The organism is Caldalkalibacillus mannanilyticus JCM 10596, from assembly GCF_000615945.1.
Taxonomy (GTDB): Bacteria; Bacillota; Bacilli; order Caldalkalibacillales; family JCM-10596; genus Bacillus_AT; species Bacillus_AT mannanilyticus.
This window is the reverse complement of sequence record NZ_BAMO01000001.1, coordinates 57,672-115,342: the sequence shown is the minus strand read 5'-3', so window position 1 is coordinate 115,342 and position 57,671 is coordinate 57,672. Positions and strand designations below refer to the sequence as shown.

Here is a 57,671-nt window from a genome sequence, read left to right as displayed (position 1 = left end):
CTTGATCAAATCCCATCCATACAGCAGCGGTATAATGAGGCGTATACCCTACAAACCAAGCATCTCGCACACCCTTATGACCTTTAGGCGCTTGAGTCGTCCCTGTCTTACCTACTACAGGATGATTGAACTGTGCTCTTTTCCCTGTTCCTTCTTTTACTACTTTCTCCAGCATCTTTGTCATATACCATGCAGATTGAGGCGTAATGACTTGCTCGTAATTAATTTGCTTCTTACCGATATGCTCACCATGACGATCAATCATTTTTTCAATCAGATATGGTTCCATTTGAATACCTTGGTTGGCAAAGGCACTATAAGCGTTAGCCATTTTCAAAGGGCTTGCTCCAATGTCTCCTAACGCAATTCCTAGCTCGCGTTTTGGATTCTCAAAGCCAAATAACTTAGAATATTGAACTCCTTTATCAATCCCAATTTGATTCAATAGCCATACTGCTGGAGCGTTATATGAGAACTGAACTGCTTCCATCATCGTCACATCTCCACGATACTTTCCATCATAGTTTCTAGGGCTATAGCTTCCGTAGCTTTGTTTTTCATCCTTCACTAGATCAAATGGATTCCAGCCCGACTCTAGGGCAGGAGCATAGACTGCAATCGGCTTAAAAGTCGAACCAGGCTGTCTAGCGTCCGAAGTGGCACGATTCGTTCCTTTTCGAACATAGTCCCTTCCCCCCATAGCAGCTACTACTCCTCCTGTATGGTGTCCATAATCACCATACTTCCTTGAACAATAAGCTCAGGCCCAGACTGCGGAAATAGCTCTTGGGATACTTCACTATCTATATTCAGGGCTTCATACATCGCTTCTTGAGCCTTGAGGTCAAGTGCCGTATGTATTTCATACCCTCCTGTTAAAATGTCATCACTAGAGATGCCATATTGCTTCTCTGCCTCAGCCAGCACCATATCCACATATGTATCGATGGCTGGATTTCGTGCTGCTCCCTGCGTGTTTAATTCAAGCTCTGCATTGACAGCAATATTTCTTTCCTCAGCAGTGATTTTTCCTTGATCAGCCATTAAGCGCAGAACAAGCTGCCTTCTCTGCTCACTTCTCTCTTGATTGTCCTCTTTTAATGGAGAAAAGAGGTTAGGTGCTTTAGGTAGTGCGGCTAAAACCGCCATTTCTTCTAATTTTAATTGATCTGCACTCTTGCCAAAATAAACCTGAGAGGCAGCTTCAATTCCATATGCCCCATGACCGAAGTAAATATAGTTTAAATACATTTCTAATATTTCATCTTTGGTATATTTTCTCTCTAGTTTAAGCGAGATGAGAACTTCTTCTGTTTTTCTCATCCATTTTTTTTCATTACTTAAAAAAACATTTTTAACGAGCTGCTGCGTAATGGTACTTCCACCCTCAACCTTGCTTCGGGCAATGATATCACGATAAAGTGCTCTGGCTATCGCTTTAAAATCGATACCCTGATGCTGATAAAATCGTTGGTCTTCCACTGAAAGAAAAGCTTCTTGCAGCAATGGATCTATTTCTTGGATTGGTATATATTTCCGATTCTCGATAAATAAATTGGCTACTTCTTCGCCGTTATTGTCATAGATTGTAGTAGCTTCTCTCATTTCTAGCTTAGATTCATCGATCTCGTAATTCTTCGCTAGAACCACTCCCATAAAACCAACTAAGATAATACCAGATAAAACAATTGTGACAAAAAACGATAATAGTACAAGCTTCGTATTGATTTTCTTTTTCTTTTTTCGTGGTTGTTTAGGTTTCACACCACGTTTTTTCTCTTGTTGTCTTGAATCTTCCACTTTTTCATCCCCCTCTGTAAGATCCACAGAAACAGATCTATGCACTATTATAAACGATTTAGGTTGAAAAAAGTTTCTCATCTTTTATCAAACGTCACTATTTTGTCATGCCCTTATTGCCTAAAACCTTCTTTAATTCTCTCTTTTTCTGTCTTGCTTTTCTTTTTTATTTTTCTTATTTTTCTTATCTTCTCGATCTTTCTTTTTCTTTGAATCTTTTTGATCTTTTTTCCCCTTCTTTTCTTTCTGTTCTGCTTTTTCGTTCTTTTTTTTCGATTTTGGAAGTAAATTGTGGACTCCCTCCGGTTTACTAAAATGAAGGACTTCTTCTCCCTCCAGCATTTTATCCATCACATATCGAAAGATCTTTGCTGGATGATTGCCTCCGCTTGATTCCATCCTGTGTTCCGCATCCATTTGATCGAAGCCAATCCAGACTGCGGCTGAATATTGCGGAGTATACCCGACAAACCAAGCATCCCGAACGTTCTTTCCTCTTTCACTACTTTGAGTGGTTCCTGTTTTTCCTGCTACATCGTGGGTAAGCTGCGCTTGCTTTCCTGTTCCATTCTGAATAACTCCTTGCAATAAGGTTGTCATCGCCCAAGCTGTCTGAGCAGAAACTACCTGTGTTTCATCTTTTTGTACCTCGACGATGGATTCCCCGCTAGGAGTAACGATCTTCTCTATGACATAAGGTTTAACAAGAACTCCATCGTTGGCAAAAGCACCGAAAGCACTTGCCATTTGTAATGGACTTGCCTTCACACTTCCGAGAGCGATTCCTAATTCTCTATCGAGATCATGAAAGCCGAATTTTTGAGCAAGCTCGATTCCATGATCAATCCCTATTTCATGAAGCAACCAAACAGCAGGAGCATTATATGACCATTCAACTGCTTCCTTCATTTGAACTTTGCCACGATATACCCCATCATAGTTTCGCGGTTGGTAGCCATTATAGTTAATTAGCTGATCCTGAATATCATCATAGGGAGACCACCCTTGTTCTAAAGCTGTGGCATACACTGCAATGGGCTTGAAGCTTGAACCAGGCTGACGCTTGGCTTGAGTAGCTCGATTATATCCCTTGCGCACATACTCTCTTCCTCCGCTAATAGCCACAATCGCTCCTGTATCGTGGTTTAGAATAATCATACTTCCTTCACAGGATGCCTAGGTCCGTTCGCTGGAAAAAGTTGAGCCGATATTTCACTATCCAATGAAAAAGCTTCATTTACTGCTTCTTGCGCTGTTGTATTGAGTGCCGTATGGATCGTATAACCTCCCGACAAGATTTCTTCCTCACTAATGCCATATTCCTTCTGCGCTTCCTCTAGCACCATATCTATATAGGTAAAGTAAGCTTCATTGGCGTATATTCCATTCTCTTTATTCAACGCTAGTGGAGACTCAAGAGCCGCTTCCCACTCACGCTCTGTAATCAACCCTTCATCCTTCATTACATTCAGAACAATTTTCCTTCTTTTTTCACTCCGTTCTTCATTTCCTTCATGAAGGGGAGAATAATGATTGGGCGCTTTGGGCAAGGCTGCTAGCATTGCAATTTCTCCAATCTCTAGTTCTTGAACCTCTTTGCCAAAATATCTCTCGGCAGCAGCATCAATCCCATAGCTCCATGCCCAAAATAAATATAATTCAGATACATTTCTAAAATCTCATCCTTGGTATATATCTTTTCAAGCTTGGTAGCAAGGATGATTTCCTCTGTTTTTCTCAACCAGCTCTTTTCCCGATGTAAAAGTATATTTTTTACTAGCTGCTGAGTAATCGTACTTCCTCCCTCCACTTTACTACGAGCCAGAATATCTCGATATAAAGCTCTGATAATCCCTCTTCCATCAATTCCGTTATGTTGATAAAACCGTCTATCCTCTACTGCTAAAAACGCTTTTTTGACTAGGAGAGGAGTTTCATCTATTTTCAAATAGTTTCGATTCTCAATAAAAAACTTAGCTACTTCCTGCCCTTCGTTATCTAACATTACGGAAGTACGGTGCATGACAAGCTTGCTTTCATCCAACTCCTGTTGATTAAGGAGGAAATAGATCATAGATGCTCCTAACACCAAAAAAAGGGCACATAGAATACCCAAGATAAGCAGAAAACGCTTTAGCCTGTGTCGTCTTGTTTCTTTCTGGTGCGTTATAGTATGACTTTGAGGTTGTTTCATGCTTGCTTCTCTCCTTTTCTCTTCCTTTTATTCTTCGAATGAAGGAAGAATATTTTGGGGAGTGAAGTCGAATCAGCAGCATTCCATACAGAAAAAAAGGTTCCTAAGTTAAGATTATTCTTCCTACTTAGAAACCTTTTTCATTTTGTTATCTCATTTTGCTAAAATAGATCGTTCATAAAGCTCTCGAGCTTACGCCTTACCCCTTAGTAATACTTTCAATGGTCGAGCGATCCAATTTCCGAACCAAACTGATCAGAAGCTGCTTAGCCGCCTTAATATCATCTACATGAGCAATGGCAGCATGACTATGTATATAACGCGAACAAATTCCGATCACCGCTGAAGGTACACCATTTCCACTTAGCTGAACACGTCCGGCATCTGTTCCACCTTGTGAAATAAAAAATTGATACGGAATGTTTTCAGACTCAGCCGTGTCTAGGATAAAATCTCGAAGCCCTTTATGAGTAATCATCGATCTGTCGTAAATTCGAAGCAAAGCACCTTTACCTAGCTTACCGAACCCCTCTCCAGAACTGCCGGGCGTATCGCTAGCAGGCCCCGCATCAAGAGCAAAAAAGAGGTCAGGCTTGATCATATTAGCGGAGGTAGCCGCTCCACGTAATCCCACTTCTTCTTGAACATGAGCTCCGCTGTACAACTGGACCGGCAGAGATTCATTTTGGAGCTCCTTTAATAATTCAATGGCTAACCCACAGCCATAGCGATTATCCCAAGCTTTTGCCATAATTTTCTTCTCGTTTGCCAGTGGAGTAAACGGGCATAGAGGGAGAATGGGCTGTCCTGGGCGAACCCCGATCTTTTCTACATCTGCTTTATCATCTGCTCCGATGTCGATAAACATATTTTTTAGCTGCATCGGTTTATTCCGTTGTTCTGGAGTTAAGCCGTGAGGAGGCAGCGATCCTACTACTCCGATCACAGGCCCTTGATCCGTGATGATCTGTACTCGCTGTGCTAATAATACTTGACTCCACCAGCCACCTAAGGTTTGAAAACGGATAAAGCCATTCTCTGTGATTTGTGTGACTAAAAATCCAACTTCATCCATATGCCCAGCAACCATTACTTTAGGTGCATTTTCTGCGGCATGTTTCACCCCGAAGATACTCCCTAGATTGTCTAGTATGATCTCATCAGCGTATTTGCTTAGCTCTTCCCTCATAATAGCCCTTACTTCATGTTCAAACCCTGGGGCTCCAGGTGCCTCCGTTAATTTCTTGAATAACTCCAACGATTGTACATCCAATTTTTATTACTCCTTTCGCATCATTATTATTTCGACACTCTACTTTTTGTTCTATATGTTCATTTCGCCTTCCTAAATGAAATATCCTCTACTATTTGCAAAATTAAAATTTTCAGAATTTACCGATGGATAATGACTTAAGTATTCCCTATAATAGAAGGAGTAGACATAGTGGGGAGGAATGTATCATGAACATTGAACTAATCGATCTTACTTTCAACGATGAATCCCTTGATCTCATAGCTTATGATGATGTTGTGTTATCCATTTTTGAAATTGGTATTGAGTTTTATATTGTCATGAACTAAAAAACATCTTCTTTACGGTGGAGAAACCGCGAATTTGGGTCACTCCATCTTTTTATGCTGTCTACAATATAAAGGTCCCCATTATTGAAAGCGCTTCGTTTTTTCCTGCTTTTTAATGCTCAATACCTCGTCATAGTGTATAATAAAGCTAATATTTGCCTTACATTAATAAGGATTAAAGATCATCATTGACTAGAAGAACAGCAGCTTGGCTTGGGGGTGAATCATTGAGTTCTAGTACATATGACACGTTATATGAATCAAGTATTATTCGGTGGAATCGGCGAATTATCAACAACTATTGGCTCATTTTAGCTATTAGCATCATGGTTTCAACCTCTAATTATTTCATCTCTGAAAAGCCTTTAGCTGAATATGTCTTGAACATTGTCATACTCCCATCCGTATTATTACTGTCCATCATTCTTATGGCAGAGTTAATTAATAAATATGTGAATACAAAGCATTCCTCTTATTACATCATTTTCTGTGGCTCTCTCATTGCTCTCGTGATCATCTTTGCTCATTCAACCGTTCGAGGAATTGAAAGTGCTTTATTACTTCCCATTTTTTCAGCTTGTATATTTTTCAGAAAAAAACAAGTACTATTTGCCACAGGTATTTCAAGTATCTTCTTTTTATTCTTTGTTTTTTGGGAACCGCATTTTTCTCAAAAATTTGATCCTATCCATACTATTTCGATACTCGCGGTCATCTTGATTGCCTATGTATTATCCATGATGATGATTGAACGAGCTTCCGAGCTATTGAATGAATTAAGCAAATCCATGCAAGCATCTCAGGAGCTAATGGTATCCAAAATTCTAATGGAGAAAATGTCCAAGACCGATGCCTTAACCAATGTAAATAACCATAGAGCTTTTCAAGAATATACGGATGATTTACTTCAACACTCCAAGAATCTGACCTTACACCTTCTGCTTATTGACATCGATAACTTTAAACAGGTGAATGACACCTATGGTCATCAGGTTGGAGATTCTATACTTAAGTTCACTGCTCAGACTATTAAAGAGAACATTCAGGATCATGATTTTTTAGCTCGTTATGGGGGAGAAGAGTTTGTCTGTATACTCATTGATCAAAGCGTGGAAGAAGCCCTTCACACATCTAAAAAAATTAGACGTAAGATATTTCAAATAGGTCATGAAGAATTAGATCATCATTCCATCTCTGTAAGTATCGGACTTCACACCTATGCCCATACTATGAGTAAAGACAAATGGTTCCAAGGAGCAGATGAAGCATTATACTACGCTAAGAAAACCGGGAAAAACAAAGTGGTTCACTACGATAACATAAAAAAAGGAGAATCCATATGAAGTGGGGTCGTTTTTTTCTAGGTCTTGCGGCTGGAATGGCTGTAAGCTATGTATACACTAAGAAAAAATCACCTTCTCTAATCAAGCCGGAGAAGGTGATTCAGATGGTCAAAGAGCGGTATAAAGAAACCATGTCTATCACAGGTAGCTGGATTCATACTGAGCCCAAAAAAGAAGCCATCAACGGCATACAGTATACCATCTACCAAGGTGGTTTTACTGCGGTTATTGATGGCTATCCTACATTCTATGAATTTAAGGTTGATGCAGATACCGGCACTCTTTTACAATTAGAGCCGTAGGATTATTCGTTCCAGCTATCCATATAGCTTGAATCTTCAAAGGAAAGCGCAAAATTGGTAACTCTGAGTGGTCTGAAAGTATCCACCATCACTGCCAATTCATGCGTTTCTTTTTTTCCAATACTTGCTTCGATTGTTCCAGGATGAGGACCATGAGGAATTCCTGAAGGATGTAGGGTAAAGGAGCCTTCATCCACTCCTTTTCTACTCATGAAATTTCCTTCCACATAATACAGCACTTCATCACTATTTACATTACTATGGGCATAGGGTGCTGGTATTGCCTCAGGATGGTAATCAAATAGACGAGGAACAAAGGAGCAAACCACAAAATTATGACCTGAGAAAGTCTGATGAACCGGCGGTGGTTGATGAATACTCCCTGTAATCGGTTCAAAATCATCTATGTTCAAGATCCAAGGGAATAAATATCCATCCCATCCAACCACATCAAATGGATGATACTCATACTTAAATGAAGTGAGCTCATTATCAATATTAACGATGACCTCATAATCTCCTTTTTCCACATAGGTGTTCAGCTTCTCTGGAGTGCGGATATCCCTCTCGTTGAACGGTGAGTGCTCCAACAATTGACCATATTCATTACGGTAGCGTTTTGGAGTTTCAATCCGGCTGTTCGATTCCAACACAAGGAAGCGATGATTAGACTCCCCTTCCAGCCTTATGCGATACGTTGTACCAATCGGAATGACAATATAGTCCCCTGGACGAAATGCCATCTCACCAAAGATCGTTTCAATCACTCCATGACCATAATGAACGAACAAGAGCTCATCCTTTAGACCATTGCGATAAAAATACTTCATATCTTCTGTTGGTGTACATAATCCAAGCTGTACATCTTCATTCATCAAAAAGTATTCTCGACCCTGAATCGCATCTTTTCCTATTCCCCAACCCTTTGTTTTAAAATGGCGATGCTGAAGCTTGCCTCTTTTTCCACGGGGATTTCTTTTCTCCCGAGCTTGGTAACCTTCGCTACCTTGGTCGGAGGATAATGATGATAGAGTATGGATTGAATGCCTGAAAAACCTCGGGTACCCATCACTTCCTCATAATAAAGAGTCCCATCAGGTTTGCGAAACTGAGTATGTCTTTTCTTTGGTACTTCTCCTAAGCGATGATAAAAAGGCACATCATTCGCCTCCTCTCTTGTTTACACTATTTCGTAAAACACCTAATCTTTCAACCTTAAGCTGAATAACATCATGGGGTTGAAGCCATTTCGGGTCAGGTTGCTCTAAGATACACCCACTTCCCACTGTACCGGTACCAATCACATCTCCAGGATACAACATGCAATCTTGTGAGATCCTTTCAATCATTTGTGGAATAGACCAATATAATTGATTGAGATTCCCTGTAGAGATCAGCTCACCATTAAGGTATGCTTCCATCTGGAGATCAATCTGTTCCCCTTGGACGCGATCTCTCCATTCCTCGGGTGTCACGATGAATGGACCGAGAGAAGTCGCAAAATCTTTTGCTTTCGCTGGTCCTAACCCTACCTTGACTTCTTCGGCTTGAATATCTCTGGCACTCCAGTCATTCATAATTGTTAGACCAAATACATGTTCAAAAGCTTTTTCACGAGAAATATTTTTCCCAGGCTTGCCTATAACAAACGCTACCTCTAATTCAAAATCCCATTTCTCGGATGAAGAGGGGAATGAAACTTCTGCTTCTGGCCCAATGATGGCTTGATGATTACTAAAATAAAAGACAGGGAAGTCATACCACTGATCAATCATATCTAAGCCTCTTTTTCCTCTGGCTGTTTTGACATGCTGTTCAAATGAATAAGAATCTCTTACGCTGCTTGGTTTCGGTAATGGAGCTGCAAGCAGGGCAGGGTCATATGGAAAAATAGCATCTGGAGCCTCTTTCATCAGCATTTCCCACTCTGCTTCATCCTTCTTACTAAAGCACTCATGAGCGCTCATGAGCTCGTTCCTCCATTGATCCTGTTCCTCTATGAAGGAAAGCAAAGAACAGGGAAGGTGTTTTGTTTTCTCGGAATCAGACAGCGGTGGTTCAGATTCCACCAATAGAAAGGGCAAATCTACGATATAATGATGATATAACAGACCCGCTCGCAATTGGGACGTTCCCCTATGGCGATATGTTACCCATTTCATTTTACAAATTTCCTCTTCTTTCTTGCTCCCTTTCAATAGCTTCAAATAATGCTTTGAAATTTCCTACTCCAAAGCCTTTGCTTCCTTTTCGTTGAATAATCTCAATAAATAAAGTAGGACGGTCCACAATTGGCTTGGTAAAAATTTGTAACAAGTAGCCTTCGTCATCACAGTCCACAAGAATATTTAGCTTTTTTAGCGCTTCAATCTCTTCATCTATATTTCCCACTCGTTCTTTTAAATCTTCATAATACGTGTCAGGAACATTTAAGAAGTCGACTCCGTTTTCTCTTAGCATCCCCACTGTTTTTACAATATTAGAAGTAGTTAAGGCAAGATGTTGGACTCCAGGACCATTGTAGAAATCAAGGTATTCCTGAATCTGAGATTTTCTTTTTCCTTCTGCTGGCTCGTTAATGGGGAATTTAATTCTACCTAAGCCATCTTGCATTACCTTAGACATAAGAGCGGAGTACTCCGTGCTGATGTCCTCATCACCAAAATGAATCAATTGCTCAAATCCAAAAACATTCTCATAATAAGAAACCCATTCTTCCATTTTATTAAGCTCTACATTCCCTACAATGTGGTCAATTCCAAGAAGGCCTGTTTCCTCTACCTGATAAGAAATCTCATACGCCTCATAGCCCGGGGCAAAAACACCATTATATTGACCTCTTTCGATTAAGGAGTGGATCGTATCGCCATATGTACCGATGATTGCTTTTTTGTATACTCCATTTTGATCTGAGAATTCTTGAGGCTCTTGGATGGATATAGCTCCTCTGGAGATCGCTTCTTTGTATGCGTTTTCAACATTGTCCACTTCAAGAGCAATGTCTTTCACTCCGTCTCCATGCAGCTTAATAAACTCACTAATGGGATGATCAGTAACCAAGCTTGAAGAAAGAACGAAGCGCATGTTCTTTTGCTTCAGAACATAAGAAACCTGCTCACGCTGCCCTGTTTCTAAGCCAGAATACGCCACAGGGGTAAAGCCAAATCCCTTCATGAAGTAATGCATCGCTTGCTTCGCATTCCCTACGTAAAATTCAATATAATCTACTTTTTTTATCGGAAAAAAATCCTGCATCAAAAACCCTCCTATATCGATTTGTAATAGGTTAACCATTCTAATTTCATTCTATTTTGTAAAAAAAAAGTACGCAAGAACGTCCGTTAACGCTCTTCCGCTTTACTTAAACAAAGAAATAATGAAATATTGAATAATAACATCTGTATTGGCACAAACTTGTATATTAGGAGGTTTTCTATATGTCAGAACCCTTGATCCATGATATTGCAGAGATTCTCATTAGTGCTTTTTGCATTTTACTCTTTCAAATTACCTTCATTATCTTAGGAAGTCGATTTGGCTGGTTCCTCTGGATTATTAAGAAATTTCTTGAATTCAGGAGAAAAAGAGAACATAAAAAAAAGAGGAAAAGTCCTGTACAGCCTCAAGAAGAGTAACCCTTCCTCTATTCATCCTTTTGAGGTCTTCATTAAGGGCTCTTCAAAATGGACACTTTCCCATCTTTCCACCAAATTTGCTCATTTTTCTTTTCTCTCCATCCGCCTTGATGCTTTATTTCCTCAATAACGATAGAGATTTCTCGCCACATATGCGAAATAGGAAAACCATCTGTTTGTTCCACATAATCTAGCATGAGCGTAAAATTAATATCATCTAATTTCTTTAAATCTCGGCTAATAGCATCATATCGCTCTACAGAAATAGGCTTTTCTGCTAGCAATTCCTTATGCATGTCGATAAAATCCTGCCTCGCCTGATAGGTCATCATTTCTTGATTCATTCTCTGATCACTGAATCCAAAATCATCCCATCCTTGTTCCATTTAATGGCTCGATACTGAGCATCATGATAAAATGTAACCCACCATTCTTCCTCTAAGACTTTCTTTACCCATTTTTCCTTAGCATAGATGGAATCCATTGGATAATCATCATAGGCTAAGACCCACAATGGATTTTGATGCGCATGAGTCGGCATCAAATCCCCAAAATGAAGTGCCTTCTCTCCCTTACTTTCTATACAAATGATCGAATGCCCCTGACTATGTCCCCCAGTATGAATCATTTTAATCTCTTCCAGCACTTGATATTCCTGAGAGAAAGGAATAACTTGATTCACAATAGCCTCCCAATTTTCAGCCCAATAGGTGTTTCGCGAACGTATATTAGGTTGCCTCATTTCATTCCATTCAATGTCTGAAACAATAATTTTTGCCTGAGGAAAAGCGGGTTGCCGTCCTTCTTCCGTTTGTAATGTTAATCCGCTAGCATGATCAAAATGCAAGTGAGTCATCAGCACGTAATCAATGTCGGCTGGAGTCAAGCCAAGTTGAAGGAGGGATGCTTCAAGCTTCGATTCTTCTGTCACTCCAAAATTTCGAAGCTGTTTTTCATTTAAGCGCCCAAAACCAATTCCAGAATCAATGAGCAGATTGATTCCTTCTTTTTGGATTAAAATGGGGTCGGTCCGAAGTTCAATTTGATTCCGTTCATTACATGGATATTTTTTACTCCATAAAGGCTTCGGCACCACACCAAACATCGCCCCACCGTCTAGGAAGGTATCTCCCCCGTTGAGCCATTTCAATGTAAGATCTCCTACTTGCAGCTTTTGCATCGATCTCTCCTCCATTACTTCTGTGGTAAAATGGCTTCACACCTAAAAATCTTAAGTCCTTGACTGGAAAATTTCTCTTCATATTCTGTCATGATATTTCCTTCGAAGGAACTGTTGTGTAAATCAAACGTAATATTTTTTAGACGACAACCGTAGCCAGAAAAGCTATTTAAAGAGTATTCGAAGAGTCCTTCATTATCTGTCTTCAAATGAATTTCTCCTCCATCTCCTATTAAGACATGATACTTATCTAGAAATCCACGATAGGTTAATCTTCTTTTTTCGTGACGATTCTTAGGCCATGGGTCAGTAAAATTGATATAGACCCTCTCTAATTCCTTCTCTTCAAAAAAATCTAATAGATTCTCTACATCTTCATTGAGAAGACAGAGATTGGGAACATTGGCTTGCTTTACTTTTTCAAGAGCCATCACGATGACACTCGTCTGTAGCTCTACTCCAATATAATTAATATCGGGATGGGCCTTCGCCATTTCTGAAACAAAGCGTCCCTTTCCCGTCCCTACTTCGATATGTATAGGATTTTGATTGCGAAAAAAAGAAGCCCATTTCCCTCTCATCTCCTTTGGATTAGGTATGACGATATGTGGATGGGCTTTAATTTCATCCGCTGCACCTGGTTTGTTACGAAGTCTCATTTGCGCACTTCATCCTCCTTATGTTCTTCCTGCTCATGCCAACAGTGTAACATTTTGAAGGGAGGTACATCAAGATAGGATATCAATGGTCTTAATCATATATTCGAATTGATTCATGTATTTATCCGCTAATTGGTCAGGCAGCAGAAATTCCACCATCACTCTTGACGACTCTCCTTCAAGGACATATACATCAAGAGCCGTTCTATCTTCATAGGAATAGAATATATAGCCCCATCCCTCACGGCCTTCTGTTTCAAAACGATTTAGCAATTCATACCCTTTTTGAGTAAACTTCTGAATTAAATGATCCATTTCCACGAGATGTGCCTGCTTTTCTTCTATATGCTTGACCTGAAAATAAACATCCTCTCCTGTATGAAACTGAATCGTATCCTTTTCCTCTTTAAGTTGCAGAACGGGATTATACCAAATAGAGAGCCACTCATTATTGTATTGGACAAGAGTTACATCTTTTTCAAAACCAGCAACACCAACTGTTACTACTTTTTCTTTCTGCTCTTGGGCAGGAGCTACTTCCTCTTCATTGGGAGCTCCCTGCTTGTCCTCTTCTTGAACTAGATTATCATTGAGAATGTCTGAAGGAAGGCTAGCACTACTGACTTCATTTCCTTCCTTTTCCCCTTGTCCACTTGCCTCTGGCAATTCCCCTTTATTCTGATGACAACCAGAAACCACCAATACGGATATCATAATGAGTAAGAGAAACCATCTACGCATCTCTTTTTCTCCTCCCCTTCTAATCATTTCATTTCTACCATTATTTATATAACGAAGGAAACAGAAAAAAGTTGCAGTTATTAACAAATTTAATAAAAAAAAATCGTATTTGATTCGTAAGCGTAAATTATTGTAACATAGAGAAATAATGATGAGGGAAAGAAGGGGACAGGAAATGGCATATGAACAAGACGGTATCAATCAAATTGAAGTAAACGAACTATTGGAGATCTACGAGGTAAAATCAGAGGAAACTGTGCTTCTAGATGTAAGAGAGCAGGATGAGTATAACGAAGGTCATATTCCTGGAGTCAAATTCTTACCAATGAGTGAGTTTGTTGAGAGATATGAAAAAGAATTAGACTCCTCTAAGAAGTATGTTGTCATTTGTCGCAGTGGAAATCGAAGTCAGAAGGTGTGTAGATTCTTACAGGACCAAGGCTTTGCAGACGTCACCAACTACGCTGGCGGTATGCTCGAATGGATGGGCGATATTGAAAAATAACAGTAGACATTGCTTATTTCTGATCAGAAGGAATAAGCAATGTCTTTTTTTATCTTTTTTTCAGGATAAAAATGAAAAATACTCAAAAAATAGAGAGGTACTTTATATAAAGGAGCTCTCAAACCTATGTTAAAACCTAGAGCATGTTGGATCTTCACTTTCGTTTTATGTTTTCAACTTCTTGCGCTTATAGCAGTTCCCGTTGCCAGTGCTACTTCAGGTCGCTCTCAAGCGGGTGATTCTGCTCCTGAAATGAGGAAGCTCATGCTTGAATATGATGTCATCATTGATATCGGACATGGTGGCGTCGACGGCGGAACCTTCTACCAAGATCTCCTTGAAAAAGACCTTAATCTAGCCATCGGTTCCAAGCTCTATCATCGGTTACGAGCCCAAGGCTATCAAGTAGGAGTCACTCGTTTACAGGACTATGCCTTAAGTGACGATAGTTCCTTTGAGTGGATACGAAGCCGACATATTCGTGATTTAAAACAAAGATGGCTTATTGCAGAAACCTTGAAGCCGAAGGCGTTTATCAGTATCCATATTAATTTTTCACCTCTTCGTAAAACAAGAGGCCCCGTCATCCTACACCAAAGAAGAGCCGAAAGCTATCTTCTTGCCGAGCTGTTACAGGATGAATTAAATCAACTTGCCCGAGCAAAAAAGCGAACCAAAGCAACTCATGACTACTACTTATTAGAAAAGGTCACTTCCCCAACTCTTATTGCAGAGGTAGGCTATATTAGCCATCCCAGTGAACGAGAAAAGCTACAGAGTGAAGAATATCAAGAACATATCGCGCAGAAGATGGCGGACGCCGTGAATACCTTCTTTATTTTATATCCATAGAAGGATTACTCATACTGAACAACCCTCTTCTCTGTTTCAGCCCTCTCTGTTTGGTACCACTCAGCTATTTTTTCATCGCTATACTCGTCTACTTTGGGAATGCTGATTTCAACAGAATCGTCATTTCTCCATTTATATTCAAGAAATGGTACGGTTAATTCGCTAACTATCTGGTCATTTGTTCCTTTCAACTTCTGCAACGTATCTGTATTTATGGCTATAATCTTATCCTTTGTAAAGTAGGTATCCTTGTATTGAAGAGGATAAGAGAAGAGGAGAGCCGCTTTGGTTTGATCAGGTGCAAAAAACATTGTCTTAAACACCATACCCTGTTCAAGCGAAAGCGTAAAATACTCTTCTCCCTTTTTTTGTATTAAGATAGAATCACATAATTTGATTCCACAGTTATACTCTAAAACCACATAGAGGCCATGTTCTGCCGGAAACACCCAACTATTTATTCGGTTGAGCTCCATTTCCTGATCTTCAACAGTAGCCAGATATTCTTGCAATTCTGGTATCTTGGACAATGGAATTTGAAGTGAATCTTCCTTTCCATTAAGAGAAATATGAATCGTTTCAGATTTTGGGGGAGTAGATACTCTGCTTCCTTTTTCACTTACCAGAATACCTGCTAAGTACAGCACGATACTTAAAATGAGTAGAGCGAAAAGAACTTTATCTATTGTGGCTTTATTTTTCAAAACTCATTTCTCCTTACCTTCTTCTCTTGCGTCCTTTTGCCTCTAGCAATTTATTTAATGAATCTCCCTTAGCTGGATTGTTACTGTCCTCTTTTTTCTTGCTCTCTCTTTTTTCGATTCTGTTCTCTTTTACAGCCTGACTACTCTGCTTGCTCTGAAGCCCTGTAGTAAAAGATGTTGGAGTAGAAGCTGTTACCGTGCTTTTGCTCTCTTCTTTTCCTTCTTTTTTCCGCTGAGAAGCTTCTTTAGCATTTGTTCGCTTACGTCTTATCGTCCTCAACAGTCTGCTTTCTTTAAGCTTCTCCATCCACCCTACTATTCGTTGAGATGTCCATTGCAATTTACGCACAGCAATATCTATTGGCCAGATTAATAGAGCGAAAAAGAGTAACCAGTCACTCACATTCTGATTTTCCCATTTCCTTGGCAGATCACCACTAAAGACTTCAAGCGGTGAGATCAGTAAAGAACCGTTTCCTTCTTCAACCCACGCCTTTAGTGCTGCCTCCCCACCTTCAAATAATCGATATTCTGATGAATAGGCGACAGCAAGCCCTTTCGTATGGGTAGCAACCACCTGCTCTCCTTCTTTTTCCATGACTTGAACTAAATACGTTCCTGATTCACTGGCTAGGAATTCTCCTTCAAGTCGTCCTGGTGCAACAGGCTTTAATACAATTCGCTTGTTGTCCTGCTTCTCTTGAAGAATGACCGCCTCCATTTGTTGAGGTAAGGGGTGACCCACAGGAAGGTTGACTATCACTTTTCCTTTGATTCCTTCCACCTCAGTTTGGACATTCCATCTTCCTTCCTCCACCTGCGGGAACGTCCAAGTCACAATTTGGTTCCATAAGCGATTGTATTCGGACCAGCCTACCCAATCTGGAGTCCATTTTCCTTCCAGATCACTTGTCCATGCTACAGATCGACCAAGTCCATATTGCCATCTTGTCAGAATTGGATCATCATCCATACTGAACAAGCTGGTTTCAGCCGTTTGTTTGGGTGAGGTAGCGACATACGCATTAAGCTCTGGGATTGCTTGACGTAGAACCGTCCAATCAGAAATAAAGGATTTACTAGGAACCTGCGGCTTATCCACGATAAAGCTTCTGCTGGCTAACGCGGTTTCTTTACTAAAAATCTGCGGAATACTATTCGCATCATTAGAAAAATAGTATCGCCCTTGTCCCATTTCTGCAATGTATTGAAGCAAAAAGGTATCTGAATCATTTCCGATGGCTACCGTAGATACCGTGATATTCTCTCCCGTGATCTCCTGTAGTAACCCTCCATAATCTAAATTTGTATTGGATACTCCATCTGTTAATAAAATAATATGCTTCCTTTTCGTATTCGCATCTTTTATTTGATTATATCCTTCATACAAGGCAGTAAAAATCTCTGTACCTCCATCGGCTTGAATTCCATTAATCTTCTCCTGAATCTCTTTGATATTTTCAGCAGACTGCCTTTCTACCACCACCCATGGAAATCCATCAAAAGCAACAACAGCTACCTGATCTTTGGGCTGAAGTAAGTCAGTGGCTCTTAAAGCTCCTTCTCTAGCCAAAGCCATTTTATCCACTTCCCCGGCATAGGGAGCCATACTTCCAGATTTATCAATGACTAAGGCGAGAGCCAAGGAAGGGATCTCTTCTTTGGCACGCAAATCCATGGTCACAGGCAGAGCCTCTTCTATCGGAGTCTGAAACCATCCTCCTAAACCAAAGCTGTTCTCTCCACCTGTCATCACAAGTCCTACTCCTAAATCATGCACTGCATCTCGTATCCTGTTCATATCAGACACTTTGATTTGAGTGGAATCAAGGTTGGCAAGAATGATGCTCTGGTAGTTCTTAAAATCTTCTAATTGTTTCGGGACTAGCGCTGGGGGTCTAACCTCCACTCTGATGTTACTTGCTTCTAAAGCGCGAACGACATTCCCGCCAGCTCCCTCCGTCCCTTCAATCACTAACACACTTGGAGAGCCCACAACCTGACTAAAGGCGAAAGCCTGATTATTAAGAGAAATCGTATCCTGGGAAGTCTTTAGCTCCACTCGGAAACGATTGAAGCCTTCCTTCTGGGCTTCTTGCTGAAAAACATATCGATTCGATCCAGGAGCAATTTGAATAGGAATCTCTCCTACCTTCTGGTTGCCCTCATAGAAGTCAAGAACCCCTTCAGTGGCTAGAGTGCTGTGAATATCTAGCTTCACTTGGAATTCATCTCCTACCATCATCCGATTAGGAAGCTGGATAGAGGAAATGAAAACCTCGTCACCAACATCTTGTGCCAAATACATCGCCTCAACTCGCAAGCCACGTTCCTGTGCCAGACGAATTTCAGCCAGTGCATTCCCATTGGTTTCTAATCCATCCGTCAGAAGAATGATCTTCCCTCTCGCTTGATTCGGAATAAGAGCAGCCGCCATACGAATACCTTCTGCTATATTCGTGGCGTGAGGATTGACTATGCTCCAAATGGGGTGACCTCCTTCTTTCCTGTAAGAGGCTGTTCAATTTGGGCTTCTGCTCCTACTGAGATAATAGCATGCCGATCCTTCTCTTTTTTTCGGCCCACAGACTCCTTGATAAAAGGAAGTATTCTGGAATCCTGTTTCATCGAAGCCGATTGATCTACGACAAACACAACCGTTTCTCCTTGAACCGGAAAGAGCAGGTTCATTCCAGCAATACTACAAATAAGCAGAAGAAAGAAAAAGGTTCTTAGACCAGCAATCAGCCATCTCTTATTTCCTTTTACTCTTGTTTGTTTTTTCCACCAAAAGAAAATAAGCAAGAAGGCAGGAACAAATAAGATAAGATAGAAGGGAGAATCAAAACTAATAGCCACGATGATACACCCCCCATTCTATAAATGAAATCAACAAGGCTGCCAAGGCAAACCAGATGGCAATAGGTACGGTTTCTAGTGGAGAGTTTGTTTTTTCCACACTCTCTTCTTCCTTCACCTGTTCACTTGAATAGACAACCAGCTCATGAGGAGTAATACTAGATTGGCTATCACGCATGCCCACGACAAAAGGACGAACCTCCTTCGTATTTGAGCGAATCTCTTCGATTAAGAATAATCCCATTTGCTCAGGAAGCTGATAAGGCTTCATCGTTCCTTCTACAACAAGCTCCTCCTTTTTTCCATCTGGGAAGATCAAGAACCTTTGCTCCGCTCCAACCGAGAAAGGAAGGTCAATCCACTCGCCAGCATACCCCATCTCTATTGGCAAGGATTGCATGGGTGTTAGCCATGTAATCACATTTTGAATAAAGATAGGAAACGCAGGTCGTAAGGGAAAATCGGAGTGTTGCAAGTCAAAATTCAAGATGACGATCCTTCTTCCTTGTATTTCTCCTGCAAGCACTAAATCTACCTCTCCTATTTGCACTACGCTTTTAATGCCCGCAGCCGGTTTGATTTTTCTCGCTTGAGCAATATGAACATTTGTCCAATCGACATGTTGGAGGATTGGATGCTCCTCCACTCGTTTTCCTAATCCATCAAATTCTACGGTTTCCTCTATTTCTAGCCATGATGTGCTTTCCTGAGGAGCTATCCATAATATATTCCCATCAGGCAACGTTTCGGGCATGCTTCCTTGAAAAACCCAAACATCCTTTTCTGGTTGATCTATTGGCGGACTTTTCATCATTTCAAGCTCAAGACGCTCTCCTAGCTTAAGAGATTGAAGCAAAAAATGAGAGGGTTCTTCTGCGACAACTGCCGCTTGTGTTCTGCCCTGTACAAAAGGAACACTCCACAGCTGATTATCAGCTGATAAAGCATCCTCCACTTCTATGACAGCCTGATAGGATCTTGCTTCTGGTAAAGCTTCTATTAGATAGGTATAGCTCTCTCCTGCTGGAACAGAAAAAGAAGTCATTTCAACCAGTGAATTCTCCTCCGTATAAATCTTTAGAGTTCCCTCTTGAGCTTCCACTCCTAAGTTATCCAAACGAATAAGCCCTTCCGTATTCCCTTCTCTCTCCTGAGTTAAGAAAACAGCAAGTGCTATGTTTTCTTTCGTTTCTCCTACTTGCACATGCTTAAATGGTACGTTAAGAACAAGCATGTCTGGATAAGCTGATAAGGGATTCATCGCCCCATCTCCAACCCAAATAATACCGCTCTCTGGATCAGAGCTAGCAATCGCTTTGGCTAGAGAAAAAGCGGCTCTCTCATCTCCGCTACCCGGTCTCACCTCGACCTGCTCCAACGCTTGTAAAATTTCAGATGAATCACTAGACATAGAAAGATGCAAAACAGGTTCATGACCTACTTCAATTAAGGTCACGGTTTGGTTGCTCCCTTTCTTTTTCACAATATCGATGATTTCTTGTTTAGCGAGTTCAAATCTCGTTTGTTCCCCCTCCAGAGCCATCATACTGCCTGACGTATCTAGAACTACAATATTATGTCTAGCAATTCCGCCTTCTGTCTGCAAAGCTGGTTTTAAGACTGCCAACACTAGCAAGAAAGCGACCAAAAGCTGCAAAAACAACAGCAAATTCCGTTGTAGCCTCTGCCAGGGACGATTGACATCCTGATTCCGTACAATCTGCTCCCACAAAAGCGTGCTCGAAATTTCCTTTTGCTCATATTTTCTTTTTAATAAATACATGGCAATAATGGCTGGTATAATGCCAGATAGCCATAAGTTATGCAGAGCAAGCCACTCCATTATGAACCTCTCCTAGCGTATCAATCCTGACTTTTTAAACAATTGAAACACGATATCTTCCAAACTTTCTTCTGCATGAACTTCCAAATAAGAAATTCCTCTGGATCTAGCAAATGCTCGAAGCTGATCCTGATAATCTTTCACCGCACCAAGATACGACTTTAGCAATGGGGGAGTCACCGTTACATCCTTCACTTGCTTCGTTTCACTATCGATGAATTGGATATCTCCCTGATAAAAAGGGTTTCGTTCTTCCCGCGACAAGAGTTGAATCAATGTCACTTCTTGTTTGGTTGCCTGTAAAAAACGAATTCCTTCTTCATAGCCCTTTTCAAATAAAAAATCAGAGATAATAATGGAGATCCCTGCTTGAGAAACCTGTGAGCTTCTTGCTTTCAGCGCACTGTTAAGATCTCCCTCCGAACCAATATCTACGGATTGCAGAAAGCGAAAAAGAGCATGTACCTTTCCTTTTCCTGCTGTCGCCGGGAGAGCAGATACAATCTCACGATCAAAAGCATAGACAGACAATCGGTCAAAATGAGATAACGTGATATAACCTAAAGCAGCAGTCAATTGCAATGCCCTCTGAAACTTAGAGGGATCTCCATAATTCATCGAACGGCTACAGTCAATATAAATAGAAATGGGCCATTGCTGTTCATCCAAAAAAGTTTTTAGAAAAAGCTTACCTATCCTCGCATACGCATTCCAATCCAAATGCCTTAAATCATCTCCTGGTGTATACGAACGATAATCAGAAAATTCATTGGAAGTTCCGATTTGCTTCGATTTTCTTTTTCCCATTAACGAACCTTGAATCATTTTTTTACTTGTAATCGACAGTTTATCTAAACGATGTAAAAAAGCAGAATCTAGCCATGCAGCTTCTTCCCGCATCATTTTTCATTCTCCAGTGAATCTATTATTTTTTGAATGATCTGATCTGTTTTCACTCCTGTTGCTTCACCTTCGAAATTTAAGAAGATACGATGGCGTAGCGTAGGAAAGGCAACCGCTTCTATATCTGCAAACGATACATTATACCGTCCATGCAGAAAGGCTCGAATCTTGGCTGTTGCGATCATTGCCTGTAAACCACGGGGACCTGCACCCGCTTTCACATATTGCACCACCTCGGATACCTGCGATTGTTCAGGATGAGTTGCCATTAAGAGCTTCACCGCGTAATCTAAAACAGGCTCAGCGACAAGCAGTTCCTTCACTACTTGTTTTATTTCCTGTAGTATCGCTCCTTCTGCGACAGGAGAAATCGTATTTGTGCTACTTGCCGATTCGGTCAACTGAACGATTTGTTTCAACTCCTCGACAGTGGGAAATGGAACATGAACTTTCAAGATAAAACGATCCAATTGAGCCTCTGGAAGTGGATATGTCCCTTCTTGCTCCAATGGATTCTGTGTCGCTAAAACAAAAAATGGAGCAGGTAAGGGACGCGTTTCTCCCCCAGCAGTCACAGTGCGTTCCTGCATGGCTTCTAGTAAGGCACTTTGTGTTTTGGGTGTGGCACGATTGATCTCATCCGCCAAAACAACATGGGCAAAAATAGGACCATACTGGAATTGAAAGCGTTGCTTGCCTTCATCACTTATTTGTAAAATATTTGTACCTAAGATATCTGCTGGCATGAGATCAGGAGTAAACTGTATACGTTGAAAGGACATCTCCATCGTTTGTGCTAGCGCATGGACCATGAGGGTCTTTCCCAGACCAGGCACTCCCTCTAATAAGACATGTCCTCCGCTACAAATCGCCCACAAAATTTGTTCTATGACTTCCTTCTGTCCAACAATTCGCTTTTCCATCTCATGTTTAATGCTGTTAATGATCTGTTGATATTTCTCCAACTCTATTTTCGCTTCTGACATCTTCTTTTCTCCTCTTTTTTTATGGTTCAATCTGAGAAAAATATTCCTTTATAATTTGTTGATAGTCAGCAGGAATATCGTTTTTATATAAGCTATCTCTAGCTGCCTGCTCATATTCCTGATACACCTCGTGATAAGGTTTCACTGTCCCTCTGCTTCCTTCGTTAGCTTGTTTCCACTTCTCTTCACTTTCTCCTTCTCCTAATGGACCGCTGACCGTCACACTTTCACCTTCATTGAGAATCCGTTCAATCGGAACAGTAACCAATCCCCTGTTTCCTGATCCTGCTCCAAAACCTTGACCTTGACCTTGACCTTGTCCCTGACCTTGTCCTTGTCCTTGACCCTGTCCTTGACCTTGACCTTGACCTTGACCTTGACCCTGACCTTGTCCCTGTCCTTGACTTTGTCCCTTTCCTTGACCTTGGCTGGGGTTTCCTGATTGACCTTCATTTTGACCATTACTTGCTCCTTGTTCCCCACTAGAGGAAGAACTTGGATCTCCTGTACCAGTCGAAGGTGACCCAGAATTTTGTCCAGAAGCATGGTTAGATGGTTTCTCTTCGTTCTGACTGGCACGCGCTAACGCTGCCGCTCGTTCACTTGGAGATAGCGGTTTGTTCCCTTTTGCCGCTTGGGCTAGAAGCTGTTGAAGCGCTTCAAGCATGGCTAATTTTTCAGCATCTTGGAGCATTTTCTTTACCTCAATGATTTTCTTTTCCGCCTGAAACAGAACTTCCTCCAATTTTGGAGGGGTGTCTGCTTTTTTTAAATCCTTTTGCAAATCTTGCAATGCCTGTAGAAGCTTTTCTTTTTCTTCTTTCACCAGCTTCTTGTTCTTTTCTACTTTTTCGATCTCTTCTTCTACGTTCTCTTCGATACTTGCCACAAGCTCCTGATGTTCTCTTTTCTCCCTTATTACCTGATCCATCGAGTTAGGAAAAAACCATAAAAACCCCCAGCAGATCAGCATCAAGCTAAATATCATCAGATGTTTAGCAGGGATTGTCCATAGACGAATCCCTTTCATAATAAGTGGGAAATTCCCTCTTAATTGCTTCAAGGCATCTTCTCGCTGCCATCTTGCAAAGGCTGAATCCTCTTTTATTTTTTCTAAGGCTGTGACGGCTCGCTCTTCTAAGCTAAAACGATCACTCTCTTGGGCAGCTTCAACCAAGCCGGGACGATTTACCCATGTATAGATCAAGCCAATAAGCAGCACCGCACCTAGAATGATTAAAGAAGCAGGTCGGGTATAAGGAATCGGAAGCAGTCTAGCTGCTAGAAAAAGCCCTACATTACAGCCGATTCCCGCTCCCAAAGATAATAGTGTATATGTCACTAGATTTCGAATAAATAGTCGCTGCTGCACGGTACCTAACATGGCAAGAAAGGTACGAATCTGAGATTCACCAATCCCTCTTTCACTCATAGGAGGGCCCCCTATCTTCTAAACAATCTTGGCTTTACTGGCTTCAAGAAATAAATAGCTAGAACTAAAGCGATCACTGTCAGCAAAGCAAAAAATAGCAGAAAGATCCAATACGCATCAAAAGGTAAAGATGAAGGTGCACCATGATAACGATCCGCTAAAGGGCCCTCTCCAAACACATACAGAATCGCCGCTAAAGGATTGATACTAAAGAGCAGGTCTGGCCAGATTGGAAAACTCTGTCCGGCTGCAATAGTGTTTTGTCTGCTATGCCATAGCACATTCGTTAAAATACCTCCAGCAAGAAAAGTGAAAAAGGTATAGGAAATAATCACTCCATATGTCACGACTGTTGCCACACCTGAACGCTTAAATAGAGTAGAAAACATCAATCCAAAACTCCCAATAGCGAACATACTTACTAAATACATAGCAAAAATTTTCAGCATCTCAATAGGCGATATTCCACCGTACAGCAAAACAATTCCATATAGAGGTAAGGTAGTAACGATCAAGAAAAGAATAAAGCTTAGTGAGGATAACCACTTGCCAATAATAATCGCCGTTGCACTTAGATTCGTGGTCAATAGCATGGGCAAGGTCTGTCTCTCCCTTTCTCCACTAATCAATCCTGCCGTAAGTCCTGGAGTAACAAAGCTGATGAGTGTAAACTGTAAAATCGAAAGCGTGATAAATAATGTTTTTGAATGATCAGGATTAAAATATTGACTGTTTCCCATTTCTAAGAAAATGAATGAGAAAACAATCGATCCTAACACCAGCAAATACAAGGCAATCGCCAAAGGAGAACGCTTGGAGCGCATACGCAAGCGCAATTCTTTATTTAAAATAGGGTTATTTCCGATCATGTTCCTACTCCTTTCGTAATCTCTAAAAAGATTTCTTCTAAATTTCCTTCCGCTTCATTAAAGGCAACAATAGGAAAGGATCGATCCATCAAATACTGTAATAGCAGTCGTTGTTCTTCATCAGTTCCAGTAAAACCAGCCGTAAGCCAGTACTGTTCTTCTTCAACAAAAGAAATGAGCGGATTCTCTTTTAATACTCTCATTGCCTCTTCTTTACGATCGAGTAGGCGAATTTTTAACACTCTTTGTTCTTTCATTCGACTGTAAATTTCATCAACACGCCCAATCGCTACCATTTCTCCAGCTTCAATAATTCCAATTTGATCGCACATCTCAGCTAATTCAGGTAAGATATGCGAGCTAATAATGATGGTTTTGCCCATATTGCGTAATTCTTTTAATATATCTCTTAATTCAATTCGAGCCCGTGGGTCTAAACCAGAAGCAGGTTCATCTAGAATAAGAACCTCTGGATCATGCACCAAGCAGCGAGCTAAACCAAGGCGTTGTTTCATCCCTCTACTTAAGTGATCCACATCGGCATCTATCTTGTGTGATAGATTCACCAATTTCTAATAGTTTTGGAATCATCTCTTTTCTCTTAGCTACAGATAAATGATAACAAGCACCATAGAAATCAAGATACTCATACGCCGTTAATCGATCATAGACCCCAAAGAAGTCTGGCATATAACCAATTAATTCACGCACTTTAGCTGGATGGCTCATCACCTCGTAGCCTCCGACATAAGCATGACCACTAGAAGGCTCTAGAAGGGTTGCCAATATAGACATGGTTGTGGATTTTCCAGCCCCATTTGGTCCAACAAAACCAAAGACTGTCCCTTGCTCTATCTCAAAAGTAATGCCTTTCAGAGCATTCATCTTACCGTAATGTTTGGTTAACTGTTCGATTTTAATCATTGTTCTGTCACCTTGCCTTCCACACTAATGGCTGGATGTCCAAGATGGAACAAGCCATCCTCGTTCTGAATAAATTGTATTCTCAATATGCCATCTTCCGACAGATAGGTTTTCAGTTTATCTCCGGTTAATTTATTATTTTCAAACACACTTTCATAAGGTTCAAATTCTTCTTTTTCCCAATTATAGACTTTCTTTTCGAACTGCTTCCCAACATTAGACCAAGAATACAGTTGAATTTTTTCTACTTCTATTTTATATGGCTGGTTATTTATATGGAAATCAAAGTCAACGTCTCCTCTTCCTACTTCATAACCATCCTCCTGATACATCATTTCGGCTGTGGAAGAGCTTTGATTCGCATAAAAGGTTCCTGCTGGGAAAAATACAGTTCCATCAGTGGAAGGTCTTACCTCTAAATCCGTTTTAATCAGAGTAATATGATCTGCCTTGGGATTCTGACCTTCAACTGTAAAATCGATCATTGGCTCCTCTGTCCAGCCTATTAAAGTAACAGGAACCATGAATGCCTGACGATTCAAGCCCATAGCATTTCTTGAGTTGTAATACTGTTGATTAAGCACTCCGACCATCATACTTTCTCGTGTTTCAATACTAGGTTGACCTGGCACCTGAGGAAACAGTAAATGAGTAGGGTAGCCACCGCCATGTGAGAATATAGTCGGATTTGTATTGTAATTGACTTCCACTTCAACCGTTTCTCCCACTTCTAATTGAGGGATTTCCTGAATGTACTGTCCACTTAATATTTTTACATCACGTAAGCTGTAGCTCGTTTGGTTCGTAATCGTTCCTTTCAGTTTCCCATCTTGAAAAGCTAGATTCGACTCTATCTTTCCTATACTAGGAAGATGCTTGCGTACATTGATTTTTCTCATGGACCAAAACTCTACATTTTCAAATGTCATATCTGAATAGTGTTGAGTAAGGGTCGTTTTTGTTTTTTGATAGTCATTTCGATGCCTTCTCCCATCTGGATAAGGCGATACAATACTACCATCAGCGAAATGAAGCTTGTAATCTCCGCCTGTAGGTACAAAAATAGCAGACACACCCGTAAGTTGACCCTCCCCTTGTTGATTTAGGTCAACATAATTAACATTATGAGTCAAAATTTGGTTGGTTCGTTCTATACTACCAAAAACAAAGATACCAATACTGAGCATAACCGCACACAAAGGAACAACAAACCAAGCCCAATCTCTTCTATTTAATATTTTCAAAACAAAATACATAATCGGCCCTACTACAAGTATGTATAATCCGAAAATAATCGCTAGTGTACTTGGATTCGGTAAAGTTAGACTAGGAATTCTTTCTGCTGTTCTTTGCAATTCCCAATAAGAGTCTGATTGACTAGATTTCCACTGTGATGTATGCTCTTGAATCACCCGAGATAATAGCTTTGCCCACCATTCACCATTTCCTGACCAGCTCGCTAAAGGCTCCATAGCTAGGTCATAAGCTGCATAAACAACAACACCATTTCCAACCTTTTCTGCAATGAAAAGAGGGATTTCATTTTCTTGTAACAGAACCTCCCCTTTTTCATGCTTCGCTATACTTACAGCTAACGGCTGAGAAAGAACAAGCTCCTTCCCACTTGCTGACAAACTTTCGAGAGCTGCTACCTTCGTGATCGATTCAATTTCTATTGTACTTAACTCTTGAAGCAGCTGAGATGCTTTTTCAATTTGACTTCCGCCAGAAAAAAGAATTGTTCCTCCTGTTGAGGTCCACTCTTTGAGCGCATCTATTTGCTCCTGAGATAATTGATCGATCGGATAATCATTGATAATTAGCATATCTACCCCTTGAAATGGCAGAGCGAAAGAAGGAATATCCTCTGCATCCAAATGAACCAATCGTGTAGGTCTAGGGAATAGATTTTTTGGCATACTTCCAAAGAAATTTCCCGTATTCTTATCATTGGCTAGAACCGCAACTAAAAAAGTATCTCCTGCTAATCCTTTTCCGTCGACTTTTTGAGAGGCAAGCTCTTTTTTTCCTTCAAATAATATCACTTCCGAATTCGCATAAATATGTTGGCTTGGGATTACCATATCTACTTTTTTCGTGGCTCCTGCTGCAACCTCCACTGGAGCCGTATAGTCGTCCTCAAGTTGAATAGAGAGATATCCATCAATATCCTTTCCTGAGTTGTTTTTGACGATAACTTCGACAGGCGTCCAATAGCCTGGCTTATACTCTCCTTCCATACCTGTTTGAACTTCTAAGAGAACACTTCCATTCGCCTGTGTTTGCTGTGGTATGATACTTAACCAGAGCATACAGATTAGACATAACATCAACGTAAGCTTTCCTTTATACTTATGTACCCATTCCCGCATTCTACCTGTAACCTCCAACTTCGTATAGTTTAGATTTCCTAGTATAAGACGGTTCCCAACTAGAAATGTTTTCAACTAAATAAGAAATTTGCATTTTTTTGTCTGAAGGTATGATTTCGTCTTCTTTTAACAAAAAAACCTTACTTTTGGAGTGGAAAGAACCATATCATGTCTCAAAAGTAAAGGTATATTTTTTTAGTAATGCTTCTTTTCTAAGGTGGGTTAATTTCATAAAGCTTGTTTATAAAAATACTCGCAAGAGCAGAATTTCTTTAAAATTTATTTTTTATCTATTGCACTATTCTTCAAGAACTTGTTTCATTTTTAGATATACACCTTTATTCATCATGTCTTCTGTAACATTTGCTTTCTCCAAGAGGTAATGAATTCCATACATCCATTGAGGATCAGATTCTAAAATTGCTTGTTCAACATAGTGAATCCAGTATATAGGGTCAATTTTCTTTAGAATATCTACAGCTTGTAAGGCTCCTGGCCAGTTGATATCCTGTAATAGAAAGATCATTTTAGGCAGGGCTTCTTTGTTTCTAGGAAACCCGATCTTTTCTAGGACAATAACAGCATTCTCCCATGTTTCCTTTTTCATATCTTGTATCAGTAATCCAACATATTTATCTTCAATCTGAGTTAATAAACGAATCGTTTCTTGTTGTAATTCCTGAGGATGTATCCAATTAAGCTGATCTATTAACGTAAGAATTTCATCTTTTCCCATAGTACTCACTCCCAACTTAACTATTGATTAACATGAAAAGAAATGAGAATAACGAACAAGTAGCGGAATTGACAGAAGTTCTATAATTTACATCCATTAAGTTATTAAGGAGGTTTTTTATGAAATATATATTATTTGGAATCATCTTGTTCTCCATACAATTCGGACTTAGTCTTCTAAGAGAAGAAGCTGTTACTATGACAAGAGGGTTAGATATGGTGGTCATTTCACTGATATTTGTGGGTGTTGTATTTTTTATGGATAAAAAAGATAAGAAAAATAGAGAATGAACCTCAACCATACACGTGAGGTAAAAGGAGAATGGGGCTGTCATATAGCGTTAGCTAACCTAGTTTTAAACTGCCGTTATATGATCCTGATATTCGACTTAAATAATTTATAGAAATAGTACAAAAATAATAAGAAAAATATAAAATCGCCTATGATAACAATGAACGCCACAGACGTGGCAATCCCTGCTAAGTACAATTGTATTAGAGTGATTATAAATCCAACCTTACCAATTCCACCCAAAATTACAATACCGGTGTGCTTTACAGGGTTATATGCAACGATTAAATAACCGAAAAAATACACCAGAGTAGTTCCCCATGACCCCTTATAAACAGCATAGAAAAGCGGGTCGACCAATTCTCTGTCAAAAGCAAGATTAAATGTATAAGCCGTGTTGAAATAACCAAAAATTGCGCCAATTAAATTCCAAAGCGCGGCGATTATGAAAAGGATTTTGAAAAAAATAATCTCTTTTTCGTTCATGCATTACTCCCCCTTGTTTTTAAAGGTTGCTATCTTTATAACTCAACTTTTGCACATTAGTTTTTACTTCCACGCTTGCTATTCTGAGTACAGATGTAACATTGTCAGAAACAGAGATCCTTCGAATTTACGGAATGCGTTGGGACATTGAAGTGTTTTTTAAACCAACTATGTCTTCACTATTTAGAGGTTGCCATGGACAGCAACCCCTTTCTTGTTTCACTAAAACACCTTTTAGTTTAATAAGCACTCTTAGGAACAGCGAAACATTCGCTATCGGCTAGACTTACTGATTCGAATACTCATTATAAAGTAGTTTCATAGCATCTATAATTTTTTCATCTGCTAGTTTCTCATTATTTCGATTGGATAAATTCTTTGCACCCAAGACATACAAAAATGGATTTTGAGAGAACTCTCCTATTATTCCAATATCAACTACAACATTTTCTAGTCCGCCAGTCATATGATTTAAGAAATGGGTAGGAATTCCTTCTATCTTACCTCGTTGCCTAACTAAACCATTAATAATAGGTATCCATAGCTCAGGATTATTTTTGTATCCTTCGAATATTAAACGTAATAGTCCTAAAACCTGACTTAATTCTCCTTTATTATCCATATCGCTTGGATTTTGAGTAATATTTATCTTTTCAAAATATGATTTGATTTTTTTATTAATTTTTTCCCATCCACCACAAAAGCTAACAATTCTATTCGCAACGAAACTATCATGACAGGCTATCATCACTTCTATGGCATCTTGTAATGCAAGGTTCTCTCTATTCTGAAAGTGAGGATATATTTCATTTCTCAAGTACTTTCTGCATTTAGAACCCCACTTTCACTATTGTCTAATTACATATTCTCTCCTTTGACTTGGTTAGCGAAGAGGATGTGTCGAGCAGCACTACTTGAAGTTTCTTCGAGATCAAGCCGCCTCCGCGCGGCGTAGATATTTGTTATGCAAAGTTCTAATTTGGAATATGCATGCGGTTAATGTTTTTGTTTTTTATCAACTGTTTCCCTAGAAAATATAACTCAAATAATATTAATGTAGTTATTACCATCCATATTCCTTGAAAATATGAGTTAATTATATAATGAATGACTACAACAGGTAGGATGCTTCCTGTTTGAAATACTAATATAACAAATATCACTCCTACAATAAATGCAATTAAAACATTCACTGGATCTAGCAGTATGTGAATTAGGGAAAATAAGAATGAAGAAATTAACATTGCATTTAATCGTGAGAAACTCATTAGAAGTATACTTAATATTACTCCTCTAAATAGAATTTCTTCGACTATTGGAGGCTGTAAATTCCAAATCCAATAATATAAAGAGTGATTAAGATTAATATAATTGTCACTTAATACAACAAAATGAACTATAAAGCCTACTATTAAAATAAACGATAATATAGGTCCACTTCTTTTACCACTAATTATTCCTATATTTTTAAGATAGCCTATATAATCTATTCCTAAATATTTTTTTGGCAAATCGTGGAACGACAATAAGAAAAATAATTAATGATAGAACAATAGCTATAAGATAAAAATTAATCATATATAACTCAAAAGAATCGTTATTAATTTCACCTGTAATAAATCTACCTAAAGAACTAGATATTAACATAATTATCCACCAAAATGCAAAAAATAGTAAGCTAATAAAAATTCCTAGTAATTTCTTAAAATTTTTTTGTTCCTTTTTTACTATAAATAGTTCTTTTATATTCATTGGATACACCTCTTACTCTTACTCTTACTCTTTTCTTATAATTTCACCTAACTACAGCATTCACGTACATTTCAGTTCCCTTTTTACCCTTCTAAGTCGGGTATTCACGAACCTTTATTACGTGAATGCCTTCCTAAAGACTAACCTATTATTCATTCTCCTGAGGCATAATCCTATCTACCTTTGTTCATTTACTTGTGGGTATTTCACTATCAAGGCACTTTCTTTAATCTATGAACAAACAAAAGTCTAACAAGAATAACCGTACCAAGTAAGGTGGCAAGCCCAAAAAACAAATACGTATGAGCAATGGAGTAATACTCGAAGATCACACCTCCCACATAGGTACAAAACATGGAGCCTATTCCATTGGCAACTGTACTATAAACAGACATTCCCGTTACCTTCACTTCCTCAGGTGATAAAGCACGGACTAATTCCACAGCAGCAGGAATATATAATCCTATAGAGATCCCTTGCAGAATAGAAACAAGAAAAATCCATGTCGTGCTAGGTTCAGTGTAAAAAAATAACCATCTGGCTGCGGAGAAAATGGAGGCTATGATTAGAATTTGGTGCAAGCCAAATCTTCTAACGAAAAAACCTGTCAATTTCATGAAGGGCGCTTCACTTCCAGCAGCAAAAAGGAACACTAAACCAACTCCGGCTACAGTCCCGCCAATCGCTTCAGAGGTATAGTAGATTCCAAAGTAAAAATTGTTGGCAAAAATCGATCCTAAGATTAAAAAACTGCTCATCATGAGAAGATTAAACTCAGGGATTCGAAATAGCTTACTCATGCCCGCTTTTAGATCTACTTGCAGCGTTTCTGCTTCCTTTGGCATTTGAAAGGCAAAACAGGTACTAATAAGGAAAGAAAAAGCAAACAAATAAAAGATGATTTCTATAAAAGTAACCTCGATCACCATTCCGGCTACCCACACTGCCACAGCAAAACCAATTGCACCCCAAGAACGAAGGGCTCCATATTCCCCTCCATTCTTTTTTACATATCCTATAGTGATACTATCTGAAAGTGGGGTAATGGCACTCTGAAACCAAGACAGCAGTGCCATAACGAAAATAAGAAGGAAATATTGCTTCACCATTAAAAAGCCTAAAACAACGACCCCAGCAAAAAAAGTGGTAAGGATTAAAAACAGCTTAGGATTCTGGTATCGATCACTTAACATTCCCCAGAAGGGCTGTGAAAATATAGCCACAATAGGTCCCACTGACATAAGGATTCCCATTTGCGAACCCGTCAATTGGATTTCTTCCAAATAAATTCCTAGTAGAGGATAAAGAGCTCCCAAACCAAAAAACACACAAAAGAAATAGGCACTAATTTTTGTTCTTATCATCTTCTTTTATCACTTTCTATGTTTCTGTCGTAGGTGCGATTGCTAATTCATAGATAGCTTGGGCATAAATCGCAGTAGCCCTTACTAAATCGTCAATTTCGACATATTCATCTTTTTGATGAGCCGTTTCTTCTTTCCCAGGAAATAATGGTCCAAAAGCAACGCCTGTTTTGAGCGATCGAGCATAGGTTCCTCCACCTGTCGACAGAAGAGTTGCTTTTTCTCCTGTTTGCTCTTCGTACACCTTTTGCAGGGTTTTAATCAATGCATGATTCTGATCAACATGATGAGGAACAAGGTTATCCATGTCAGTCACTTCATAGCCAAATGACTTAGCGATCTCTTCCACACGTTGCATCATGGCTTCATAGGAAGTCGTGACGGGATATCTCAGATTCAAGCCTATTTTCGAGTCTGTTTCTGAACGATATTCTAGCACCCCTACATTAAGCGTTAATTTCCCCGTCATTTCATCTTCTATTGCAATTCCTAGCTTTTCTCCATAAGGATCGTCTACAAAATAGCTCTGTAAAAGAGAGATAAAGGATTGTGCCTCTCTTGGATAGGTATACTGACTAAGGAAAGAAATCAGATGCAACCCAGCATTCACTCCTTTAAACGGCTCAGCCCCATGTGCTGAAATTCCTTCCACAGTGAACGTAAGCTGATTTCCTTTAACATGAACGGAACCGGTGACCTGCTGCTCCGTACAATAGGACTCAAACGCTTCAGAGAGCATCTCCACTACTTTCTCTTCATTCTGGATAAGAAGGGTTGCCGTTGCCCGTTCTGGAACCATATTGACCCGTTGTCCTGAATCAAAGGAAATTAATTGAATTTTACTATTAGCTTCTTCTCCCTTTTTTTCAATAGAAGGAGAGTTAGTCTGTTTTTTTAGAAAAAAGTTCGCAATTCCTTTTTCGGCACAGATAATGGGAAAGTCTGCATCGGGAGCAAAGCCCATATCAGGAGCTTCTTCATGCTTAAAATAATGATCTACACATTTCCAGCTGCTCTCCTCATCCGTCCCAATAATCATTCTGACTCTGCGTTGTAGAGGAAGTCCTAACTCTTTAATAATTTTCAAAGCATAAAAGGCAGCCATCGTCGGTCCTTATCATCAATCGCCCCTCTAGCAAAAATCTTTCCGTCGCGAATCTCAGCAGCATAAGGTGGAGTGGTCCATCCCTCTCCTTCTGGAACCACATCGACGTGACACAGGACGCCAATTAATTCTGATCCTTTGCCATGTTCAATATGACCTGCATACCCATCCACATTCTTAACTTCAAACCCTTCATTTTCTCCTTTATTCAAAAGAAATTCCAGCGCTTGGGCAATCCCTTCGCCCATCGGTGCATGCTTAGAAATCGTTCCTTCATCATAGACGCTTTTGATTTGCAAAAATGCCTGTGTATCCTTAATTAAATCATCTTTTCTGTTATGTACTTCTTCTAACCAATTGATTTGTTGTGTCATTATCTACACCTCCAACTTTCATCATAACTCAACAGCAAGAATTAGTAAAAGATCCTAGTTTACCTCAAAGTTGGTACAAAAAAAGCCAAAGTAAATCCCTTTGACTTTATCATCACCCTATCTTCTGTTCACTCGATATTCATCTCTTTCACTGTTCTACTCTTGGTTGCGTCGGGTCACAGGTCGAAGAGGACACATTATCAGGATCAATTTCTTGAAGTTTGAGCAAATAATAGCATTCTTCTCTAGCCATATGATCTGCCATGAGAGGCATGAGGGTTCCTAGTCTCGTGCAATCTAACCTCATTTCCTCCAATTCGCGTACAAAACAGTAAAACAATTCAATTTCTAGCGAGGTTTCTTTATTAAAGGTCTTAAGAGCTGGAAATAAATCCTGTCTTGCTCGAATAAATCCTGCCATTTCCTTTGCCTTGATATAAAAGGCTTCAAATGTTTTTTCGAATTCCTCTGCTTTTTTCGCCAGCTTCTTTTCTGTTGGATCTAGCTCACCCTGAAGAGCTGCCGCATGACCTGCGGCATCAAGCAGCCACAAGGTATGATGATGGACAGGGTGTAGCCTAGGTGACACTTCTCCCCGAACCAAGTATTGCAAAATCCTCATATACTCCTCAATTTCATTCACCATATGGTTAAGAAACGTGGGGGGTAAGCCGATTTTAAGCTTACACTCTAGATGAGAACTAATGAGCATTAGTTTAAATAGTCTAAATGATTCAGCTAAACCATACGCATGATGTGCAAGTTCCATCCACTTCTCTCTCGATGCGGTTTCCATTTTTCTAGCCTGCTCAAGTAAATGATCGGATAGCTGCATAAAATGGACAGCCTTTTGTATGTTTTCTGTTTCACTAGGCGACAATGTGTGAAAGATAAATCGTGCATGATCCCCAAGAATTTGTAACCAAAAACGATGCTCAAAATAACTCGTTTTTTCATAACTCATGATACGTAACCTCCTCTGCCTAAATACACAATGATCTTCACTATATGTGTATTCAGCCTAGAAGGTGATCAGTATTTTATTTTTTCAGCCAGGATTTCCTCAAGAACGACAGCGACCCCATGCTCATTATTCGAAACAGAAACACGGTCAGCTAATCGCTTCACTTCCTCAGGGGAGTTTTGCATAGCCACTCCTAATCCTGCGAATTGAAGCATCTCTAGGTCATTAAAGTAATTTCCAAAAGCAACTACTTCCTGTGCCTCGATTCCATACCACTCTGTTAATTTTTTCAGTGCATTCCCTTTTGTTGCATTAGGATGAATCACATCAATAAATTGTTCACCGCTGCGAATAATGCTTAATTGCGGAAAACGAGGGTGGATTTCACTAAAAGTTTTGTCCATCTTCTCTTCATCGCCAAACAAAGTAAATTTGACAATCTGATTTTCTAATGAACTAGCACTGCTCACTTTGTTAGGGGTCATGAAAAACTTCTCATACATCCACTCAGCTTCAGATGTTACACCCTCGATATACAGCTCTAGAGCCGTGTTTACATCAAAATGAATTTTTTCTTGACGACAGTACGTGATAAGAGGAAGTAAGTCACTCGCTTGAAACCCAATCTCAAATGAAATTTCTTTGGTTCTTGCATCCAGAACCACAGCTCCATTATGCGTAATAATGTGATCCTCTAATCGAAGCTCATCCATGATAGGGTAGCAGGAGCCCGGTCCTCTCCCTGTGGCTAGAACAATTTTTGCTCCCGATTCTCTCATTTCTGCCAGAGCTTTTTTTGTTCGATCTGTGATTTCATATTGATCATTGAGCAACGTACCATCCACATCAATGGCCACTAATTTTACTCGCATGATTTCTCTCCTATCTTTATCTATATTTTTTCTCTATACACTTTAATAATAACATTAGCGGTAAATAAGACATAGGATAATTTAAGAATCTGATATTCAAAGGAGAACGAGAAATGACCAAACCAATCATCGGAATTACAGCTTCATTTGAAGATCAGCGTAAGCTTGTTGTCACTAGACACTATTCTGACTGGATTATCCAAGAAGGTGGTCTTCCTTATATCATTCCCTATACGCAGAATCTTGATGTTCTAGAACATTACGTTAGGACACTTGATGGACTGCTTCTGTCAGGAGGAGGCGATATTGATCCCACCCTCTTTGATGAGGAGCCTCATCCACAATTAGGTTCCATCACTCCAGAAAGAGATGAAGTAGAGATTAATTTATCCTGCGCGATGCTGGAGCAAAACAAACCTATCCTAGCTATCTGCCGAGGCTGTCAGATCCTCAATGTGTCCGCGGGCGGCTCTATGTTTCAGGATTTGTCTACCCAATATTCGACGGCACCTCTTCTCCAGCATGAACAAAGGGCTCCTTTTTGGCACGAGAGCCATACGATTCAAATCCAACCTGATAGTCTACTTCATAAAATATTATTAGTTGATCAATGTAAAACAAATAGCTTTCACCATCAAGCGATCAAAGATCCTGCTCCTTTTTTCTCTATCTCAGCAATGACAGGGGACAAAGTCGTCGAAGCGATCGAAAGCACAATCCATGACTATGTCATTGGTGTTCAGTGGCATCCAGAATGTATGCCGCTCGATCATCCTTTATCTACTCGATTGTTTCATTCCTTTGTCGACGCATGTAAAAGTAAAAGAAGGACACTCAACAGCGCTTGAGCGTCCTTCTTCATCCATTATATACTGGGAATCTTCACTTTTTTAGTTAGCAGCGTCTTCTAGGCGGCGGGCAGCAATGATTCACTGTGTGATTGCAGACCTGATGACTTTCTGTATGCGGGTAGCAGCAATAGTATTCACATACATTGTGATGAACATTATGAGTGTGGGATGGGTATACATTCTCAATAGGATATCTAGTCACCGATTGTCTCTCTGAATACCTAGTGGGATGAACGACTCGTCGAACAGGTGCAACAGTTATAGGAACTCCAGTTGGAAAAGGTGCTGGGCCAACTCCAGTAGGTGCAAATCCTGGTGCCGGGGTCATGGGAGCCGGTACTTGCCCTGGAATCACCCCTGTTGGGCCTAATGGCATTTGTCTAAAGTTTCTTCTCATACGATCTTCCTCCTTTTTTTCTATTCACTATACATGTATGAGAATCTATCCACTGTTGTCCTAGTCATTGGTCCAAATTAAAAAGATTTGGTTATTCGTCCATCCGGTCCTACTGTGATTGTAGGAGAGAGTTCACGAATCCTTTGAAACACACGCTCTCGTTCAACGGTGTCGATTAGATAGCGAATCAGTCCGAACTGCACTTCGCCTGGCCACAGCTGAACATGTTCTATTTGATCCTTTGAAAGATGGATTTCTAGTGCCGCTGTATCGTTTGCCACTGCATTGACTGAAGTCGTAAAGACAAAATTGCCCATGGAGAAAGCCGTTAGATCCTTCTTTCCTTTCCATTCAATAGCTTGCAACACATGAGGATGACTCCCAATGATGATATCTGCACCCGCCCCTCTCATTTTCTGCTCTAATTCGAGTTGAATCTGATTGGGCTCGTTAGCTAATTCTTCTCCCCAATGAATATAGACGATCACGTAGTCCACCTGATTTTTCCACTGCTCAATAGTACTCAAGAGCGGCTCATCTGAATAAGCTGATGCCATTCCCGCTCGCTCCGGTCCAGCCATCCAATCTGCTGTCGGAATCACTCTAGAGGCTGCTAATACTGCTATCTCAATCCCATTGATTTCTTGCACATATGGTTGGATGGCAGATTGACTATTCTCCCCCACTCCAATATAAGAATAACCTAAACGGTCTAATTCGCTCATCGTTTCGTTTAGAGGAGCATCCATCCCATGGTTATTGGCAAGCGAAAAGACAAGCTGTTCACGAAGTGGCTCGAATAATTGAAAGCGTTCGGGAGCTGTCTGAAAAGCATATTTTTTCACTTCTGCCAGCGTGTTTCCACTGCTTCCTACGGCTGTTTCTAAGTTAGCAATAACGAGATCTGACTCCTGTAAAATGGGCATAAACTCACTTAACGGGTAATCATTCCCACGTTCTTCCATCACATCTGCTACTTTCCCTGCCATCATGGTATCCCCAATAAAAATAAGTCTTGCTACCTCCCCATCCTGTGTTCTTGCTTGCCCTACTCGATCTCTTTCTTCATTCGTATTGGTTTCTTTTCCATCCTCAGATTCATTCGACTTCGTCGGATCTTGACCCGAGTAGATAGGATCTGTCATATATTCTCTTTCTGATAAGCTAGAGTCATGCTGACATCCTAGTAGAAAAAGAAAGAAAAACATGCCTAGAATCATCATAAGAGTTTTGATACGCTCTCTTCTATGTAACATTTTATTTCCTCTCCATCTATAAGCTATAAGGTAATTCTACTAACTATTTCCCCAATCTTACCGTGCAATCTATAATGCGCAGCATCATCTAGCTGTGTTTCTCCCTCGTTAATAATGACAAGGACGGCTCCCTCATTTAATGCTTCCATCGGTAACATATTGGCAGGGGAAACCTGAAGGGATGAGCCCATGACAATGAATAACTCCGCTTTTCTTGCTTCTTCAAAGGCATGATGAATCACTTCTGCATCGAGACTCTCTCCAAACAAAACGACGGAGGGGCGTAAAAAACCTTGGCAGTGTGAGCAGACTTCTCCCTGCTCTTGCAGATACCTCTCGGAAGAAAAGGTTCTCTCACACTGCTGACACCTAATTTCTCTAAGGGTTCCATGTAACTCAAGCACACCATGACTCGTTGCATGCTGATGAAATCCATCCACATTTTGAGTAATGATACGTTGTACATACCCCTGTCTTTGCCATTGGGTCAGCCTTTCATGACCACTGTGCGGAGCGTACCGCTCCAATTGTTCAATTCTTTTGCGATAAAAAGAAAGGAACTCCTCTCGATTCCTCTCTAACGCTTGAACACTAGCAATTTCCTCAGGATTCTTTCCCTGCCATAAACCAGATTGCGATCGGAAATCAGGGAGTCCAGATTCAGTACTCATCCCAGCTCCGGTCAAAACAACGGTATACTGGGATTTCTTCATCAGATTCTCCACTTGTCTAAGAGTCTGCCGTTCCTCTTGATTCATTCATTTCTACCCCCTCTCGATTTTTTAACTTTTCTCGCTCATCATCTGTTAGCTCTCTATATTCACCTAGCTTTAACGAAGGGTCTAACTCCAAAGCTCCCATCGCTGTTCTTTTTAGATAGGTCACTTTTTTTCCTCTTGAAGCAAACATTCTTTTGACCTGATGAAACTTTCCTTCGTAAATGGTTAAGGAGATTTTCGAAACAGGAGCCGATTCTATAATCGATAAATGGGCAGGAAGTGTTACATAGCCATCATCTAGGGTCACTCCTTGCTTAAAAGCAGCAACATCCTCCTCTGTAACCTTCCCTTCGATATGCGCATAATAAGTCTTAGGGACATGCTTCTTAGGAGAAAGCAGCTCGTGAGCTAGTTTCCCGTCATTTGTAAGAATGAGCAATCCTTCCGTGTCCTTGTCTAATCTTCCCACAGGAAAAACCTCGTAGATCTGATCCTCTGGTTCTAGCAAATCGATCACTGTCTTATCTCGCAGATCCTCTGTCGCAGAAAGGTATCCTTGAGGCTTATGTAACATAAAATAAACGAATTCTTTGTATTCTATCTGTTCTCCCGAAACTCGAATGATATCATGCTGAGGATCAATCTGTGCCTTTCCATCCTTCACCACCTGATCATTCACAGTAACCTGACCTGACTTCAGAAACTTCTTCATTTCTTTACGACTACCAAAGCCCATATTAGCTAATAACTTATCCAATCTCATCATTCTACTCCCCTATGTTAACCAACGCCAGCCCGGTGGATAAGCATTTTTTAATATTCCCTGCACTTGTTTTGCCCAGCCCAATGAATACCCATCTACTGTGACAAGCTTCCAGCCCTTTTGCCCTTCAAGATGAAGTGTTTCCCCGCGAAGGTAACGATGGAGGCGCTCATCATCTGGGGTAAAAACGATAGGCTCCTTGACATGCTCAGCACGTAAACCCATCGCCAAAGATTGACTTGGTTCAAAGCGATTTTTTTTCAATTCCCCTAGGTACCAGCCTGATTTAATCACCTTCAAGCCTTGCAAAGAGGGTAAATTCTTAGGCTTACTATACAGATGCCCCTTAAATACGGCATAATCTCCTTCATAGATTTCCTCGATCGGTTGGTTTAACACTTCTTTTTCAAAATTTCTAAAATCTACTAGTTCTTTCTCTGCGATCCGCCTACCCGAGAATGGAACATCCTCTGTACGACTCCCTGTTTTTGGAGCAAAGCAAGATAATGTCCTTCTCCTTTTAGGTGATGGGGCCAAAGACGGACAGTATGCTCCATGGTAGATCCTCCGTTTCTCCCCACAATCGATTCCCTCGCTGATATCCTGATACCTCGTCGATAGGGCAGAGTTGAAACTCTGGATGAGTGGCTAAAAAACGAGCCATCTGCTTTTCATTTTCTTCAGGGGCAAATGTGCAAGTGGAGTATAAAATATATCCCCCATCCCTTAGCATTTTTGCCGCTTCTTCAAGGATATCTTTCTGCATCACGACACAGCTATCTACATTGTGCTGCTCCCAGCTCTTGATCATCTCAGGATTTTTGCGGAACATCCCTTCTCCAGAACAAGGTGCATCAATCAGGATCTTATCAAAATATTGCTCAAAAACGGTGGCTAGCTTATCTGGTGTTTCGTTTGTCACAATCGCATTTTTCACACCAAACAGCTCGATATTTTTTACAAGAGCTTTGATTCTTTCATTACTAATATCATTGCTGACAAGTACACCTTTGCCCTGTAATCTAGCTGCAACCTGTGTTGATTTCCCACCTGGTGCTGCACAGAGATCTAAAACACGATCACCTGGCATAATAGGAATGGTTGCTCCTGGCGCCATCGCGCTTGGTTCTTGAATATAATACAAGCCTGCTTGATAATAAGGATGCTTAGCAGGACGCTCATTCTCAGAATAATAAAATCCTTCCTTCACCCAATCTATGGCAGATAATTCAAATGGCAAATGGTGAAGTGCCTCTTCTACACTCCATTTCAGCGTATTGATACGTAAACCATAGTGCCTTGGGTCTGAAAACGATTCTATAAATTTCGGATATTCCTCACCTAGTAACTGGATCATTCTTCTTTCAAATTCAACCGGGAGCTTAATCATAAACGTAACCTCTTTCTAAATATGTATCTCCTAGCATTATATCCATTTATTGAAATGAAAAAAAGCTGAAACACAAAGTTCCAGCTTTCTTCATTCTTAACTGTAGACCAATTCAGGTTGTTCCGTCGTATCGAAAACAAATTCATCGATCACTTCATCCTGATATTGCATGGTGATACTAAAGGTTTCATATTCTGTTTCCTTGTCCAGTTCATCAATCAGCTTATAAGCAATTTGTTCTCTAATTTCTTTATCACGAGGATTAACAAAATCCACAAGAGCCGTCACTTCATCCGATATCATATCGATTGTCACGCTTCCTAAGCGGACTTTTTCTTTCCTCATTTTTTCGTAAATATCAAAGGTAATGGTATCAATGTCATCTCGGATCATGTCAAACTCAAGCTTAATGTCCTCATCGGCATAGACATCGACATAAAGATCATCTTCCTTCACTGTGGAAATCTCTTCATCATCAAAGAAATCCTCATGTGTTAAATCAAGGGTTGCAATTAACTCCTCTTCAAAATAAATATGGAACGTAAAGGTATCCACTTGATCCGCATCAAAATCTGAAACAATAATCTGAGCTACTTCATCAATCTCTTCATCGGTTGGATTGTGCTGCCAATAAATTTCTCCTTTGACATCTCCACGATGAATCGAAATTTCCGCTTCTGCAACCAGCTCATTGTCACGATCCAGCAACTGATACTCCACTTCATTTCTGCTCTCACCTACGATGGCCAATTGAAGCTCATCATCTTCTTCGGCATCAAGCTCATAGTCGTACACATCGTCGCTTCCATATTCATCGTCGATATATTCATATTCTATCCCATCATCCAATAACCCAGCATAATCTCTATCCTGATACATATCGGAGGTTTCAACTTCAACAATTTCCTCAATTTCACCGATCATGTCAGTGGAGATTATATGATCATATGAACTATAGCTTGCTGTGACTAAACACTCCGGTGCTCCCAAAGCATCAATCATATTTTCGACGTATTGATGAATAAATAGATCAATCTCTTCTTTCTCATCAGCGGCAAGAACTTCTTCGTCTAATTGAACCGATCCGTAAATACGATCTTCTTCACGGTAGAGCAAAGTTAACGATCCTACATATTGATTGTCTAGCATAATGCCACATGCTTCTCCACTTTGGGTGACTAATTCTGGTCTTAAGGAAATTTGTCCCATAATATCCCTCCTCAAAAATATATTTACTATCGATTCAAGTATTTGCTTCTTCCCCCTATTTCATGTACCTTTTTTTCTTCTTCAAAAATAGATCGCTGCTCTACTGACAAAGTTACTTTCTGACTCACTATCTAACCCATCCTCTGCACTCGTTTTGGATTGATTGTCAGATTATCTTACAATCCTTTTAAAGAACCAAGCCCTGATGTGATATAGTTATGAAAAACAATGAACAGGAGTAAACAATTCGGAGGGGACTGGAGTGGACTATAAAGAGAAAAAAGTGATTACGATTGGCGTCGTTAGTGAATTAACAGGGCTTTCCGAACGCCAAATCCGATATTATGAAGATCGAAAGCTGATCTTTCCAGAGCGCTCTAAAGGAGGCACCAGAAAGTATTCATTTGAAGATGTAGAGAGCTTAGTTGAAATTGCCAACCACCGAGAAGATGGGCTACAGACATATGAGATTAGAAGAATGAAGGAAAAACAAGAAAGATATAATGAAGCCAAGTTACGGGAAAAAATGCTTCGTGGACAAATTAATGCTCATTTCAACATCCGTAAGTAGACTCCTGTAAGAAGACGAAGAGTGAGGCGACCTATATGGAAAATTGGTTCAATAATGCCCAAGATTATGATGAATTACGAACCATCAGACAACAACATTTCTATTCATTGGTAGCAGATCCCATTATCCTTAATCAGTATCATGACTACCTAATGCAAAAAGTCGTGAGTATCGCTATGCAGAGGGTGGATTTTACTTCTCCCTCTCCCTCCTCTTTTGCTTTTTTCGTCATGGGAAGTGCGGGACGTAAGGAGCAAGGACCTTGGAGTGATCAGGACCATGGAATGGTTTATATCGAATCTACTCATTCCTCCCTCTATTTTGAACAGCTTGCGGAGGAAATTACGGAAGGACTTCAAATCTCAGGGTATGAAAAATGTGATGGCAATGTCATGGCGACCAACCCCAAATGGTGCAAGCCCCTGATCGAGTGGAAAGAACAACTTAAAAGCTGGGTTGACATGAACGATTGGGAATCGGTACGTAACCTGCTAACATTCATGGATGCACGTGTCATAATGGGAAACGCCCCTTTCATTCAAGAAATGAAAGAGCTGATCTGGAAAGAAATAGACGTACACCCTGCGCTTCTGCAACGAATGATAGAAAATACAAAATATAGACGAAAGCCACTCAATTTACTAGGACAACTGATTCTGGAGCGTTATGGTCAATTTGCTTCGCATTTTCAGTTAAAAGAACATGTATTGATTCCGTATGTTAATGCCATCCGCTTACTATCCATTGCTGAAAAAATACAGGCAACATCTACAACGGACAGAGTAATAGAAATCTGTAGTCAGACTCCGTATGCCGAGGAAATGCAAGAATTCATTATTGCCTATCAGGAGCTTGAACAGATTCGCTTTCAATATTATGCAGAAAATCTACCCGCTACCTATGAAGAAAGTCATTATATCCAGCCTGCTTCATTAACTAAGGAGCAAACGGCTAAACTAAAAGAAATCATTAAAAAAGGGAAGAAACTGCATACATTCATCCATCAGACCATCCTCCATACAGCTCGAAAGAGAAAAACATGAAAGGTGAAGCCCAATGAGATTTGATCAAATGATTCAAATGATGAAACAGATGACAGGAAAAATAGGTTCTAACATTTATGCTTCTGTCCAAGATCAGAATAATCCACACCACCTCTCTTTTCTAAGAAGACTGCAAAAAGAAATGAGAGAAAAAGATTCTTTACATACGCCCTTAAAACAATTGAAGGCAGTGGTTCTAGATTTTGAAACGACTGGCTTTTATCCTGAAAAAGGGGATCAAATCTTATCGATTGGAGCTGTGAAGGTCCATGGAGAAAGCATAGTGAATGATGAAACATATTATTCCCTCGTTCAATCAACAGATACGATTCCCGACCAGATCACAGAGTTAACTGGCATTAAGGTAGATGATTTACACGATGCGCCTAGTTTAGCCACCGCTTTGACTCAGTTTTTTGAATTTAGTAAGGACTCCTTATTCGTCGCACACCATTCCATGCATGAGCAATCCTTTCTAAAACAGGCAACCAAAGCATTAACTCGTTCAGCATTTCAACAGCGAATCGTAGACACTTCCTTAATTGTCCGAATTATTGAACCAACCCTTCATCTTAAATCATTAGAAGCCTGCTGTACCCATTTTGGAATAGAAGTTAATGGCAGACATCACGCCTTACACGATGCTTATATGACTGCTCAGTTATGGAGTAGGTATATCCAATTTTTTCAAGATCAGGGATACCAAAATTTACGAGAGGTATACGAAACTCTGGCAAAGTAAATACAATAGGCAAGGTTGGTAAGAATTTTCAAAAAGATATGTCTATTTCTTGAAGAGTAGGATTTTTACTCTTTTTTTGTTTGAAATAGCAGAATAACTCTAGTAAACTACTTATTAGTATTTGAAACGTTATTTATCGACTCTAGAGTTAAGGGGATGTTATGATTGACTAGTAAAAATCGTGCGTTATTATTAGAACATGGTCTATTTCTCTCATGGGCAATCTCATTAATTGCTACCTTAGGGAGCTTGTACTTATCAGAAATTATGCGCTTTCCTCCATGCGACCTATGCTGGTGGCAGAGAATTTTTATGTATCCCTTGGTCGTCATTCTTGGAATAGCTACCGTGAGAAAAAATAACGCCATTGTCGCCTACACCTTGCCGCTCTCTCTCATCGGGGGAAGCATTTCAATTTACCACTATATGAAACAGAAGCTTCCTTATTATCAGAGCAAAGCAGATACTTGCTCGATTATCCCATGCAACATTGATTATCTTGATTGGTTTGGCTTCATTACGATTCCGCTTCTTGCACTGATCGCCTTTGCTCTTATCAGTATCATTCACATTGCTCTGTGGAAAGCGCAGAAATAAAGCAGACTTCCATCAGATGGATTTTTTAAAAATCATTAAAAAGGAGCTATAAATTTATGAAAAAAGTACTTATTTTTGCTGCTGTACTCGTCTTACTCTTCGGTGCATTCGCTTATATCAATCATATTTCCAATGCAAAGCATATGGCAAAAGCCCAAGAGCTATTTAACAAAACGGATTTACATCCTCTTACCTTGAAGCAGCTTGATAACCCTAATTACCAAAATCAGATTCAACCTCATCAATTTGAACAAGCCATCGCAGACGGAAAAGATATGTTTGTTTATTTTTACAAGTCAGATTGCCAATATTGCCAAATGACAGCAACCGTGATTGTTCCATTGGCAGAGGAGTTAGGCATCGATCTGAAACTATTTAACGTACTTGAGTTTCCAATTGATTGGGATAAATACAATATCCAAGGTGTCCCTCATATTGCCTACTTCAAAGATGGAGAAAAAGATGCTAATGCGATTGAAGGAGCGATTCTAGAAGAGGATAAGAAGTATTTTATAGATTGGGTAAATCATCATAAGAAGCAATAATAAGTGATAAGACCTCCTAGCTTGAAAGCGATAGGAGGTCTTTATTTCTCTGGAATTCTTCGTGAACAGAGTTCCATTTGCTTTGGTTGCTCTTTGAAATTATAGTATTTTAGACAATACAAACAGCATTAGAAGAAACGTAATCGGAACAATAGGAATCAAAGTAATACTGATTCCTAACATTCGAGTGCGATCTTTCATTTGCAAAGTAACCCCTATTACCCAGATCACAAATAACAATAAATAATACCATCTATATGTTGGAGAATCCGTTTCCCAAAACTCTGGACAGGTCATCCAGAGTGAATAGAGAAGAACAACACTGCCTGAAAGAAAAAGCCAAACATACCTTATTATATTAATCAGTACTGAAACCTCCATTATTTAATAGTCTATTATAAATATTAACATTATTTTTTTAGCGTTCCAACAAAAAAGCTCCTCAAAAGTGAGGAGCTTTACTTTGAACTATTTTTCTTTACTTTATACAGCGATCTGTTTATCATCTTGTATTTTGAGCTTCGACCTGTACAGCACAGAGTTTAAATTCTGGCATTCTGCTCGTAGGATCAAGTTGATCTATCGTCAACTGATTAATAGAGAGTTCGTCGCCCCAATGAAAGGGGACAAAAATCACTCGGGGATGGATACTTTCTGTGATTTTGACATGTAATAGAATACTCCCTCTTCTACTGCTCAATTTAATTTGTTCATGTAGCTTTAGTCCAATTTTTTTCGCCAACCAAGGATGGATCTCAGCTAATGGAACAGGAGCTTTTTTATTTAATGCCATGGTTCTGCGAGTCTGACTTCCACTTAAATAATGATTCCCTAATCTTCCGGTGGTTAGAACATAGGGATATTCCATGGTTGTAGGCTCAGCAGGATACTTAGGTTCAATTGGTTTAATCACTGCTTTTTTGTCAGGATGATAAAATCCGTCTGTGAACATAAGCTCAATTCCCGCGTCCCCCTCGTCAGTGCAAGGCCAGAAGAGTCCCTTTCTTTCTTTTAACTTCGTATAGTTCATCGCACTATAGTCTGCCTTTCCTCCCTTCGAGGCTAGACACAATTCATCAAATATCTCTTCAACTGTTTCATATTTAAAATAAGCTCCCTTTCCTAGGTGCTCCGCTAATTCACACATAATTTCGATATCCGTTTTACATTCTCCCGGCAAAGGCAAAGCCATAGGGCGATGAAATACTCTTCCCTCAAGGTTTGTTAATGTCCCTTCGGTTTCTAGAAAAGAAGCACTTGGCAGCAGCCATTCCGCATACTGAGCCGTTTCCGTTTGAAACAGATCGACGACAACGAAAAGCTCCAATTTTTCTAAAGCACGACGAATCAATGCACTATTGGGACTGGATACAATCGGATTGGAGCCAAATAAGAGTAAGCCTTTAATCTTCCCTTGTTCGATCTTTTGAAACAATTCATAGGCAGAAACCCCTTTTCGGGGGATCTCCTTCTCACTAACTCCCCAAATATTCGCTACATATTCTCTCGCCTCAGGGTCTTCAATCGAACGATAGCCTGGCAATTGATCAGCTTTTTGTCCATGTTCACGTCCTCCTTGTCCGTTGGCTTGTCCTGTTATGCTACCAAAACCACATCCCTTTTTCCCTACCTTTCCAGTGATAAGGGCAAGATTGATATAATTCAGCGTATTTTCAACACCATTGATTTGTTGTTCTATCCCCCGTGCTGTCAGTACAATACCTCTTTTTGCTTGAGCAAAGCCGCGAGCAATCGTCCTCGTTACAGCAGCTAATACTCCAGTAAGTTCCTCTACTCGTTCAGGAGGATAATCTTGGACAACTCTTTCCAGTTCCTTCATTCCAGTGGTGCGCTGTTCTATAAACTCTTTGTCTTGCAGATTCTCAGCTAGAATAACATGAAGGAGCCCATTGACAAAAACCGAGTCAAATCCAGGACGAAGTCGAACTTGAATATCTGCCACCTTAGAGGTGAGGGTTTGCCTTGGATCAATACAGACGATTGTAGCTCCCTTTTTTTTCGCTTCTAATAAATAAGGCATCATCGTCGGCTGACATTCAGCCACATTCGTTCCTGCTAGAATAATATAATCGGCATCAGGAATATTGGATAGGGGCATATTCAAGCTCGATCGATACCGAATGCCTGATTGGAGGCAGCCGCAGCAGATGACATGCAGTATCGACCATTATAGTCGATATATCTAGTCCCTAAAGCAAGTCTAGCGAATTTACCTAGTAAATAACAGGTTTCATTCGTTAACGATCCTCCTCCAAAAACAGCGATCGCATCGTTCCATGCTTTTCTTGAAGCTCTGTTATTCTGCCTGAAATCTGAGAGAAGGAGGCTTGCCATGACTCCTTCTCCCACACTTGTTCTTTCCCTTTTTCTTTTTTAAAAGGGGTGTGCAGACGTTCAACATGAATCGTATGCTCTAAGGAATTTAAGCCCTTTTGACACAATCTTCCAGTGGCAACCAGAAAGCTTGAGCTAGGTTTGATTTTATAGGTCCCCTCTTCTGCTTGAGGATGTAATTCAATTCCGCACTGCATGCTACAAAAACAACAATGAGAGGTTTTCATAGATTTCAGCTCACAAGGTCATCCGGATGCGGCAATAAAAGATAGATTTGCCCATCTTGAATACGAACTGGATATGTCTTGACACAGCCACGGTCTGGAGCTTGCACCTCTCCAGCATTAAGGTCAATTTTCCAATCATGAAGCGGGCAAAACACATATTCTCCACTCACAATCCCTTCTGCTAATACTCCTCCTCTATGAGGACAGCGATTTTCGATCGCTTTCACTGTGTTATCCCCCAGCCTAAATAAAGCGAGCTCCAATCCTTTATAGCGTAACGTCTTTCCAGTATTCATCTTAATATCCTCTAAGGAAGCGACTTGCGTATATACTTTCTCTTTAACAATCAGTTTCATCTCTTTTTCTCCTCTCCACTATCTAGCTTAGACAACTTCAATCACTTCATATAAATTCTTTCTAATCTCTGAGTTTTCTACAGCTTCCTTCCATGGATCCTGATGAATGGATAAGGCTTCATCCATTCTTGCTCTTAGAGCTTGACGAGTATCTTCATCCTCTAATACCTTTTGTACATGTGGAAGTCCTACTCTCTCTAACCAATGAGAGGTTCTCTCTAGATACTTAGCTGTTTCACGGTAATATTGCAGAAAGGCTTCGGCATATTCGACGACTTCATCTTCTGTTTTTACCGTTGCTAGTAGGTCGCCCACACGAACTTTAATTCCGCCGTTTCCACCGACATAAAGCTCCCAGCCTCCATCAATAGCAACTACACCAAAGTCCTTGATTCCCGATTCCGCGCAGTTTCTCGGACAAGCTGACACCGCCATTTTCACTTTGTGCGGAGTATTAAGTCCCTCGAATCTCTTTTCCAGACGGATCCCCATCCCCATCGAATCTGCCGTTCCAAACCGACAATAGGTTTCTCCTACACATGTTTTTACTGTGCGCAATGCTTTTCCGTAAGCATAGCCTGAAGGCATATCCAAATCCTCCCACATAGGGACAAGATCCTCTTTCTTCACTCCCAAAAGGTCAATTCTTTGACCTCCTGTCAATTTCACAGTAGGAACATTATATTTTACAGCTACATCAGCAATCTTCTTGAGATCCTCTGCTGTGGTTACACCACCATAGATTCGTGGAACCACAGAATACGTCCCATCCTTTTGAATATTGGCGTGCATCCGTTCATTTACAAAGCGAGAAGTATCGTCATCAGAATATTGAACGGGATGTACCATCCCTAAATAGTAGTTAAGGGCAGGTCTACACTTCGAACATCCTTCTTCTGTTTTCCAGTTCAGCACGGACATCACTTCACGCACATGAGTCAATCCTTTCTCACGAATGGCTTCTACAACTTCCTCATGAGCTAAGTCCGTACAATTGCAAATCGTTTCCTTGGATGCGGCTTGATCGTATTCCTCACCTAGAGTATAAGCGAGCAACTCACTAACGAGAGGCTTACAGCCACCACAGGACCTGGAAGCTGAGGTGCAGTTTTTTATTTCTTCAACGCTTGTTAAGCCCTGCTCTTTAATTGCGGCACAAATCGTCCCTTTGCTTACACCATTACAACCACAAATGATTTCATCATCAGCCATTTGGGCGACACCAGCACCAGCTGAGTGATTGGCTCCTCCTGGTTCAGATAAGATAGCCGTTTTATCAAACTCAGAAATATCTGTTTCGTCCCGAATGAGCTTCATCAAGCGTGTTCCATCTGACGTATCCCCGAAAAGTACTGCACCAATGATTTTGTTCTCCTTCACCACGACCTTTTTATAAATTCCAGAAAAATCATCGTGGATACGAATGGCTTTTGTCCCCTCTCCATCTACAAATTCACCAGCAGAAAAGACGTCCACTCCTGAAACCTTGAGCTTGGTATACACCACAGACCCTTCATAAGGTGAAGTATCTACACCCACAATGCGTTTGGCTAAGACAGCACCTTGTTCGTATAGAGGAGCTACTAAACCATAGACAATACCACGATGCTCTGCACATTCTCCAACTGAATAAACGTGCGGGATGTTTGTTTCCATATAGTCATTCACTACAATTCCTCGTTCAACATGGATGCCGCTTGCTTTTGCTAATTCAACATTCGGTCTAATTCCTACTGCCATGACAATGAGATCCGCTTCCGTTTCGGTTCCATCCTTGAACCGAAGTCCCTTCACTCTTGTATCTCCAAGAATCTCTGCCGATTCTTTTTTTAATAAAAAGTTCATTCCTTGCTCTTCCAATGCCTCTCGCAGTAGAGCTGAAGCTGGCTGATCTAGCTGTCTCTCCATCACATAATCAAAAATATGAACGACATCTACTTTCATCCCTAAATTAATAAAACCCCGAGCAGCTTCAATTCCAAGTAGCCCTCCGCCAATCACCACAGCCTTGCTATACTTTTTAGCTGCTTCTATCATCGTTTCGCAATCTTGTATATTCCTAAAGGCAATGACTCCCTCTTTATCTGCTCCAGGCAATGGAAGCATGAAGGGATTGGAGCCCGTCGCGATGATCAGTTCATCATAGGCAACAGTGACTCCTTGATCACTTTTCACCGTTTGCTTTTCAGTATCAATATGAGTGATCGTGTGTCCTGTATACAGTGTGATATTATTTTCTTCATACCATTCAAAGCTGTTCATAACGATATCATCTACGGTTGTATCTCCAGCTAAAACCGCAGAAAGCATGATTCGATTATAGTTAGGGTGAGGCTCTGAACCAAATATCGTAATCTCAAATTTCTGAGGTGCCAGCTTCAAAATATGTTCAATTGCACTTACCCCTGCCATTCCATTTCCTATCATCACAAGCTTCTTTTTGTTCATCGTTTCTTCCTCCCCTGTGTTAAGCAAATTTTCTCTTTCGTTGACCCTTTTCTAGGTCAGACTGATTCGATTCTTCAATTTGTTCTAAATCTACTGATGAAAGCTGATATTCTTCAGAGAAAGCATTCTTTGGTTCTTCTAGCATGAGCCAACAGATCAGAAAACTTGTAAAAGCTCCTGTCGCTAGAATGAAAAAGAATTGTTGCGGTGTAACCATGGTATATAAGGTCAGATAGACAACTGCTCCGACATTCCCATAGGCACCAGCCATCCCTGCAATTTGTCCTGTGATTCTTTTCTTGATCATCGGCACAATGGCGAAAGTAGCTCCTTCTGCACCTTGAACAAAGATAGAGGTCAGAATGGTCACAGCAACCGCCAGATAAATCGGCCATTCTGAGTTAATAAACCCCATAGTCAGCAAGCCTAAGCTGATTCCTATCATATAGATCAACATGATTTTTTTCCGACTCCCCATTCGATCCGATAACCATCCTCCATCGGACGGGCAATCAAATTAACAAAGGCGAAAGAAGCGGCAATTAATCCTGCTGAAGTAGGGCTGAGAGAAAAAATCATTTGAAAGAAGGCGGGAAGCATAGACACAATGGCTAGTTCAGCACCAAAGTTAGCAAAATACGTTGAATTTAATGCTCCTACATTTCTAAATTTATATCGATCATCCTCTGGGACTCCCTTACGTAGAATAGGGATATTCACCTCTAGAATTCTAGCAATTTGGTAACAAAGCAAGAGTGCGAGCCCTGCATAGGTAAGATATAAAGTGGTTTCAGAGATAAAGCCAAGTCCATGTAACCTCCAACAGGTCACCCCTAAGGCTCCTACAAGAGGAATGGTCCATAAAATAAGCTGAATCATATCTCCCCACGAACTCACTTCCATTGCCACAATCTTCCGCGGTCTCTGATAAACCTTACCATCGGGTGTATCCTTCACTAAAGCATAATAGAGCAGCCCATAAAGCAGGCAAATCAGTCCAGTAAAAGCAATCGCATATCTCCAGCCGTCAGGTCCTGCAAACAGGTTTAAGCCCAGCCAAGGCAAGAGCATTGCTGCTGCTGCCGAACCAAAGTTCCCCCATCCAGCGTAAAACGCTTCGGCAAAGCCAACACTTTTCGGCGGAAACCACTCTGCCACCAAGCGAATCCCTATCACGAAACTAGCCCCAATGCTACTCAAAATCAGCCTAGAGATAGCTAATTGGCTCCAGCTATCTCCAAAGGCAAAGATAAACGTTGGAATAGACATCACAATTAACAAGCTCGAAAACACAATTCTAGGACCATATTTGTCAAGAAGCATACCTATGATGATTCGAGCTGGTATCGTTAATGCCACGTTCAATATAGCGAGGGCAGCCATATGCTGCTTGGTTAACCAAGCACTTGATTGGACCATCGTTGTGGCTAAGGGAGCCATATTAAACCATGTAAAAAATGAAATAAAAAAAGCAATCATTGTTAGGTGGAGCATTTTAATTTGCTCATTCCTAAAAGCAAATAATTCTGAAACCTTCATCCCTTCCACTCCTTCTTCGCGATTCATTGATCTCCATTTCTCTCTTCTGGTTTCTCTTTTTGAATACATTGATTATTTCATCTTTTAGCGCTTTAATGTGATGTTTTGTCAAGTAATCTAACAATAAAATTTGGAAAAATGACATAAAAAAGGCAACAAGCACGACGCAGATATGTCATGTTTGTTGCCATCATTAATTATATTTTTTTCTCTTTCATTCTATAGTGTCTATTAGTAGAGCGATAAATACTGATCTCTTTCCCAAGGATGTACTTGCGTACGGAACATATCCCACTCAATTTCCTTCGCCTCAATGAAGTGCAGCAGAGCATGCTCTCCCAGAGCCTGGCTCATGACCTCATTAGATTGCAGCTCTAGCAACGCTTCTTTTAATGTCGAAGGAAGGCTTTCGATGCTTTTTTCGATTCTCTCTTCTTCATCCATGGTATAAATATTTTGATTTGTTGGCGGTACTAACGAAAGCTTATGTTTAATCCCATCTAAACCGGCTGCTAGCATAACAGCTAGAGCTAGATAAGGATTAGCTGCTGGATCAGGATTACGCAGTTCAATCCGGGTGCTTAATCCTCTTGAAGCAGGAATACGGACAAGTGGACTTCTATTTTTAGCTGACCATGCCACATAACAAGGAGCTTCATAGCCTGGAACCAAACGCTTATACGAATTGACAGTTGGGTTTGTAATAGCAGCAAAGGAACGAGCATGAGCTAATATTCCAGCCAAATAGTGTTTTGCTGTATCACTTAAACCTAACTCATCTGACTCATCATAAAAAGCATTCTCTTCACCACGGAATAAGGATTGGTGACAATGCATCCCTGATCCATTCACTCCATAAAGAGGTTTGGGCATGAAGGTGGCATGTAACCCATGCTGTCTAGCGATGCTTTTCACGACAAGCTTGAAGGTTTGAATGGAATCTGCCGCTTCAATGGCATTGGCATATTTAAAATCAATTTCATGCTGACCTGGGGCAACCTCATGATGAGAAGCTTCAATCTCAAAGCCCATCTTCTCTAATGTCAGAACAATATCTCTGCGGCAATTCTCTCCTAAATCCGTAGGAGCCAAATCAAAATATCCTCCTTTGTCGTTGACCTCTAACGTCGGATCTCCATTTTCATCTGTTTTAAATAGGAAGAATTCAGGTTCAGGACCTACATTCATAGAGGTATAACCTAGCTTCTCCGCTTCCTTCAATGCTCTTTTCAGAATTCCGCGAGGATCTCCGGCAAAAGGTGTACCATCTGGATTATAGATATCACAAATCAAACGGGCGACTTTCCCTTCCTCTGTTCCCCATGGAAAGATCATCACGTGTCAAGCTCAGGGTAAAGATACATATCAGATTCTTCAATTCGGACAAATCCTTCAATAGAAGAACCGTCAAACATCATTTTGTTATCTAGCGCTTTAGGAAGCTGACTCACAGGAACCTCTACATTTTTAATAATTCCCAATAAATCTGTAAATTGCAAACGAATATAACGGACGTTTTCTTCCTTGGCAAAGCCTAAAATATCTTCCTTGGTATATCTACTCATGTCATTCTCTCCTTTGTAAACTAGTTTTCAATAAATCATATAAGTCTGAAGGAAGAGGCTGTTCTGTTTCAGCCCTCTTCCCCCCTATCTCTTCTCCTTGAGACTGATAAATTTCTTTAATTCCAGCAATATTCACACCACGCTCGATCCGTTGTTTAATATCTATTAATCGATAGATATCTAGGAGCGAAAAGATCCTCTGGTTTCCTTTATTCCTCTTCGGCTTGATCAGTCCATGTTTTTCGTAGTATCTGATCTGTCTAGGTGTTAAACCAGACAGATCAGTAGCCGTTCCTAGTGAAAAAAGTGCTTCATTTGGAGGAATTTCATTTTTCACAGTCATCCTCCCCTCTCCATTTATCCATTTTTCTCTTTTATCTTTTATTTTGAGATCGTCAAACCTTGTTTTTGTTGAACTAATTCTGGATAACCATAGCTTCCATGTTCACTAAAATCTAAACCAATAATTTCTTCTTCTTCCGTTACTCTAAGCCCCCCAACAATGGCCCCTATTCCTTTGAGTAGGATATAAGATACGACAAAAGCATAGATAGCGGCTGAAGTTACACCTAGCGCCTGCACGCCTAATTGAGCAAAACCACCTCCATAAAGTAATCCAGGTAATCCCCCATTCATCGCTGCCAGTTCAGGAGTAGCAAAGAAGCCTGTCGAAAGGGTTCCCCACACTCCAGCCACACCGTGAACGGAAAGGGCAAATATAGGGTCATCAATTTTCAGCTTTTCAAAGAATTTCATACTATACACCACAAGCACTCCGCCTATCAGACCTATGACAACAGCTGCCCACGGATCAACAAAGGCGCATGAGGCAGTAATCGCAACTAGTCCTGCTAAGGCTCCATTCAACATGGTCGGTACATCCGCTTTTCCTGAAATTGCCCAAGCAATAAGCAAAGCAGCAATAGCACCTGCTGCAGCAGCTAAATTGGTGTTGAGTGCTACAAATCCAAAGAATCCATCCTCTACACCAAGCGTACTACCCGCATTAAACCCAAACCAGCCAACCCATAGGATTAAGACCCCTAAGGAAACAAACACTTGATTATGTCCATATAACTCGTTAGGAGAACCGTCCTTGTTGTACTTCCCTATGCGTGGCTTTAACAAGATCGTTGCAGCTAGAGCAGCCATTGCTCCAGTTAAGTGAACGACGGTAGAACCAGCAAAGTCTTGTTTCTCTAGTCCTCCTAACCAGCCATCTCCCCAAATCCAATGTGCGACCACTGGATAGACAAAAGCAGAAAAGAGAACGGCAAACAGTAGATAGGCAGATAATTTGGCTCTTTCTGCAAAGCCTCCAAAAGCAATCGTTAATGCTATCCCTGCAAAGGCCAATTGGAACATAAAATCAACAGCGCCAGGTAAGCCTTCATCGACAACATCGTAATTACCATAAAAGAAATCAGATAACCCTATAAATGCGTTTCCTTCACCGTAAATAAATCCATAACCAACAGCCCAAAAGACAAGGGAGGAGATTCCAAAAGTAAAGATCGTCTTCCCTGCAATATGCCCCGCATTCTTCATTCTTGTTGAACCTGCTTCTAAAAGGATAAATCCACCTTGCATCAGAATGACCAGTACGGTTGCAATTATGACCCATAAGGCGTTCATCAAAATCATCGTGTCCATATCGTAATCTCTCCCTTTCCATCCTTGAGACCCTTTCGTCTCTCTTGTTATTCTTTATAACATCTTGTGTTAGTTATAATACTCTCATATCCAACTTATGACGATCTAGTGAACTGTCAGATTTTCTGACCGCTTTTTTTAATCCCTTCTTTTTTAGTAAAAAAGGGCATTCGTCCAATCATTTGTCTTGTCGTTTCCATAGACTAAAGTGGAATAAGAAATTAACCTATATGGAGGAGATCACATGTATTACCAAACTCAAGAAGAGCATCATGATCACAGACAACAACCACCTGGAGTTCAACCTCAATTCTTTCCTGGATTCCCCATCCCTGGATTCCCCGGAGCAGATTTGAACCAAAGAGTTCGAGTCTTAGAAGGAGAAGTTGCTCGTCTTCAACGACAGGTCAATCAACTAGATCGAAGAGTAGCAAGGCTAGAAGGTGGCGGTTTTTATCCTTGGGGAGCCACTCGCGAATAGAGAAGAATAAGAAAAGAGGCTAGAAAGTCAGTTTTCACTGAATTTCTAGCCTCTTTTTTGAAATCCTATTTTTTCTTAGCTACATAAGTTCCGCTTCTCTTTTTATCTTGGAAATTAGGACGTGAATTCCCACTTCTTCGATCTCTTCTACCATCTTGCTGTCTGCCAGCGCCTCCCTTTGAATAACCACCACTACCTGAACGGCGTTGATTTTTTTCTTTCTTTTTCGCACGTAAAGGAGCTTCTGGAGTTAAATTAACTTCAACATCCTTAGCTTCACGAGTCATTAATTTTAGGGCTGCCGCAATTAAGGCCACAGAATTTTGTTCATCGAGCAAATTTTTGGCTAAGGTTTCATATTCCTTGAGATTCCCTTCCTCAACGGTTTGAATCAGGCGTTCAGCAGAATAGCGTTGCTTACCTTCTAAAGCATCCGTTGAACTAGGAACTCTACGCTTCTTAATCTTGGCACTTGTCACTTTCATGATATGCTCAAGATGACTCATTTCTCTAGGGGTGACGAAAGTGAAGGAAACCCCTTCCTTCCCAGCACGTCCTGTACGACCGATACGGTGTACATAGCTATCTGGAGTTTGAGGTAAATCAAAATTAAAGACGTGTGTAACACCAGATACATCTATTCCTCTAGCGGCAACATCCGTTGCTACTAAGATTTCAAGCTGTCCACTCTTAAATTTTTTCATCACCAAGTTACGTTGATTTTGACTTAAATCTCCATGCAAGCCATCGGCAAAATAACCACGCTTGGCAAGAGCCTCAGACAACTCGTCCACTCTTCTTTTGGTTCTGCCAAAAATAATGGCTAACTGAGGTCCTTCCATATCTAACAATCTGCATAGCACATCGAATTTTTCTTTTTCATTTAATTCCAAATAATACTGTTCAATGGATGGGACTGTCATTTCCTTAGCGGCTACTGCGATCTGCTTAGGATTTGTTAGATACTTATCTGCTAACTTGCGAATAGGGGGAGCCATCGTCGCTGAGAACAACAGAGTTTGACGCTTTTCTGGTACATGCCCTAAAATCGCTTCTAATTCATCTTGGAAGCCCATATCCAGCATTTCATCTGCTTCATCTAATATGATTGTATTTAATTGCCCAAGCTTTAAGGTTTTACGACGAATATGATCAAGGACACGACCAGGAGTACCTACAATAATATGAGGTCTTTTCTTCAGTGCTCTAATTTGTCTTTCAATATCCTGTCCTCCATAAATAGGAAGTACACTGACAGGCAAGAACTTACTCAGTCGTACAAGTTCCTCTGATACTTGAATTGAAAGCTCACGAGTAGGAGCAAGTATAAGTCCTT

58 protein-coding genes and 4 pseudogenes (2 of these 62 cut by a window edge) are annotated in these 57,671 nt (G+C 40.3%); 13 read left to right on the top strand and 49 right to left on the bottom strand.

Annotation, left to right across the window (positions count from 1 at the left end):
* From JCM10596_RS27240 to JCM10596_RS00565, 5 genes and pseudogenes are all read right to left on the bottom strand, one after another.
* Positions 1 to 700, bottom strand: partial view of a transglycosylase domain-containing protein gene (locus JCM10596_RS27240; protein ID WP_051541101.1) — the 5' portion only. Its footprint begins 683 nt before the window's first position; the window shows 700 of its 1,383 coding nt (coding positions 1–700); its start codon is at positions 698 to 700; its stop codon lies off the left edge, out of view.
* A gap of 8 nt (positions 701 to 708) precedes the next feature.
* Complete coding sequence (locus tag JCM10596_RS27235; protein WP_051541099.1) at positions 709 to 1,800, bottom strand: transglycosylase domain-containing protein; 1,092 nt, start codon at positions 1,798 to 1,800, stop codon at positions 709 to 711.
* A gap of 132 nt (positions 1,801 to 1,932) precedes the next feature.
* Positions 1,933 to 2,958: a transglycosylase domain-containing protein gene (locus JCM10596_RS27230; RefSeq protein WP_051541097.1), complete on the bottom strand. Its 1,026-nt coding sequence runs from the start codon at positions 2,956 to 2,958 to the stop codon at positions 1,933 to 1,935.
* Positions 2,955 to 3,805 (bottom strand): annotated as a pseudogene (locus tag JCM10596_RS29875) (transglycosylase domain-containing protein). Before JCM10596_RS29875 ends, JCM10596_RS27230 begins: the two are co-directional and overlap by 4 nt.
* A 388-nt stretch (positions 3,806 to 4,193) precedes the next feature.
* Positions 4,194 to 5,267: a M42 family metallopeptidase gene (locus tag JCM10596_RS00565; protein ID WP_025025480.1), complete on the bottom strand. Its 1,074-nt coding sequence runs from the start codon at positions 5,265 to 5,267 to the stop codon at positions 4,194 to 4,196.
* A gap of 535 nt (positions 5,268 to 5,802) precedes the next feature.
* Between JCM10596_RS00565 and JCM10596_RS00555 the strand changes: the two genes are divergently transcribed.
* Together JCM10596_RS00555 and JCM10596_RS00550 are read left to right on the top strand one after the other, a co-directional pair.
* Entirely contained in the window at positions 5,803 to 6,918 is a 1,116-nt protein-coding gene (locus JCM10596_RS00555) for a GGDEF domain-containing protein (RefSeq protein WP_025025479.1), read from the top strand.
* Entirely contained in the window at positions 6,915 to 7,220 is a 306-nt protein-coding gene (locus tag JCM10596_RS00550; protein ID WP_025025478.1) for a PepSY domain-containing protein, read from the top strand. The genes JCM10596_RS00555 and JCM10596_RS00550 overlap by 4 nt, the downstream gene beginning before the upstream one ends.
* A 2-nt stretch (positions 7,221 to 7,222) precedes the next feature.
* On the opposite strand, the pseudogene JCM10596_RS23040 reads toward JCM10596_RS00550, so the two are convergent.
* The 3 genes and pseudogenes from JCM10596_RS23040 to hppD form a co-directional block, all read right to left on the bottom strand.
* Positions 7,223 to 8,289, bottom strand: a pseudogene (locus JCM10596_RS23040) (homogentisate 1,2-dioxygenase).
* 91 nt (positions 8,290 to 8,380) lie between these two features.
* Positions 8,381 to 9,382, bottom strand: a complete 1,002-nt coding sequence (locus JCM10596_RS23035) for a fumarylacetoacetate hydrolase family protein (RefSeq protein WP_051541090.1) — start codon at positions 9,380 to 9,382, stop codon at positions 8,381 to 8,383.
* 1 nt (position 9,383) lies between these two features.
* Positions 9,384 to 10,475 carry a 4-hydroxyphenylpyruvate dioxygenase gene (gene hppD / locus JCM10596_RS00535; protein WP_025025477.1) on the bottom strand — a complete coding sequence of 364 codons (1,092 nt, stop codon included), beginning with the start codon at positions 10,473 to 10,475 and terminating at the stop codon, positions 9,384 to 9,386.
* Between the two features lie 182 nt (positions 10,476 to 10,657).
* Between hppD and JCM10596_RS00530 the strand changes: the two genes are divergently transcribed.
* Complete coding sequence (locus tag JCM10596_RS00530) at positions 10,658 to 10,855, top strand: hypothetical protein (RefSeq protein ID WP_025025476.1); 198 nt, start codon at positions 10,658 to 10,660, stop codon at positions 10,853 to 10,855.
* A 32-nt stretch (positions 10,856 to 10,887) separates the two neighbouring features.
* Here JCM10596_RS00530 and JCM10596_RS00525 read toward each other — a convergent pair whose 3' ends face one another.
* The 4 genes from JCM10596_RS00525 to JCM10596_RS00510 form a co-directional block, all read right to left on the bottom strand.
* A complete protein-coding gene (locus JCM10596_RS00525) occupies positions 10,888 to 11,241 on the bottom strand; it encodes a hypothetical protein (protein ID WP_148302476.1) in 354 nt (117 codons plus the stop codon).
* Positions 11,196 to 12,035, bottom strand: a complete 840-nt coding sequence (locus JCM10596_RS00520; protein WP_025025474.1) for a YtnP family quorum-quenching lactonase — start codon at positions 12,033 to 12,035, stop codon at positions 11,196 to 11,198. The genes JCM10596_RS00525 and JCM10596_RS00520 overlap by 46 nt, the downstream gene beginning before the upstream one ends.
* Before the next feature lie 14 nt (positions 12,036 to 12,049).
* Positions 12,050 to 12,694 (bottom strand): tRNA (guanosine(46)-N7)-methyltransferase TrmB, encoded by a 645-nt coding sequence (gene trmB, locus JCM10596_RS00515; RefSeq protein ID WP_025025473.1) that lies wholly within the window; start codon positions 12,692 to 12,694, stop codon positions 12,050 to 12,052.
* 69 nt (positions 12,695 to 12,763) lie between these two features.
* Entirely contained in the window at positions 12,764 to 13,435 is a 672-nt protein-coding gene (locus tag JCM10596_RS00510; protein WP_025025472.1) for a hypothetical protein, read from the bottom strand.
* Between the two features lie 175 nt (positions 13,436 to 13,610).
* On the opposite strand from JCM10596_RS00510, the gene JCM10596_RS23030 reads away from it, so the two are divergent.
* Together JCM10596_RS23030 and JCM10596_RS23025 are read left to right on the top strand one after the other, a co-directional pair.
* Positions 13,611 to 13,940 (top strand): rhodanese-like domain-containing protein, encoded by a 330-nt coding sequence (locus JCM10596_RS23030; protein WP_034680167.1) that lies wholly within the window; start codon positions 13,611 to 13,613, stop codon positions 13,938 to 13,940.
* 126 nt (positions 13,941 to 14,066) lie between these two features.
* Entirely contained in the window at positions 14,067 to 14,792 is a 726-nt protein-coding gene (locus JCM10596_RS23025) for an N-acetylmuramoyl-L-alanine amidase (protein WP_025025471.1), read from the top strand.
* A gap of 5 nt (positions 14,793 to 14,797) precedes the next feature.
* On the opposite strand, the gene JCM10596_RS00495 is transcribed toward JCM10596_RS23025, so the two are convergent.
* From JCM10596_RS00495 to JCM10596_RS00450, 11 genes and pseudogenes are all read right to left on the bottom strand, one after another.
* A complete protein-coding gene (locus JCM10596_RS00495) occupies positions 14,798 to 15,496 on the bottom strand; it encodes a hypothetical protein (RefSeq protein WP_025025470.1) in 699 nt (232 codons plus the stop codon).
* A gap of 13 nt (positions 15,497 to 15,509) precedes the next feature.
* Positions 15,510 to 17,933 (bottom strand): VWA domain-containing protein, encoded by a 2,424-nt coding sequence (locus tag JCM10596_RS23020; protein ID WP_234410362.1) that lies wholly within the window; start codon positions 17,931 to 17,933, stop codon positions 15,510 to 15,512.
* Positions 17,934 to 17,971: 38 nt separating this feature from the next.
* Complete coding sequence (locus JCM10596_RS29870) at positions 17,972 to 18,355, bottom strand: vWA domain-containing protein (RefSeq protein ID WP_234410361.1); 384 nt, start codon at positions 18,353 to 18,355, stop codon at positions 17,972 to 17,974.
* Positions 18,345 to 20,198, bottom strand: a complete 1,854-nt coding sequence (locus tag JCM10596_RS00485) for a vWA domain-containing protein (protein WP_025025469.1) — start codon at positions 20,196 to 20,198, stop codon at positions 18,345 to 18,347. Before JCM10596_RS00485 ends, JCM10596_RS29870 begins: the two co-directional genes overlap by 11 nt.
* 12 nt (positions 20,199 to 20,210) lie before the next feature.
* A complete protein-coding gene (locus JCM10596_RS00480; protein WP_234410360.1) occupies positions 20,211 to 21,101 on the bottom strand; it encodes a DUF58 domain-containing protein in 891 nt (296 codons plus the stop codon).
* Positions 21,098 to 22,087 carry an AAA family ATPase gene (locus JCM10596_RS00475; protein WP_025025467.1) on the bottom strand — a complete coding sequence of 330 codons (990 nt, stop codon included), beginning with the start codon at positions 22,085 to 22,087 and terminating at the stop codon, positions 21,098 to 21,100. Before JCM10596_RS00475 ends, JCM10596_RS00480 begins: the two co-directional genes overlap by 4 nt.
* 19 nt (positions 22,088 to 22,106) lie before the next feature.
* Positions 22,107 to 23,519, bottom strand: a complete 1,413-nt coding sequence (locus tag JCM10596_RS27215) for a DUF8809 domain-containing protein (RefSeq protein ID WP_025025466.1) — start codon at positions 23,517 to 23,519, stop codon at positions 22,107 to 22,109.
* Positions 23,520 to 23,530: 11 nt separating this feature from the next.
* Positions 23,531 to 24,388 carry an ABC transporter permease gene (locus tag JCM10596_RS00465; RefSeq protein WP_025025465.1) on the bottom strand — a complete coding sequence of 286 codons (858 nt, stop codon included), beginning with the start codon at positions 24,386 to 24,388 and terminating at the stop codon, positions 23,531 to 23,533.
* A pseudogene (locus JCM10596_RS23010) lies at positions 24,385 to 25,312 on the bottom strand (ABC transporter ATP-binding protein). The gene JCM10596_RS00465 and the pseudogene JCM10596_RS23010 overlap by 4 nt, the downstream one beginning before the upstream one ends.
* The gene (locus JCM10596_RS00455; RefSeq protein ID WP_025025464.1) at positions 25,309 to 27,684 is read right to left on the bottom strand and encodes a DUF8725 domain-containing protein; all 2,376 of its coding nucleotides are present in this window, start codon (positions 27,682 to 27,684) and stop codon (positions 25,309 to 25,311) included. Before JCM10596_RS00455 ends, JCM10596_RS23010 begins: the two are co-directional and overlap by 4 nt.
* 298 nt (positions 27,685 to 27,982) lie before the next feature.
* On the bottom strand, positions 27,983 to 28,420 hold the full coding sequence (locus JCM10596_RS00450; protein WP_025025463.1) for a hypothetical protein: 438 nt from the start codon (positions 28,418 to 28,420) through the stop codon (positions 27,983 to 27,985).
* Between the two features lie 119 nt (positions 28,421 to 28,539).
* On the opposite strand from JCM10596_RS00450, the gene JCM10596_RS29375 reads away from it, so the two are divergent.
* Positions 28,540 to 28,710: a hypothetical protein gene (locus JCM10596_RS29375; RefSeq protein ID WP_159102288.1), complete on the top strand. Its 171-nt coding sequence runs from the start codon at positions 28,540 to 28,542 to the stop codon at positions 28,708 to 28,710.
* 76 nt (positions 28,711 to 28,786) lie between these two features.
* Here JCM10596_RS29375 and JCM10596_RS00440 read toward each other — a convergent pair whose 3' ends face one another.
* From JCM10596_RS00440 to JCM10596_RS00405, 9 genes are all read right to left on the bottom strand, one after another.
* Positions 28,787 to 29,197, bottom strand: a complete 411-nt coding sequence (locus tag JCM10596_RS00440; protein ID WP_025025462.1) for a hypothetical protein — start codon at positions 29,195 to 29,197, stop codon at positions 28,787 to 28,789.
* A gap of 286 nt (positions 29,198 to 29,483) precedes the next feature.
* Positions 29,484 to 30,014, bottom strand: a complete 531-nt coding sequence (locus tag JCM10596_RS23005; RefSeq protein ID WP_051541086.1) for a serine hydrolase — start codon at positions 30,012 to 30,014, stop codon at positions 29,484 to 29,486.
* A 157-nt stretch (positions 30,015 to 30,171) separates the two neighbouring features.
* Positions 30,172 to 30,708: a CPBP family intramembrane glutamic endopeptidase gene (locus JCM10596_RS31060; RefSeq protein ID WP_159102287.1), complete on the bottom strand. Its 537-nt coding sequence runs from the start codon at positions 30,706 to 30,708 to the stop codon at positions 30,172 to 30,174.
* The gene (locus tag JCM10596_RS29370; protein WP_025025460.1) at positions 30,665 to 30,949 is read right to left on the bottom strand and encodes a hypothetical protein; all 285 of its coding nucleotides are present in this window, start codon (positions 30,947 to 30,949) and stop codon (positions 30,665 to 30,667) included. Before JCM10596_RS29370 ends, JCM10596_RS31060 begins: the two co-directional genes overlap by 44 nt.
* 212 nt (positions 30,950 to 31,161) lie before the next feature.
* The gene (locus JCM10596_RS00420; RefSeq protein WP_025025459.1) at positions 31,162 to 32,313 is read right to left on the bottom strand and encodes an MFS transporter; all 1,152 of its coding nucleotides are present in this window, start codon (positions 32,311 to 32,313) and stop codon (positions 31,162 to 31,164) included.
* Positions 32,314 to 32,329: 16 nt separating this feature from the next.
* Positions 32,330 to 33,418: a dipeptidase PepV gene (pepV, locus tag JCM10596_RS23000; RefSeq protein ID WP_439644793.1), complete on the bottom strand. Its 1,089-nt coding sequence runs from the start codon at positions 33,416 to 33,418 to the stop codon at positions 32,330 to 32,332.
* On the bottom strand, positions 33,397 to 33,792 hold the full coding sequence (locus JCM10596_RS31595; protein WP_439644792.1) for a M20/M25/M40 family metallo-hydrolase: 396 nt from the start codon (positions 33,790 to 33,792) through the stop codon (positions 33,397 to 33,399). The genes pepV and JCM10596_RS31595 overlap by 22 nt, the downstream gene beginning before the upstream one ends.
* A 148-nt stretch (positions 33,793 to 33,940) precedes the next feature.
* A complete protein-coding gene (locus JCM10596_RS00410) occupies positions 33,941 to 34,756 on the bottom strand; it encodes a DUF2935 domain-containing protein (RefSeq protein ID WP_034680165.1) in 816 nt (271 codons plus the stop codon).
* Positions 34,757 to 34,824: 68 nt separating this feature from the next.
* On the bottom strand, positions 34,825 to 35,628 hold the full coding sequence (locus JCM10596_RS00405) for a Cof-type HAD-IIB family hydrolase (protein WP_025025457.1): 804 nt from the start codon (positions 35,626 to 35,628) through the stop codon (positions 34,825 to 34,827).
* 113 nt (positions 35,629 to 35,741) lie between these two features.
* Here JCM10596_RS00405 and JCM10596_RS00400 point away from each other — a divergent pair, with 113 nt between their 5' ends.
* Complete coding sequence (locus JCM10596_RS00400; RefSeq protein ID WP_025025456.1) at positions 35,742 to 36,476, top strand: gamma-glutamyl-gamma-aminobutyrate hydrolase family protein; 735 nt, start codon at positions 35,742 to 35,744, stop codon at positions 36,474 to 36,476.
* Between the two features lie 46 nt (positions 36,477 to 36,522).
* On the opposite strand, the gene JCM10596_RS28470 is transcribed toward JCM10596_RS00400, so the two are convergent.
* The 7 genes from JCM10596_RS28470 to JCM10596_RS00375 all read right to left on the bottom strand — a co-directional run bounded on the left by JCM10596_RS28470 (position 36,523) and on the right by JCM10596_RS00375 (position 42,213).
* Positions 36,523 to 36,876, bottom strand: a complete 354-nt coding sequence (locus JCM10596_RS28470; protein ID WP_081791830.1) for a CotD family spore coat protein — start codon at positions 36,874 to 36,876, stop codon at positions 36,523 to 36,525.
* Between the two features lie 77 nt (positions 36,877 to 36,953).
* The gene (locus tag JCM10596_RS27210; RefSeq protein ID WP_025025455.1) at positions 36,954 to 38,132 is read right to left on the bottom strand and encodes a CapA family protein; all 1,179 of its coding nucleotides are present in this window, start codon (positions 38,130 to 38,132) and stop codon (positions 36,954 to 36,956) included.
* A gap of 23 nt (positions 38,133 to 38,155) precedes the next feature.
* A complete protein-coding gene (locus JCM10596_RS00390) occupies positions 38,156 to 38,890 on the bottom strand; it encodes an NAD-dependent deacylase (RefSeq protein WP_051541083.1) in 735 nt (244 codons plus the stop codon).
* Positions 38,862 to 39,614, bottom strand: coding sequence for a pseudouridine synthase (locus JCM10596_RS00385; protein ID WP_025025453.1), 753 nt, complete (start codon positions 39,612 to 39,614; stop codon positions 38,862 to 38,864). The genes JCM10596_RS00390 and JCM10596_RS00385 overlap by 29 nt, the downstream gene beginning before the upstream one ends.
* A gap of 12 nt (positions 39,615 to 39,626) precedes the next feature.
* Positions 39,627 to 40,151 carry an RsmF rRNA methyltransferase first C-terminal domain-containing protein gene (locus JCM10596_RS29865; RefSeq protein ID WP_234410359.1) on the bottom strand — a complete coding sequence of 175 codons (525 nt, stop codon included), beginning with the start codon at positions 40,149 to 40,151 and terminating at the stop codon, positions 39,627 to 39,629.
* Positions 40,135 to 41,004 carry an RsmB/NOP family class I SAM-dependent RNA methyltransferase gene (locus tag JCM10596_RS29860; protein WP_234410358.1) on the bottom strand — a complete coding sequence of 290 codons (870 nt, stop codon included), beginning with the start codon at positions 41,002 to 41,004 and terminating at the stop codon, positions 40,135 to 40,137. Before JCM10596_RS29860 ends, JCM10596_RS29865 begins: the two co-directional genes overlap by 17 nt.
* A 96-nt stretch (positions 41,005 to 41,100) precedes the next feature.
* Complete coding sequence (locus tag JCM10596_RS00375; protein ID WP_025025452.1) at positions 41,101 to 42,213, bottom strand: hypothetical protein; 1,113 nt, start codon at positions 42,211 to 42,213, stop codon at positions 41,101 to 41,103.
* 262 nt (positions 42,214 to 42,475) lie between these two features.
* Between JCM10596_RS00375 and JCM10596_RS00365 the strand changes: the two genes are divergently transcribed.
* From JCM10596_RS00365 to JCM10596_RS00345, 5 genes are all read left to right on the top strand, one after another.
* Positions 42,476 to 42,784: a MerR family transcriptional regulator gene (locus JCM10596_RS00365; protein WP_025025451.1), complete on the top strand. Its 309-nt coding sequence runs from the start codon at positions 42,476 to 42,478 to the stop codon at positions 42,782 to 42,784.
* Between the two features lie 35 nt (positions 42,785 to 42,819).
* Positions 42,820 to 43,827, top strand: coding sequence for a DUF294 nucleotidyltransferase-like domain-containing protein (locus JCM10596_RS00360; RefSeq protein ID WP_025025450.1), 1,008 nt, complete (start codon positions 42,820 to 42,822; stop codon positions 43,825 to 43,827).
* A 13-nt stretch (positions 43,828 to 43,840) separates the two neighbouring features.
* Positions 43,841 to 44,569, top strand: a complete 729-nt coding sequence (locus tag JCM10596_RS00355) for an exonuclease domain-containing protein (protein WP_025025449.1) — start codon at positions 43,841 to 43,843, stop codon at positions 44,567 to 44,569.
* A 165-nt stretch (positions 44,570 to 44,734) separates the two neighbouring features.
* On the top strand, positions 44,735 to 45,166 hold the full coding sequence (locus JCM10596_RS00350; RefSeq protein WP_025025448.1) for a disulfide oxidoreductase: 432 nt from the start codon (positions 44,735 to 44,737) through the stop codon (positions 45,164 to 45,166).
* Positions 45,167 to 45,222: 56 nt separating this feature from the next.
* Complete coding sequence (locus JCM10596_RS00345; protein ID WP_025025447.1) at positions 45,223 to 45,711, top strand: thioredoxin family protein; 489 nt, start codon at positions 45,223 to 45,225, stop codon at positions 45,709 to 45,711.
* A 502-nt stretch (positions 45,712 to 46,213) separates the two neighbouring features.
* Here the strand turns inward: JCM10596_RS00345 and JCM10596_RS22985 are convergent.
* The 9 genes and pseudogenes from JCM10596_RS22985 to JCM10596_RS00310 all read right to left on the bottom strand — a co-directional run bounded on the left by JCM10596_RS22985 (position 46,214) and on the right by JCM10596_RS00310 (position 55,854).
* Complete coding sequence (locus JCM10596_RS22985; RefSeq protein ID WP_234410357.1) at positions 46,214 to 47,830, bottom strand: molybdopterin oxidoreductase family protein; 1,617 nt, start codon at positions 47,828 to 47,830, stop codon at positions 46,214 to 46,216.
* 139 nt (positions 47,831 to 47,969) lie between these two features.
* Positions 47,970 to 48,293: a hypothetical protein gene (locus tag JCM10596_RS29855; protein WP_234410356.1), complete on the bottom strand. Its 324-nt coding sequence runs from the start codon at positions 48,291 to 48,293 to the stop codon at positions 47,970 to 47,972.
* Between the two features lie 5 nt (positions 48,294 to 48,298).
* The gene (gene nirD / locus JCM10596_RS00335) at positions 48,299 to 48,640 is read right to left on the bottom strand and encodes a nitrite reductase small subunit NirD (protein WP_025025446.1); all 342 of its coding nucleotides are present in this window, start codon (positions 48,638 to 48,640) and stop codon (positions 48,299 to 48,301) included.
* Between the two features lie 36 nt (positions 48,641 to 48,676).
* Positions 48,677 to 51,097 carry a nitrite reductase large subunit NirB gene (nirB, locus tag JCM10596_RS00330; protein WP_025025445.1) on the bottom strand — a complete coding sequence of 807 codons (2,421 nt, stop codon included), beginning with the start codon at positions 51,095 to 51,097 and terminating at the stop codon, positions 48,677 to 48,679.
* A 19-nt stretch (positions 51,098 to 51,116) separates the two neighbouring features.
* Positions 51,117 to 51,554, bottom strand: a complete 438-nt coding sequence (locus tag JCM10596_RS29850) for a hypothetical protein (RefSeq protein ID WP_234410355.1) — start codon at positions 51,552 to 51,554, stop codon at positions 51,117 to 51,119.
* Positions 51,548 to 52,705, bottom strand: a complete 1,158-nt coding sequence (locus tag JCM10596_RS22980) for an MFS transporter (protein ID WP_234410354.1) — start codon at positions 52,703 to 52,705, stop codon at positions 51,548 to 51,550. Before JCM10596_RS22980 ends, JCM10596_RS29850 begins: the two co-directional genes overlap by 7 nt.
* 162 nt (positions 52,706 to 52,867) lie before the next feature.
* Positions 52,868 to 54,201, bottom strand: a pseudogene (gene glnA / locus JCM10596_RS22975) (type I glutamate--ammonia ligase).
* Between the two features lies 1 nt (position 54,202).
* Positions 54,203 to 54,538 (bottom strand): MerR family transcriptional regulator, encoded by a 336-nt coding sequence (locus JCM10596_RS00315; RefSeq protein ID WP_025025444.1) that lies wholly within the window; start codon positions 54,536 to 54,538, stop codon positions 54,203 to 54,205.
* 44 nt (positions 54,539 to 54,582) lie between these two features.
* Positions 54,583 to 55,854 (bottom strand): ammonium transporter, encoded by a 1,272-nt coding sequence (locus tag JCM10596_RS00310; protein WP_025025443.1) that lies wholly within the window; start codon positions 55,852 to 55,854, stop codon positions 54,583 to 54,585.
* 244 nt (positions 55,855 to 56,098) lie between these two features.
* On the opposite strand from JCM10596_RS00310, the gene JCM10596_RS00305 reads away from it, so the two are divergent.
* Positions 56,099 to 56,335, top strand: coding sequence for a hypothetical protein (locus JCM10596_RS00305; RefSeq protein ID WP_025025442.1), 237 nt, complete (start codon positions 56,099 to 56,101; stop codon positions 56,333 to 56,335).
* Positions 56,336 to 56,400: 65 nt separating this feature from the next.
* Here the strand turns inward: JCM10596_RS00305 and cshA are convergent, their stop codons facing one another.
* A protein-coding gene (cshA, locus tag JCM10596_RS00300) for a degradosome RNA helicase CshA (RefSeq protein WP_025025441.1) crosses the window boundary here: on the bottom strand, positions 56,401 to 57,671 show its 3' portion. The gene runs 214 nt beyond the window's last position; only the last 1,271 of its 1,485 coding nucleotides appear in the window; its start codon lies off the right edge, out of view — the gene reads right to left on this strand; its stop codon occupies positions 56,401 to 56,403.

Coding starts and splice junctions, on each gene's coding strand:
- nirB (WP_025025445.1), bottom strand. CDS start 51,097: ATGAACAAAAAGAAGCTTGTGATGATAGGAAATGGAATGGCAGGGGTA.
- JCM10596_RS29855 (WP_234410356.1), bottom strand. CDS start 48,293: ATGAAAACCTCTCATTGTTGTTTTTGTAGCATGCAGTGCGGAATTGAA.
- JCM10596_RS00510 (WP_025025472.1), bottom strand. CDS start 13,435: ATGCGTAGATGGTTTCTCTTACTCATTATGATATCCGTATTGGTGGTT.
- JCM10596_RS00550 (WP_025025478.1), top strand. CDS start 6,915: ATGAAGTGGGGTCGTTTTTTTCTAGGTCTTGCGGCTGGAATGGCTGTA.
- JCM10596_RS23020 (WP_234410362.1), bottom strand. CDS start 17,933: ATGGCGGCTGCTCTTATTCCGAATCAAGCGAGAGGGAAGATCATTCTT.
- JCM10596_RS00400 (WP_025025456.1), top strand. CDS start 35,742: ATGACCAAACCAATCATCGGAATTACAGCTTCATTTGAAGATCAGCGT.
- JCM10596_RS00355 (WP_025025449.1), top strand. CDS start 43,841: ATGAGATTTGATCAAATGATTCAAATGATGAAACAGATGACAGGAAAA.
- JCM10596_RS29850 (WP_234410355.1), bottom strand. CDS start 51,554: ATGTTGATCTATATGATAGGAATCAGCTTAGGCTTGCTGACTATGGGG.
- JCM10596_RS31595 (WP_439644792.1), bottom strand. CDS start 33,792: ATGACACAACAAATCAATTGGTTAGAAGAAGTACATAACAGAAAAGAT.
- JCM10596_RS00410 (WP_034680165.1), bottom strand. CDS start 34,756: ATGAGTTATGAAAAAACGAGTTATTTTGAGCATCGTTTTTGGTTACAA.
- JCM10596_RS00485 (WP_025025469.1), bottom strand. CDS start 20,198: ATGGAGTGGCTTGCTCTGCATAACTTATGGCTATCTGGCATTATACCA.
- JCM10596_RS00530 (WP_025025476.1), top strand. CDS start 10,658: ATGTCAGAACCCTTGATCCATGATATTGCAGAGATTCTCATTAGTGCT.
- JCM10596_RS27215 (WP_025025466.1), bottom strand. CDS start 23,519: ATGAGTGAAAGAGGGATTGGTGAATCTCAGATTCGTACCTTTCTTGCC.
- JCM10596_RS00385 (WP_025025453.1), bottom strand. CDS start 39,614: ATGAGATTGGATAAGTTATTAGCTAATATGGGCTTTGGTAGTCGTAAA.
- JCM10596_RS00480 (WP_234410360.1), bottom strand. CDS start 21,101: ATGATGCGGGAAGAAGCTGCATGGCTAGATTCTGCTTTTTTACATCGT.
- JCM10596_RS23030 (WP_034680167.1), top strand. CDS start 13,611: ATGGCATATGAACAAGACGGTATCAATCAAATTGAAGTAAACGAACTA.
- JCM10596_RS00455 (WP_025025464.1), bottom strand. CDS start 27,684: ATGCGGGAATGGGTACATAAGTATAAAGGAAAGCTTACGTTGATGTTA.
- JCM10596_RS23035 (WP_051541090.1), bottom strand. CDS start 9,382: ATGAAATGGGTAACATATCGCCATAGGGGAACGTCCCAATTGCGAGCG.
- trmB (WP_025025473.1), bottom strand. CDS start 12,694: ATGAGACTTCGTAACAAACCAGGTGCAGCGGATGAAATTAAAGCCCAT.
- JCM10596_RS29375 (WP_159102288.1), top strand. CDS start 28,540: ATGAAATATATATTATTTGGAATCATCTTGTTCTCCATACAATTCGGA.
- JCM10596_RS22985 (WP_234410357.1), bottom strand. CDS start 47,830: ATGCCCCTATCCAATATTCCTGATGCCGATTATATTATTCTAGCAGGA.
- JCM10596_RS00405 (WP_025025457.1), bottom strand. CDS start 35,628: ATGCGAGTAAAATTAGTGGCCATTGATGTGGATGGTACGTTGCTCAAT.
- JCM10596_RS23025 (WP_025025471.1), top strand. CDS start 14,067: ATGTTAAAACCTAGAGCATGTTGGATCTTCACTTTCGTTTTATGTTTT.
- JCM10596_RS00310 (WP_025025443.1), bottom strand. CDS start 55,854: ATGGACACGATGATTTTGATGAACGCCTTATGGGTCATAATTGCAACC.
- JCM10596_RS00360 (WP_025025450.1), top strand. CDS start 42,820: ATGGAAAATTGGTTCAATAATGCCCAAGATTATGATGAATTACGAACC.
- pepV (WP_439644793.1), bottom strand. CDS start 33,418: ATGGCTGCCTTTTATGCTTTGAAAATTATTAAAGAGTTAGGACTTCCT.
- JCM10596_RS00305 (WP_025025442.1), top strand. CDS start 56,099: ATGTATTACCAAACTCAAGAAGAGCATCATGATCACAGACAACAACCA.
- JCM10596_RS27230 (WP_051541097.1), bottom strand. CDS start 2,958: ATGATTATTCTAAACCACGATACAGGAGCGATTGTGGCTATTAGCGGA.
- JCM10596_RS00450 (WP_025025463.1), bottom strand. CDS start 28,420: ATGGGAAAAGATGAAATTCTTACGTTAATAGATCAGCTTAATTGGATA.
- JCM10596_RS00465 (WP_025025465.1), bottom strand. CDS start 24,388: ATGATCGGAAATAACCCTATTTTAAATAAAGAATTGCGCTTGCGTATG.
- JCM10596_RS27210 (WP_025025455.1), bottom strand. CDS start 38,132: ATGTTACATAGAAGAGAGCGTATCAAAACTCTTATGATGATTCTAGGC.
- JCM10596_RS00390 (WP_051541083.1), bottom strand. CDS start 38,890: ATGAATCAAGAGGAACGGCAGACTCTTAGACAAGTGGAGAATCTGATG.
- JCM10596_RS29860 (WP_234410358.1), bottom strand. CDS start 41,004: ATGATTAAGCTCCCGGTTGAATTTGAAAGAAGAATGATCCAGTTACTA.
- JCM10596_RS22980 (WP_234410354.1), bottom strand. CDS start 52,705: ATGTATTCAAAAAGAGAAACCAGAAGAGAGAAATGGAGATCAATGAAT.
- JCM10596_RS00525 (WP_148302476.1), bottom strand. CDS start 11,241: ATGGAACAAGGATGGGATGATTTTGGATTCAGTGATCAGAGAATGAAT.
- JCM10596_RS00520 (WP_025025474.1), bottom strand. CDS start 12,035: ATGCAAAAGCTGCAAGTAGGAGATCTTACATTGAAATGGCTCAACGGG.
- JCM10596_RS00345 (WP_025025447.1), top strand. CDS start 45,223: ATGAAAAAAGTACTTATTTTTGCTGCTGTACTCGTCTTACTCTTCGGT.
- JCM10596_RS28470 (WP_081791830.1), bottom strand. CDS start 36,876: ATGAGAAGAAACTTTAGACAAATGCCATTAGGCCCAACAGGGGTGATT.
- JCM10596_RS29370 (WP_025025460.1), bottom strand. CDS start 30,949: ATGAATATAAAAGAACTATTTATAGTAAAAAAGGAACAAAAAAATTTT.
- JCM10596_RS00375 (WP_025025452.1), bottom strand. CDS start 42,213: ATGGGACAAATTTCCTTAAGACCAGAATTAGTCACCCAAAGTGGAGAA.
- JCM10596_RS00440 (WP_025025462.1), bottom strand. CDS start 29,197: ATGAACGAAAAAGAGATTATTTTTTTCAAAATCCTTTTCATAATCGCC.
- hppD (WP_025025477.1), bottom strand. CDS start 10,475: ATGCAGGATTTTTTTCCGATAAAAAAAGTAGATTATATTGAATTTTAC.
- JCM10596_RS00475 (WP_025025467.1), bottom strand. CDS start 22,087: ATGTCAGAAGCGAAAATAGAGTTGGAGAAATATCAACAGATCATTAAC.
- JCM10596_RS00420 (WP_025025459.1), bottom strand. CDS start 32,313: ATGATAAGAACAAAAATTAGTGCCTATTTCTTTTGTGTGTTTTTTGGT.